Below are 57671 nucleotides of genomic sequence, written 5' to 3'. Positions count from 1 at the left end.
CTTCTCAGCGTCGTCCGGCCCTTGGCCCCGCGCATTTTCGAGCGTCTCGTCGAGGACATCCTCGCCGCGCTCGACGAGCAGACCGTTGTCGTCCCGGGCACCGAGGCGGCCGCGCTGATCGTGCCGAGTCTGGCCGGCTCGCTGCGGCCGTCCTGGACCAGCGCAAGCTCCTGGAGAAGCGGATCCAGGAACTGCTGGACGAGCACCCGCTGTCCAAGATCCTGACCTCGATGCCCGGCATCGGAACGCGGACCGGTGCGCGCGTCCTGATCGACGTCGGCGACGCCAGTGCCTTCCCGACCGCCGCCCACCTCGCCTCCTACGCCGGCCTCGCCCCCGCGACCCGCAGTTCCGGGTCCTCCATACGTGGCGAACAACCCTCCCGGAGGGGCAACAAGCAGCTGAAACGGGCGTTCTTCCTGGCCGCGTTCGCCTCACTCAGCGACCCTGCCTCCCGCACCTACTACGACAAGAAGATCAGCCAGGGCAAACGGCACACCCAAGCCCTCCTCTGCCTGGCCAGACGCCGGACCGACGTCCTGTTCGCCATGCTCCGCGACGGCACCCTCTACCAATCCCGGCCCGCAGCGACCGACAGTTGAACTCCACGGGGATCTGCCAGAAGCACCACACGGTCCGCGGCTGGTTCGAACCCGAGCACCGGGTTTCCCCAGTCGCCTCCCGTAGTCATCCGCACGGGCTTGCCCAACCGGCGCCCGATCAAGCCCAAGAAGCCGCACAGGATGTCCACCCCCTCCTGGCCCTGAAGCTCGCGAAGGTCGACGTCGAAATCGATCTCACCCGACGACATCGGCCAAAAGTTCACCAGCACGCCCGCAACCGGCCACACCCGCAGCATGGCCGTGTCCGCGTCGGCAGGACGCGACAACACCGCCTCCGCCGAGGGCAACGGAACCAGGACGTCGCCCTCCCGGTACTCCCACACCCAGCCACACGACCGAACCAGGTCAAACACCGACTGCCAGTCCTCGACCGAAGCGCCCTCCACACAGACGTCCGGCAGCGCGCCCATCAGGTCAGGATCGAAGAAGTCCTTGACGTCGTCCCACAGCAGATCTGGCATACCGCCATGCTGCCTGGCCAGCCCGCCCGCGCGCAGCCTGATTTCCTTGACGAACCCCATAGAGGCCCCCCCAGGTGGGAAAGGAACAGGATGAGTCGCCGCAAGGCGACAGGCGCTTGGAACTTTGCCACTGCGTAAAGCGACACGACCTGCGGGGGACACGGTCTCTGCCGACACAACCGTCGCCGCATCCGATGTCCAGGGCCGTCAGTCCCGCGGCAGCCGCCGGGCCCACGTGGCGCTCGAAGGTGTGCTGCTCGTTGCTCATGACGGGCTGGAAACCGCGTCCCGCAGCGTAGTGCGCCTCCCAGGCCCCGACCGTAACCACGGCGCTCATGTGCGGCTCCCCGCCATACGGGCTGCTTCCACGGCGGCTCTGCGCACGGCCGGCGGATAGCCGAGCTCCTCGGCGGCCGCGGTGAAGGAGAAGCCCGGCTCGGCCTCCACGAGTTCGGCGATGCGCTTCCCCCGGACCTGGGCCAGGGCCCGCTGGGCGGTGGCCGGCGCGATGCCCAGGGCGTCACACGCCTCGGAAATCGTGATGGCCGGCCGGGCGGCCAGCAACGCGGCCACCCTGTCCTCGGCCTGGCCGCGGGGAAGCACGTTCGCACTGCCGCGGGGCCGGCCCGTCGCACCGCTCTTACCCGGCCGCGCCTGCTGGAACTCACGCACGATGCCCCGCGGCCAGTGCTCCACTCCACAGACCACCACCAAGTGCTCCGCGACCCGAGGGTCCCTCTTGTAGCCGTCCCAGGTCCGCGGCGCCACACCCAGCTCCGCCGCCACCTCCTGACGATCCAGCAGATCCCCAGCACCACCCGGCTCCGGCAAGGCAGGGACCGGATCCCCGGCCCGGTAGGCATCGGTCTGCCCGCCGTCCCACAGCATCACCCGCGCACCCGGCGAGCTCACCGGCCGGGGAAAACCCGGCTCGGCGTACGGCTTCCGATTCCGGAACGTCCCCATCGCCATACCCATGTCCCGGGCCAACAGCTCACGCGTCCGCACCAGTCCCACCCGCTCAGGATGAATCACCACAACCACCCTCCACCCACGCACCCACCTGACCGCCAACAACCACCCACACAAAAAGATACAGGACTTACATCCCCCGAGCATCGGCCCACAAGACGTCACCGCTGTCCTGCCTCTGTGATGTCCGGGCAGTCTCGGAGATCTCCGGGCAAGTGAGCTGACGTCTCAGCCAAGTCCGGGCATCAAGTGAAGTCTCGGTCTTCTCCGGATACGCCGTCGCCGTCGTGTCTACGGTCGTCGCGGCTGGTTGGCGTCGTACCGGAGGCCCGGTCACGGACCCTGCTACCGCACTGATCCGGAACTGTGATCGGGATGGTCAGACTGCTGCACGGAGATCGTCCGCGGTCAGCAACGACACCAGTCCGATCCCTTCACCAGCAAGTGCCTCGGCGCCGCCCTGCTGGCGGTCGATGACGCACAACGCCTCGCGGACGTCCGCGCCGAGAGCACGCAACTCGGTGGTGGACAGCACGATCTGCCCGCCGCTGGTGACCACATCTTCCACGACCAGGACTCGCCGGCCCACGATGTCAGCGCCTTCAGCGAGGCGGCATGTCCCATAGGGCTTGGCCTGCTTGCGGACGAAGGCACAGGGCAGCCCGGTGTGTCGTCCGAGGGCGGTCACCACCGGAATCCCGCCCATCTCAAGGCCGGCCAACACCTCCGTGCCTTCCGGCACGAGCTGGGCCATCTCCCTGGCGATGGCGTCCAGAAGAACGGGATCACCTTCGAAGCGGTACTTATCGAAGTACTCGGTGGCAGTGAGGCCGGACCGGAGCACGAAGTTGCCGGTCAGGTGGGAAGCAGCATGGATCTGGCGGGCAAGGCTCGAAGAAGTCACAGGACCGAAGTCTCTCAGCCGACCGGTCCTACCTCGGCACCAGGGTGAAACGACACTGAGACATCGAAGCCAGCCACACGGTGCCCGGAGATCGTCGCGACGATCAGCCTTTGCCGTGTCTCACGCAAGTCCGGGCACCCCAGGTCAGCAACTCGCACCACCCGGACCTATCTGAGACAGGACAACCGCGACCGCAGCACAAGTAAGAAAGCGAGGCAGGACTAGGCCGTTTCCTTCAGATCATCGGATCGTTGGTTGATGTGTGTCGTTGACTGACGCCCAGTGGGCACGCATCGAGCCGTTGCTGCCGGACCGGACGCCTCGGCGAGGCGGGCGGTGGCGGGATCACCGGCAGGTGATCGACGCGATCGCATTCAAATACCGCACGGGCACACCGTGGATGGACCTGCCCGAGCACTTCGGTCCGTGGAAGGGCGCCCACAACCGCCTGCGCATGTGGGCCGCGGACGGGACCTGGGCGAAGGTCTTCACCGCCCTCCTCGCCCAGGCCGATGCCGAAGGCGACCTCGACTGGGCGGTGTCGGTGGACTCCACGATCGTGCGGGCCCATCAGCACGCGGCCGGGGCCCGCAAAAAGGGGCCCCGGCCGGCGAACCCGGCGATCACGCCATCGGCCGCTCCCGCGGCGGACTGACTACGAAGATCCACCTCGCGGCCGACGGCCGCTGCCGACCCCTGGCGTTCGTTCTCACGGCCGGACAAGCCGGTGATGCACCTGCCTTCGTGCAGGTCATGAACCGCTTACGGGTGCCTCGACAGACCGGCCGTCCCAGAATCACCCCGGACACGGTGCTGGCGGACAAGGCCTATTCGTCCCGGGCAATCCGCCGCTATCTACGGCGCCGCGGCATCCGGGCGGTGATCCCGCAGCCCGCCGACCAGGCCGCCCACCGCAAGCGGCTCGGCCGACTCGGCGGCCGGCCGCCGGCCTTCGACCGCGAGGCATACAAGCAGCGAAACACCGTCGAGCGCTGCATCAACAAGCTCAAGCAGTGGCGCGGTCTGGCCACTCGCTACGACAAGACGGCCACCATCTACCTCGCTGGACTCCACATCGCCGCCATCTTCATCTGGGCAGCCAGGTGATCCGAAGGAAACGGCCTAGCGGCAGAGCAACGTGGCACCCGCCGCCCGAACCCTCTACGCCACTCACTAGGCTGGCACCGCCCGGGGCGGATGGCCGGTGCAGCTGGCGACGGAACTTCCACCCCGGGCACTCGCTCGCCGGGGCTCTTGCCCGGCGAGGGCCGCCTTCCATCGTGACGAGCAGGCGTCACGCGGTGACGCGTAACGCCACGATCGTTCGGATGCGTCACGAGCCGCCCGTGGCGGCGCGGCGCATCCTCCGAGCGCGGGGACACCGGGGCGAGCAGTACACCGAGTCCGTTCGCTTACGGATCGAAGCGTGCACACCGCAGGCAGGGCAACGGCCCTACGCGCACACGATCTCGCCCCTCATCAGCCCCAGGCCCTCCACGGCCCGCCGATAGATCTCCTGGTGGCGCTGGACGCGCCGCCAGTGACGGCTGCGGCAGGTCGAGCCGCAGTAACGACGGTTGGGGCCGGCATCCCCCAGCAACGGCGAACGGCACTGCACACAGCACCTGGTCGGCTTCCTCGGCACCCCACCAGGATCCCGCCCGGCCGGGCGTCGTGGAAGGTGCGCCGTCCCCGCTCGCTCCGCGCCTGACCTCTGTCCGGCTATCGCGTACTAGAGGTGTCGTCGCTGGAAACGGGCTTGCCCACGCGGTCTGACAGGGGGAAAGCTCATGATCACGGATCGGGGGTCCCCACTCACGGTCACACCTCCGGTGCAATTCCTAGTGCACCTCCGCAAGCAACCCTCCAGCCCCCTTCCGGTGCAACTGCCGCAGAGGCACCGCGGCATAGGCTTGCCTGCCACGGCAGCGCACCGGGCAGACCGGCTTCTTCCAACCTCTGGCGGTGGGATCGGAGGTCGTGGCGGCCGGGCTCGCAGGACATCATGTCGTCATGGGCGAACCTCGATGCCGGCGCCCCGAACTGTCAGCCCCCTGCGAACACGCACGCGTCGTAGAGGGCATGCACGATCAGTGCCGGCCAAAGGAAGCGCTGCCACAGGACAACAGCAGTTGCCATCACGGCCAGCACACCCGCATGAGCGACATTGACGCCCCCACCCATGGTGTGGTCGGCCGCAAAAGCAGCAGCCGAAACGACGGATAGCCCCCGAGCAGCAATAGCAACCACCGCGCGCCGACCATCGCCCCACGTCGGTGTCCCGCTGGGGATAGAAGTGACGACCTGGGATCCGGTTGGAGCCCCGCTGCAGACCGGCGTGCCGGTCTGCAGGCGATAGCCGCGCCCCGGCTCGGAGACCAGCGTCTGGTACTTGAGGCTCTCGTGACCACACTGGGTAGCGCAGTCCCCCTTCCACGTCGCGTTGGGCTGGTGCCACCAGTACTGCGCGTAGCACGCTTCGTCCGTGCAGTTGGGAGGGATGTCCGGATTGCAGTTGTTGGCGCTGTTGCAGAAGACGCCCAGGGCCGGCAAGACAAGAGTGCGGGAGGAATTGGTGTCCCACCAGGCGGGCCGGAATCCGGCCGAGGAGAATCCGGTCTCGCCGGGCCAGTCCTGGCGGCCAGAGGTGGAGTAGGAGTAGCCGGTGTCGATGGACCAGGCGGCCCAGCCCATCACCTTGACCTCGTACGGCCAGTCCTGCGGGTGGGCTGCGTCGCGGTTGGCGTTAGCGCCGTCCGCGTCGGTGTTCATGAACGGGTGGCCCCAACCCTTCTGGTAGATCGGGTTGGCCGGGTTGTTGTACCACCCCAGGCCCCAGTTCCCGCCGTGGTTCGCCGCGTCGGAGGGCGGGTTGAAGCCGAGGTTGTAGTTCCACACGGCGGTGAACCAGTTCTCCACTGCGGGCCTGCGACATAGCCGGCGCGCTCGCCGAACTGCCCGAGCTGCGGGGCCTTGCGGCCGAAGCCGACCGGTACGGGCCGCTGTTCGAGCTGGCCGAGCAGCTGGACGCACTGCCGCGCGGCTACGCCATGCACCCGTGCGGAGTGATCCTCTCCGACCGCACTCTGCTCGACCGTCTGCCGGTGCAGCCCACCCCGGGCGGCAACTACCCCATGGTCCAGGGCAACAAGGAGGACGTGGAGGACCTGGGCCTGCTCAAGCTCGACGTGCTCGGGGTGCGGATGCAGTCCGCGATGGCCCACGTCGTCTCAGAGATCCATCGCACCAACGGCCAGACCATCGACCTCGACTACGCCGCCCAGGTCCCGCTCGACGACTTCTGGGCGTTCAAGATGATCCAGAACTCCGACACCGTCGGCATGTTGCAGCTCGATTCTGTGTCAACTCTGGGCGTGTTGCCAGGGCGATGCCGAAACCTCGATGCGTGCGATTGCCCGCGAGGCCCGGTGGGCATCGCCATGCTCTACCCGCACTTCCCTACCCTCGAGTCACGGGTCGACGCCGTCTACCGCGACCAGGCCGTGCAGCTGACGCCTGGCGCCCACGAACTGCTCGGCGACGGAGCCCCGGCCGCGGCGATGTCGGTGACCGCGACTGTCTTCTCAGGAGGGAGGGCACGGAGGCTCGTACGGTTTGTCGGGCAGGTAGTGCTTCCATTCCTGCCGGGTGATGGGGTCGCCGACCGATGCGCAGATGTCGCCGATGGCCCGGTCCGGGTTGGTGTCCCACAGTTCTACGCCTGAGGATGCCCTTACGAGGGCGAGGTACTGGCCGTCCGGGGTGAACCGGAGTGCGGATACGTACTCCGATGAGCTCGGCAGGTAGGAACTCCGTCTGGGATTTGTTGGATCGGTGAGATCCCAGATCTCGGGGCGCGCATCCTCGCCCACGGCCTTCTTCGCGATCAGGGCGAGGCGGGTTCCATCGGGACTGAAGGCCATCGGGCTGCCGTAGATGCCTGAGGAGACTCGGGAGAGCTCCTCGGTGAGCTGGTGGCCCTCCACGCGCCACAGCCTCAGCGTGCCGTCGATGTCGTAGAGGGCGAGCAGCTTCCCGTCCGGCCGGAAAGCGATGTGCGCCGCGCTAACACCGGCCTCGCTCGGCCGTGCCCACTGCTGCTTCGGATGTGCGGGATCGGTGAGGTCCCAGCTCTCCAGCTCGCCTGCGGGCTTGGGCCGGGTGCCGTCCTTGTCGGCGAAGGGGGTGTCGGCAAGGAGGAGCGATTTGCCGTCGGGGGAAAACTCGAGCATCACGCACGACGCGTCGATCCGGGCGATCTGGCGTGGGGCACCGGGGTTGGCGATGTCGTAGATCCGAACGCTCGGTTTCGCGACGTTGCCGTCTCTGAAGCCGTTCATGTCGGATACAGCCAGGACGGGCTCGGTGGGGCTGAAGGCGATCACCGCCACACCATTGTCCAGGTCGTCGATGGTGGCCAGTGGTGCGGTGCCGTCGGCTGCCGAGGTGCTGCGCAGCCGCACACCGACGTTTTCCTGTTTCTTGCCGTCCGGGTCGGTCTTGCCGTTCTCGTAGACCTCGATGTCGGCGAGGAGCTTTCCGTCCGGGCTGAGTGCGATGTCCGCTCCGGTGAACATGTCGGGGGAGCGCGTCTTGTTGAGGATCGTGATGTCGTCCTGCGACGTCGCGTCCAGCAGATAGTTCACGCGCACTCCTTGGAGGGCGATCAGCTTCTTCCCACCGACCACCCGGTAGTCGAACTGGGCTCCCGTGCCGGGGGTGAGCGGAATGAGGCTTTCGGCACCTGGCTGGGCCGAGTTGTTGAGGTAGGAGACGCGCACCCCGTGGTCGGTGGCCTGTAACAGTTTGCGCGGACTGGCGGGGTCGAACAGGAGTGCCCCCGATTCCTGGAGTGTGCTCTCCCCGCCCTTCGCCCCGGAGAGAAGCGTGACGGAGAGGCCGGTCTTCTGGTAGATCCACACCTGCCAGGTACCGCCGCAGGCCCCGACGACGTACTCGCGGATCGGGCTGAAAACCAGGGAGTTCAGACCCTCGATGCAGGATGATCCGATCGTCGAGTCGTCCTCCTTCCTTTCCATCCTGCGTGGCGTGTCGGGAACCTCCAACTGCCACAGCCCGAGCGCGGCTCCGCTCCTCAGAACGACCGGAGCCGCGAGCATCCGTCCGTCGGGGCTGAAGGCCACCCGGTGAAGCGGCCTCTGGTTCACGAGCACGCTGCGGTCGTACTTCGCTCCCTCGAGCGCGGCGATGCGCTCGGGGTGTCCGGAGTCGGCCGCCTTCCAGAGCTGGATGTGGCCGTCCACGCTCATGCTGGCGAGGAGGTCATGCTCAGGAGACACAGCCAGGGAGTCGAGCCGCGCGGAATGGCCGGTAAGCGCGGGGAGGGGCTTCGGCGCGGTCCGGTCGCCGATGTCCCAGACGCGGATCTCACCGGTCGACAGGCCGCCGTACAGGCTCTTGGCGTCAACGCTGAGTGCGAGCGCGTGGACGCTGTGCTCCAGTTGTGGAGCGGCGGTCTGCGTCGGATGACCGGGATCCGATATGTCCCACAGCCGTATCCACGCTGTCGTCGGTTGCCGCTCGTCGTAGGTGACGGCGGCGAGCGTCCGACCGTCCCGGCTGATCGTGACGGGCCCGGTCAGGCCTGCTTCGACCCGGGCGGCTCCGCCCGGGAAGCGCAGCTCGATCGCGGCTCCGACGGAGATGGCGAGGACGCGGCCATCACCGCTGTAGGCGAGGTCCTGGGCCTGCTCGTCCGCGTTGATCACCCCGGGCGTGCGCCGGCTGTTGAGCAGCGCGCCGCGTCCCGCCTCCTTGTCCATCCGGTAAGAGACCAGGCTGAGCTGTTTGGCCAGGCCGGGCTGCTGTTCGCGGAGATCCTCGGCCTCGGCGGCGAGGTAGCGGGCCAGGTCGCGTTCGCCTGATCGCTCCGCACGATGCTGGAAAATCACGGAGCCGACCAGTCCGGATGTGGCCAGTACGACGAGCACCATGAGGAACGCGATGGCAATCCGGGTTCGGCGCGCGCCTCGGCGCTCCTGCCGCCAGGAGGCGTCGACGAACTCGGCGAGCACCGAGTCAGGCGGGTCCGTGCCCGCCGGTGAGGACGCGGCGCGTTCCCGTACGGCAGCCAGCCTGCTTCCCCGGTAGAGCAGCGAGGACTCCCGCCCGGCCCGTTCCCATGCCCTTGCGTCGGCGGTGAGGTGTTGACGGGCACGCAGCCAGTCTCGGTCCGCGTCGACCCACTCCATCAGCAGGGGCCAGGCGCGCAGCAGCGCTTCGTGGCTGATGCGGGCGGAGTCGTGGTCGAGGGTGATCAGACGGGCCCGGGTGAAGCGGTCGAGGGCTAGCTGTGCGGCCGAAGTGTCGGGCAGGCCGTGCAGGAGCGCGGAGCGGTCCACGGGCTGCGCGGTGTCCGCGGTGTCCTCTCCGACGCGGACCAGCCGGGGCAGCATGAGCCGGACAGCTTCCCTGCCCTGCGGATCCAGTCCGTCGTACGTGTTGTCGGCGGTGGTTTTGATCGCCTCGGCGATGCCCCCGGCGGCACGGTACTGGGCGACGGTGAGTCGCGATCCGGAGCGGCGCAGCCAGGTCGCCCATAGGACGTGGGAGAGCAGCGGCAGCGCCCCGGCTGCCGGTTGCCGGTCGGTCGTCGCGCCGAACTCGTGCAGGATCACGTCGGCGAGGCCCTCGTCCAGGACCAGGCCGGCGGCCGCGGCCGGTCCGTCGACGGCGGCGCGGAGTTCGTCGGGGGTCATCGGCTCGACCAGCAGCTGGTTGTCGCGCAGAGCGGCCAGCAGTTCGGGGTGCGCGGCAGCCTGACCGTAGAAGTCCGCCCGGAGCGCAAGCACCACCAGGGCTCCCGGCGAGTCCCCTCCAGAGGGCCGTGCCAGGGCCGTCACCGCCCGCAGGAACGCGGTGCGCTCCGACGGGTCGGGGCACAGCGTGAACAGTTCCTCCAACTGGTCGACGACGAGGATGAGCCGCTGCTCAGGTCGGCCGGCCAGCAGTCGGCCGGCCAGCTCGGTCGTACGGTCGGAGGCCTCCCACGGTGGATCAGTGGACTCGGCACGATGGTCGAGCAGCGCTGCAAGGTGCCGCAGCGGGCTCCTGCCGGGGGTCAGGCGCAGCGGTAGCCAAGAGGTGGTGCCGAGCAGTCCTCGCTCGCGAAGTCCGGCTGCGAGGCCGGCGTTGAGCAGGGAGGTCTTCCCTGAGCCGGAGGGGCCCACCAGAATCAGCGGGCCCGGCTCATCCGATCCTGCCATTTCCGTCAGTGCGGCGAACACTCGCTCCGTCATGTCGTCGCGCCCGAAGTACACGTCGGCGTCGTCCACCCCGAAGGCGTCCAGGCCCGGATAAGGGCAGCGGCCGGGCGCGGGCTCCACGTCCGGCGAGGGCTCGGGCTGCGCCGGCACTGCCGGGTTCGGTGCGAGGACGAGATGCCCCGAGCGGTCCCCTGCCTGGCGGCGGGGCAGCGGCCCCTGCCGGTCGCCCATGACCCGGAAGACTCCGTCGAACACGGCGTCCAAGGTCAATTGCTGGAGTCCGCGCGGGTCGCCGTGCGTCAGCACCTCTATGAGGGCGCCGGTGAACGCGGTGTGTGGTGCGCCGGGAGGTGCAAGGGCCAGCTGTTCCGCGGATCCCATGAGGTACATGCCGTGCGCGGGCGTCATCGAGAACGCAGGCAACGACGGGCCGCCGCTCAACGAAACCCGTCCGGAGAAGCAGCAGTCGAGCACGACGACGACGGACGACGCCCGGCTCGCCTCCAGGGCTTGCCGCAGTGAGGTGAATGACAGCGCCTGATGCCCGGCCATCCCCGGGGTGAGGCGGTCGGTGCTGCTGGCGGCCAGGTACAGCTCGCCGTCCGGGCCGATCAGACCGTGCCCGATAAAGTAGACGAGCAGCACGGTGTCCGCTCGCTGCGCTTCCTCGGCGACGGCTCGCGCCATGGTTTGCGCGTCGGCCGGGTCGAGCAGCGTGCGCAGGTGGTCGGGCCGGACCCCGCAGCGTTCGGTCATGACCGCCTGCAGATCCCGGCAGGAGGTGGCGGCTGCCGGGACCGGCGTCAGCAGTGGGCCCTCATGGGTCGCGGTCGCGATCAGTAGAACCCGTACTCCCGCGCCGGACAGGTCCGTCACGGCAACTCACGACGTTCGGGCTCGTCCGCGCCCGCCGCTTGCCAGCTGCCCAACAGATCGGCGATCTGCTCCACTTGCCGCTGCAGTGCGGGGGTGTCGAGACCGGATATCCGCTTCGCGGCCAGATCGAGCGAGCTGCCGTCCGGAAGTGTCACTTTGATGTGCACGTCTCCACGACGGCTACGGAGCCAGGCGATGAGTCCGGTGGCGAACGCGCTCACCGCGCCGGCCGGGCCGAGCGCAACCGACAACGCGTCGAGTACCGGTCCCAGTGTGCCGGTCTCCGGCGGTCGCTCCACCGCGTCGACCCGCCCGCGCAACTCCTGGGAATCGGCCAACCAGTCCCGGAGTGAGCGGAGCTGTTCCTCACCGTCCGGACCTTCCGAGATTAGTGCGACATGCATAGTTCCCCCGCCTGCACCGCATACACGGTTGTCGATGCGCTATCCCTGAGGTGAGCGATGCTTCCCGCAGAGCCCCGCCCAGTTGAAGACTCATTCAGGACTTTCGTAACACGCTGCCCCGGCCAACGACCTGCCGCAGGAGATGGTTGGGACTCCTCAAGGCCGGCCGCACGTGATTAAGGCGCCAGTCGCGGTCCGGCCTGGTGCATTTTCGGTGTCAACACCCGGACGATGCCGTTGGCGTCCGCCGCCGCCTCTCGGAGATGGTGGTTCTCGACTTCCAGAACGTGGACTACTCGGGCCAGCTGCACGATGTCACGGGTGAGCTGGTCTCGTTGTTCGCGGAGCCTGGAGTTCTTGCGCTTTAGCTCGTCGTTTTGCTGCTTGAGGCTGTCGGCGATCCTCGGGCGGGCGTCTTGGGAGCGGACCAGCGCGTAGAAGAGGTCCTGGAGTCCGGTGTGCTTGTGGGTGAGCTTGTTGCGTTGGAGGCCGGCTTCCTGGGCGAGGGCCTTGTCGGTGAGCTGGCCTTCCGAGCGCATTGGTGTGCCGATGAGGAGCCGGATCATCGCGTCGGTGATGGCCTGGACCTCGGAGGTCTCGTCTGGTGCGGAGGCCGCCGCGTATGCCGCGCGGGACTGAGCGAGCACGGCTCCGACGGTCTCGGCGATGGCGGCTGCCGACGGGAGCGGGTCGCGGGTCGCGTCGGCAGCCGACGGGGTGCTTGTGGGCGTGTTCACTCGGGGCTTCCAGGGGTAGTGGCGCTCTGTTCGTGCTTGCGGATGGCCCGCAGGCGCGGGTGTTGAGCGAGCAGCTTGAGGGGCGATGGTCCAATCGTGCTGCCGGCAGCTGTGTGTCGGACGTGGCGCGGCGACTCGTCCATCGCTTCGTCGTATCCGGTCACCGCCCGCGACATCGATGCCGGCGCCGTGACCACCCGCCTGGGTGCGGACTCCGAGCGGATCCTGCCGATCTACACCGACCGTGCCAACCGCCGCTGGCTGGACCCCGCCTGTACCAACGCGCTCCCCATGCCCGCACGTGGGAACAAGTGGCTGGACCGGGACACTGTGGCCGCGCTGATGCGTCTCACCGTGCAGGCCCCCGCCAGCTATTTTCCGGACACCGCCGCGGAAACCAGGGCGCCCGAGGAATGGAGCAGGACTCCCGTTGCCGCGGAGCTGCGCCTCCTGCCTCATGGCGTGACCGCGGAGGGCGCCGTTGACGGCTACGACACCGGAGGCCACACCCTCGACCTCGACTCTGAACTCGGTCTCGTCCGCACACGAGCGGTTCGCTAACCATCGTCAGCTTGAACCCCGATGGCGTCTCCGCGAGCCCCGGGCGCGCAGGGATGCGCGTCCATGGCCAGCGGAACCCCGGTCGGCCTGGCAGGCCGATCCGACACTGCTGTAGGCCTGCGCACACACCCGTGACATCCCTCACAGGAAGTCCACAGATAGAGAGGGCAACTTTCCGCACTTGCCCTGGTTCGCGGGGCAGCAACGGCACCGCGCGCCGGCGATATCCCCTACTCCTGTGACGCGTTGGCATCTACGCTTCACCAACTGTCGTACCTGCGTGGAGTGCTACCGCTATGCGACGTCCCATCCTTTCAGACCCAGAAGAGGGCTGTTCGTGCAGATCCGTCGAATTCTCGCCACGGCCGTCGTGGCCGCCGTGACCGCTCCTGCCGCGATGCTGTCCGTCTCACCGGTGTTCGCCGACACGAAGCCGGCCGCCCAGAACCAGAACAAGCCCTCCATCGCCGAGCTTGAGCAGGCGGTGAAGGACGCTCAGAAGGCTTACGACGACGCCGTCGTCGCCGAGAAAGCCCTCGACCAGGCGCTGACCGACACCCTGGCTCCGACCTACCCGCTGCTTGCCGCACTCAACGCCGCGCAGAAGACGGCGGATGAGGCGGAGGGCAAGAAGTCCGCCGCGGACAAGGCCGTCACCGAGGCGAAGGCGAAGCTTGACGCTGCCGTGAGCGACGAGGACAAGACCGCCGCGCAGCAGGCCCTCACCGAAGCCGAGGCCGCCGCCAAGGAAGCCGCCGACGCGAAGGCTACCGCCGACAAGCAGGCGGCCGATGCGAGCAAGGCGCTTTCCGACGCCCGGGTCGAGATCTCCAAGAAGATCTACACGGCACAGAACCTGATCAAAGACACTCGCGCCAAGAAGGAGGCTGCGGAGCAGGCTCTCGCCGACGCGAAGAAGGAGACGGGCGGCGGGGATTGCGTTCCCGCGAGCGGGCTGACCGCCGCGGCGGTCGGGCTTCCGTCCAAGATCCCCGCCGGGACGTCGGTCGACTTCACCCTCCACCTGGCCAACACCACGGGCCGCACGCTCGACCAGGTCGTCCCGATCGCCTACCCGCACGCCACCGACAAGAGTGGCACCAAGAGCGTCGACCACCTGCTGCACCTGCAGTGGTCCAACGGCACGGGCTGGCACGACTTCAACGGCGAGCACCGCGCCGGCGCGGTCAAGGGGCTCAAGACGGGTGCGGGGGCCGACGTCAAGCTGCGCCTCACCCTCGACGCTTCGGCTCCGGCCCAGGGCACGGGCGTCGTCTTCGTCAACGCCGACTACACCAACAACGACGGGTCGTGCGGTGGGGTCCCGGACTCCGGCATGTACCCCTTCCAGATCACCCCGGCGGGCAGCAAGCCCTCCACCGTTCCGGCCAAGCCTGAGTCCGGCACGTCAACCCAGGGCAGCAAGTCCCCCTCCCCGGTCGCAACCAACGGCAGCACGGCCGGTACGGACAGCAACGGCAGCGCCAACGGTTCGCTCGCCAAGACCGGCTCCTCCTCCGCGATGCCGCAGCTCGCCCTCGCGGGTGGTGCCGCGGTCGTCCTCGGCGGTGGCGCCGTCTATCTCGTGCGTCGCCGCAAGACCGCCGACAACGGCTGACACCGGGTACCGGGGGCTGTCCCATCGCGAGTGCGAGGGGACAGCCCCCGGTGCATTCGGCCGCCTCCCTGGGCGCAGATCCTCGTCGCGCGAAGCGGCTTGGTGCCAACCGCGACCGAGTGGTGCTCGCGCCCCTTGGGGGTACGGCCAACTCCTGGTACTGAAACAGCGTTGCACGTCACGCGCTCACGGTCGGCACGCGCGGCCCGCGCCCAAGTGGACGGAATTCGGGGCCTCGGCGCCGCCGAGAGCGGTGCCGCACGTGGCTTCGCCGAGCCCCCGGGCGCGATCCGGCGGCTGTTCCGGCCCTCTGGGTCGACTTGCTTCGGACAGGCGCTGACGCAACCGTCCACAAGTTTGGAAAACATAGCCTGAACTGGGAGTTTCCACGGATTCTCCTAGGCTGGGGACTTCCGCGGGACACCTTCGGAGGGGTCACTATGAGCGAGGTCGCCAACGCCTACGACGCCAGCCGCATCCAGGTGCTGGCCGGGCGGGAATCGGTTCGGAAGCGGCCCGGGATGTACATCGGCTCCACTGGTGAGCGCGGGCTTCGGAACATGGTGTTCGCGGTTACTGACCGGGCGGTGAACGAGGTCTTGGCCGGCAGTGCCAGTTGCGTCCACGTCACACTCCTGCCTGACGGTGGCGTATGCGTCACGGCCGACGGCCCGGGCGTTCCCATCGACCAGCCGGAGGGCATCGATAGTCCCGACGTCGAAGCGTTGCTGACGCGCATCCGGTTCGGGTCGGCGCCTGATGGCCGCCGCAGGGTGACCCCGGGCTTTTGCGGCGTGGGGCCTTTCGTCGTCAACGCCCTGTCGAGCCGTCTGGCAGTCGCTGTGCAGCGTGAGGGAGTGCGCCGGGTCCAGGAGTACGCGCGCGGCGTCGCAGTCACAGCGCTCAGCGAGGCGGCGCCGACGACCTCCGGCAGCGGGACCATCATCACCTTCTGGCCCGATTCCGAGATCTTCACGGCTTCAGAGTTCTCATTCGATGCCCTGGCGGAGCGCTTCAGGGAACTTGCCTTCTTGAATCGCGACTTGGAGATCTCTCTGGCCGACCAGCGCCGCCCGTCTGAGTCCTCTGCGGTGCGGTTCCGGTTCCCGGGTGGGGCCAGAGATTTCGTCGCCTTCCTCGACGGCCATACGGCGCCCCCCAGGGACCCGGAAATTCTCAGCTTCGAGCGCGAGGACCCGCAGATGGCGGGAACAGTAGAGGTGGCTCTGAGGTGGCACGACACCGACGACCAACGCGTGCGGAGTTTTGCGAACAGCCGGCCCACCGGCGGCGGCACGCACGAGCTTGGATTCCGCGAGGGAGTGACGGCGGCCGTCAACACGTACGTGCGCAAGCACCAACTGCGCGCGGTGACCGACCCAGACCTCGATAGCAATGGGATCGGGGCCGGTCTGACGGCCGTAGTGTCAGTGAAACTTGACCACCCCGAGTTCCACGGCGCTATCCGGGACATACTGGGCAATGCCGAGGTGCGTACCTGCGTGGAACGGGCAGTACAGGAGCAACTCGGCAGGTGGCTGGAGGGTCGTCCGGAGCGCGCGGCAGCCATCTTGGACCGGGCGACCAACGGCACCCATTGGCAATGACCAGCAACAGAGCTCAATGCGCAGACCCGGCTAGAGAACAGTGCCCGGCGGCGGCAGCTGGCTGCTCCACGGCACGAAATGCCGTACGTCATTCCGTCTTCTAAGGGCATCAGCACCATTACGGGCGTTAGCGATTTACCTCGTCTAGCGCCCTTGACCGTGTATCACCTCTTCTCCGCGCGTTCCCCACGCGCCTGCAAAGCAGTGCCTAAAACCATCAGGAGAACAACGGCTGCGGTCAGGGACCAGGTGATCAATGGGCCACCGTTTCCAATCGGTGAAGACGATAATTGTCGCGAACGTAGTGGCACCTGCGTAACCGGAAAGAACGAGGTTGCGTGAAACGCGAATAGTAGGTTGACTCATGGCTCAATCGTACGAAAGACAAGCGGAATCAGAAGGGCTGAGTGTTATCAACGCGATGAACACGACCGAGGCCATCATCTGCCGAAACTCGGCATCGGCCAGCGCCCTGCCACCAAACTGTTGGGCCATCACAGAACCATACCCGCCGAACATCTCCCGAGGGATCCGTCGGCTGCGGCATTCGTCTCGACATTGAGAGAGGTGCCAAGCGCCCTACGCCCGGTCGTAGACCGTAGTGGCGATGTCGCGCGCGACCAGGGTCTTGTCGATGAGCGGCTCGATGCGCTCCCATTTCCCACCGGCAAGACCGCATCCGATGCGGGGCATGTGCACGGAGGCGTTGCGGGCCAGCACGTGCTCAGCTACGGACTCCAGGCATTGCCCCACAGCGTCGTAGCGGATGGGCGGGCCGCCGCTACCGGTCCGCAACCCCCGTTGGGCGACCATGTTCGCGACCCATATATCCGCTGTGACTTGTACGAGCTGCACCGCCCCGAGGGCGAAGTCGTTGCCTGCGCGCTCGCGGTGCCAGCGACGGTACGCGGGCTCCGGTTCGGGCCGGCGGCGGGAGACGGCCAGGACGAATCCTTTGCCCCATCCGCCGAGGTCGTTGCAGATGTGGGCAATTACTTTCGGGCCCTTGGCCTGGGGGTTGGTCGCGTCTCCCACGATGGTCCTCAGAGTCTCCACGGGGCATCATGACCCCGCCCGCGACGGGACGTCCAGGGAGATACGAATCCACCTGGCATTGTCGCTTCGCTGCCGGCATTGGGCGGCCGTGATGGCGCAGGCGATGATCAGGGCATGGCTGCGACGTCCTCGATGCCTGCGCGGACTAGGGACGCCAGCGCCTTCAAAAGGGGTTTGCCCGAGCGTTCCGTTGGCGCCCCGAGCGTCGCCTGCCCGCGGTCAGCAGCGATCCGTGGCGTCGGGCCCGCATCGTCACCGCCAGGAGGCGGTGGTGCGGTTCACGCTCGCTCCCAGGCGGCACGGACATGGATACGCCACCGAGGCCGTGCGGGGCATGCTGCACCACTTGTTCGCACGGGGCCTTCACCGCGCATCAGCAGACTGCGATGCCCGCGACAGTGCCTCCGTGCGCGTCCTGGAGCAAGTCGGCTTCCATCGCGACGGCCAGACCACCGATCCCCTCGGCCCTCAATACTCCCGGGCGATCGACACCGGTCCGGATGACACGCTCGTATTCAGCATGACCGCCAGCCAGTGGCGACAGCATGGCTCTTGAGCGCACATTCCGTCGCTTCGGTCGCTGCCGTGCCCGTGTTCCTCGGCCTTGGCTGCGGCAGCCGTCCGGGGGCGCTCATCTCCCCTTTCACGTGTCGACTCAGCGGGCCCGGGTCAGGGGCCGGGGCAGCAGATTGCGCAGGAGTTCAGCAGTCCCGGCTTCCATATCGACGCCGCCGAGGAGCTGTTCGTTGATCCTGGCGAGACGGACGGCGGCCTCGCGCAGGGCCTCGATGTCGCTGGCGGCATGGTGGGCGAGGAAGACCTGGCGGTGCAGCAACTCGCTCTCCTCGGCGGCGAGCAGGCCTCGCCTGGCCGCCCATAGGGCGCCGGAGATGTCCCCGGCTTCTCTGCTGCGGGTGGAGAGTTCGTACGCGATGTCCACGACTGCGGACACCATCTCCTGGACGACCGGTTCCGCCCAGGCGTAGCGCTGGGCGTCGATGCCGGTGAAGGGGCGGCCTCGGACCAGGCTGAGTGCGCGGCGCAGTGCGAGGTCACCGTCCTCGTCGTGGCGGGCCAGGCCGGTGCAGGCGAAGCACTGGAAGTGGGCCCAGTCGCAGGTGACGCCGGATCCCAGCCGGTATCTGCTGTCGCCGGTGTCCTGGACGCGCGGCAGGTGGGCGTTGCCGGTGGCGTCCTTGTCGAGCCAGGAGCGGGTCCGGCTGATGACGGCGTTGCGCATCTGTTTGTTGACGAGGCGTCCGGGCCAGAGTGCGTCGTCGATGCCGTGGTGGTCGACACCGGGGTTGAGGGCGAGGAAGGCGGTCAGCTCGATGCCGGCGCTGCGGCGGCTGGAGTCGATCCGGCCGTGCGCACCTTCGATGCTGATCGGCCCGAGCAGCAGGACGGCCGGCCCTGTCTCGTCGGCCGCAGCCGGGTACCCGGCTGTGGTTGCGTCTGCTGCCCCGGGCGTCGGCGGCGAGTCGGCACCAACGGTGGGTGCTGATGGTGATGCCGGCGCCGGGAGGGTGATACTGACGGCCGGCGCGGCAGGCGTCGCGCAGGGGCTGGTCATGGCGAGGGCGGTGTCGGCCGGTCCGGAGGCCAGCCGGGGGCTGCGGTTCTTCTCGCCAGCATGCGGGGCGGTTACGGATGCGTCGTCTTCGTCGTTGTCGGCGGCCAGGACCTCGGCGAGCGAGGGACCCGTTCTTTTCGGGCCGTCCTCGTCCTGGCGTTTGGCCAGGACGATCGTCGAGGCCGGGAGCGTGCCTTGTTCGCGGCTGTCGGGCAGCGGATCGGCGTCTTCGAGGGCGCCGTCCTGTTCGAGTTCGGCGTACTCCGCGGGCAGCCCGTCATCGTCTGCTGCGTCCTCGCCGACGGCTCCCGCCGTCTCTTCGCCTACGGCATCCGTGCTGCCGGTGGTGTCGTCGCTGCGCTTGGGTGCCCCGCTCTCGGGTGCAGCGTCGTCCTGTTCGTCCGCGGTGCGGGTCCAGTCGGGGCCCGGGACGTCGTGGTCGCTGGCGGCGAGGGTGAGCAGCTCCATGGCGTCGGCGAAGTGTGCGTCGCTGAGGCCTTGCAGTTTGACGGGGAGGGCGGAGCCGGGGCGGGCGACGGTGTGGTCGGGGCCCTGGCATTCGAGGGTCCACGCGGTGGCGGGCAGCTCAGTGTTGGCGCCGGCGGTGATGACCGCGCCCGCAGTGCGGGGCTCTGCCGTGAGGGCGTTGAAGAGCGGGGTGTGGTCGGTGTCGTCCGGCAGGGCACCGGCGAGCAGGATGTGTGGTGTCCAGGCGCCGGCGGCGTCGTCAAGGAGGCGAGCGGCGCGCAGGCTGTTCGCGCCGACAGAGGCCAGGGCGCGGCGCTGGTCGTCGGTGTGGCTGGTCATTTCGGCGGTGGCGGCTGCGGTGTCGTCGACCCGGACGACGCGTTCGGGGGCGGCGGTGTCCAGGCCCGGCGCGGTGTCGGCGAGGGTGGTTACTTCGAGGTGGCCGGGGAGCGGGGTGCTGGCCAGCTCGACCGCGATGGCCTGCAGGACGTTGCGGGCGAAGTCGTCGTCGCCGGCCAGGTTGAGGATGCCGATGTGTTCCAGGTCGACCAGGACCAGGTGGCCGGCGCCGTCCCAGCCAATCGAGACCAGGGCGGGGTAGGGGGTGTCGGCATCGTTGAGCTGCTCGTCATCGGCCAGGTCGGGGCTGGACGCGGGGCAGACCCACAGGCCCTGACGGCCCGCGGCCCCGGTAAACGGTTTCATGGGCGCTGTGTCGCCGGCCAGGTGGAGCTCGACCTTTGCTTCGTGGAGGACGACGGCCGTGATGACGGGCAGGTCGCGGCCGGCGGCGGCGAGGTTGAGGGCGAGAGAGCGTAGGGCGGTGCCGAGCAGGTCGAAGCCGGTGGGGTGTTGGGCGGCGCGCAGGCCCTGCTCGGTCGCGGCCGCGCTGCCTTGTGGCATGGGGATGCGCCGGCCGGGCCGGCGGCGGCGCTGTTGCAGGATCCGGCGGGTCGTCAGGGTGGTGACGAGTGCGACTGCCAGGACGCCGGCGCCGGCCCATGCGGCAGCTGGTGCCAGCGCGGTGTCGCTGTCGCTGCTGGCCTGTGCGGCGGGCGGTGCGACGGGCTTGTTGTCCGCGCTCGGCGCGGGGACGGCCGTGGGGGGAGTGGGCTGTGCCGGAGCGGTCGGGGACGGCGTGGGGGTCGCGGCCGGCGGGGTGGGCTTGTCGGTCTCTGCTCCCTTGCCGGCGTCTGCGCCGGGGGCCTGGTCCGGGGGCGTGGTGTCGTGCTTGGGGGGCGCGGGATGGTCGGTGGCGGGTGGTGGGGTCGCGTGCTGGCCGGTCGTGTCACCGGGGGCGGGTGTGCCGGGCGGTGTGGTGGGGGTGCCGGCGTGTGGCAGCTTGAGGTGCTGGCCCGGGAAGATGAGGTCGGGGTCGGTGAAGTGGTGCCCGCCGGGCTGTGCTTCGCCCTTGTTGGCCTCGAAGACCGTGGGCCACTTGTCTGGGTCTCCGTATGCCTCCTGGGCGATCAGCGAGAGATTTTCGCCGTCCTGAACGGTGCGCTCGGTGACCTGGCCTGCGTCGTGACTCCCGCCGGTGTCCTGGGTCTTCTGTTCGTCCTGGCCCGGAGCGCTGGGGGTGTTCGGTGTGGCTGTCGCCGGGCTCGGCGTGGCCGGGGCCGAGGATGCGGTGGCGGCCGCACTGGTGGTGGGGGCGCTCGTCCGGGCGTCGGCCGGGAGCTTGATGACCGTGCCCTTGGGCAGGTACTGGTCTCCCGCGGCGATGTGCGGCACGTCCGGGTTGAGCGCGGCGATGTCCTTCCACCGCTGGCCGTCGCCGAGGTAGGTGACGGCCAGGTCCCAGGGCGCCTCGGTGGCCGAAGTCACCGTGTGGGTGGGCCACTTCGCCTCGTCGCTGGACACCGTCGCGGTCGCCGACCGGCTCGGGCCGGGGCTCGCTGTACCGGTGAGGTGGGTCGAGGTGGCGGCGACGGCAGGCGAGGGTGTGGCAGCGGAGGCAGCGGTCGGGGCGAGCAGCACGATCGAGCCGATCAGGAACCCGGCCAGCGACTGCAGGCCGCCCAGACCCCGGACGCGGCGTACCGACCGGCCACGGGCCAGGGCCAGGATCTCCAGGATCGCGGAGCCGGTGAACGCGGCCCAGGCGGCCCAGCCGATGAGGGTGAGGACGACCAGGAGCAGGGAGCCGTCGTCCTGTTGGGTGAGCAGGTGCCAGCCGCCGGTAAGTTCGCCGGGCTGGTGGCCGACCTTCAGCAGGAGGGCGGGGAGGCCGGCGGTGAGGGCGAGGAGGAGGTCCAGGCCGGCCGCGGCGCGCAGGAGCCTGCCGAGCGTGCGCAGGGGTGCGGGTGTTGGGGGTGCCATCGCGGTCAGCCTCCAGCGGCTTGGGTCTGCAGGTGTGCGTGGGCGGTGCCGGTCACGTTGATCGTGGAGCGGCCCACCAGTTGGGCGAAGAGGGTGGTGTAGGTGGCGTGGACGGTGACGTTCAGGGTGCGTCCGTCGTCGCTGACGCTGACGTCGCCGGATACGTTGCGGGCGGCCAGGTAGTCGCGGGCGGCGCCTGCCGCGGCGCCCGGGTCGACGGTGATGGCGGTGCCCTGGACGGCTTGGGCTGCGTCGAGTTGCTGGCCGACGGTGCGGGCGGCTTCCTGCGCCAGGGAGGTGGAGCGGTTCGCGGCGTTCAGAGCGCCGCCTCCGTCGACCAGGAGCCCGAGCACCATGAGGATGGCGAGGGCGGCCAGCGCGAAGAACACCGACATCGACCCACGGTCCCGATCCTGGTTCCGGCAGCGCATGGTGGGTGCGGCTCGGCGGCGTACGGCGCCGGTCAGCGCGGTCATCACGTGCGGCCCCTGTAGGTGTCGAGGGGGCTCGACCAGGACGAGCGGAGCGTCTTGGAGCCGGGCAGGCCCGGCAGTCCGATGTCGGACAGGTTCGCGACGCAGGACACCGACGCGGTCACCGTCGCGTCCACGCCGACCTGTCGGGCGTATCCGGCGGTGTCGACGTTCACGGTGGAGACGCGGCAGGTGACGCCGTCGCCGGTAAGGCTCCGGTCCGCTGCGGCCTGGGCCTTGACCTGGGCGCTGGCGGCGTCGCGCTCAAGGGAGGCGGCGCGGGCGGCCGCGCGGGCAGCGGAGTCGACCGCGCCGTCGGCGTCGGTGACCCGGCCGAACGTGATCATCAGGAGGAGCAGCGCGATGAGGGCGGGGGCGAGCACGGCGGTTTCCACGGCATAGCTGCCGCGGTCCTGCCCCAGCGGCGCCCGACAGGCCGTGGCCAGCGGGCGCCGCTGGGGCGCGGGGGCGTTCACTGGGCAGTCCAGACTTCGACGGGCGCGTCGACGTGCTGCGTGACGTTCAGGTGCAGGCCGGGAACGAGGGTGGCGACGCTGCCGTGGACGGTGATGCGGACCTGGCCGGCGCTGCTCCCGGCCGAGGTAACGCTGGATCCTTGGACGCTGCCGCCGAATTTCGCGAGGAAGACCTGCGCCTGGGCGACGCCGTCGCCGGGGGTGGCGCCGAACTGACGGGCTGCCTCGACGCCTTGGCGGGCAGCGGACTGTGCGACCTTCCGCGCGTGGAAGTACAGGCCTACCTGGATGGCGGTGAAGGTGAGCAGCAGGACGACGACAGCCAGAATCGCGAACTCCACACTGCCCACCCCGCGGTCGCCGTCCGCACGGCGCAGGCGCTGCCGAATACACGGCCAGTCCCTCAACCCCACTCCCCTCCCCCTTCTGCTGGTGCTGCGCTGGCTGTCGTCATCCTGCTGGTGCGGGATGTCAGCCGCCGTTGATGATGCCGATCTTCTCGGCGACCTTGGTCTTGATCGCGAGGGCGACCGCGCCCGCGACGACGATGAGGACGGCCGCGAACACAGCGACTTCGGTGGAGGACTGGCCTGCGTCCCGGGCTACCCGCATCTGGTGCCAGCGGGTTCGCAGCAGTGCGGTGAGTGCGTAGATGTCCATGACTGGCTCCTTGTGGTCAGCTGCCGAGGATGGTGGCGGTAAGCGGGATCATCACGAAGGCGAGCATGAGGATGACGGCGAAGGTGACGGGCAGGACCATCGCGGCGCTGGCGGCGTTGGCCTGGCTCTTGGCATCGGCCAGGAGGGCCACGCGCAGCTGGCGGGCCTGGGCCTGGAGGGTGGTGTAGACGGCGACGCCCTCGCCGGCCAGGGCCAGGGTGTCGGCGGGACGGGTCAGCTCGGGGATGTCGAGTTCGTCGCCCAGCTGCTTGAGGGCGTCCCACACGGTGACGCCGGACAGGTCGGCCTGGGCGAAGACGCGGCGCATGCGGGCGAAGATGAAGCCGTCTCCGACCTCGGCGGTCTTGGTCAGCGCCTGGGCCGCGCCCGAGTTGGCGATGCGTGCCAGGGCGACGCGCTCAAGGTAGGAGGCGACGGCGTGGCGCACGATCAGGCGGGTGGCGGCAGCCTCGCGGCGCAGCTCAACACGGGGCCAGATCCACATCAGGGCGGCCAGTCCCAGAGAGAGGAACAGCGGGATCACGTACGGGAAGGGTGCTCCAGCCAGGGCCATCAGGGCCTGGAACAGCTGAGGGAAGAGCAGGCCTCCCAGGGAGAACAGCACGCGGCGGCCGAGGAATTCGGCAGGGGACTTCCGCAGCAGGGACAGGTCCTTCACGGGCAGGGCCAGGCGGCCGCCGAGTTCGTCGAGGAGACGGCCGCCGACCTTCTCGGCGAAGTTGTCAGGGCCTGCCGCGTCGGAGGAGGCGAGCTGGAGGCCGGGGGCCTTTTCCGCATCGAGGCGGTCCAGGACCGCGTTCAGGTCCGGCCGGGCGGGCCAGGCCGCCTTGACGGCCAGACCGACCAGGGCCCCGGCCGCCGCCGCGGGCAGCACCGCGTTCAGCGGGATCATCGCTTTCCTCCCGAGGCGAGGTGCTCGGCGCCGGCGGGGTGGGGCCCGCTGGGCAGGGGGTCCAGGAGACGGGGGTCCGGTGCGGTGCGGGCGTAGCGGCGCAGCCAGTTGAGGTTCATCGCGAAGAAACCCCCAGGACGGCGAGGGCGACCTGCCCGATCGGTGACTGGTACCAGCCGGCCCAGGCCTTGTTGAGCATGCAGCCCAGCACGACACAGAAGACGACCAGCGACACGATGCGGGCGCTCTTAGAACCCATCCTTGAACCTCGGATCCGCCCGGTCCTTGATCGGCTGCCGTAGCTGCCTTGCAGGGATAGCGGAGTAGAGGCCGCCAGCGACCTGGTTGGAAGTGGATGGCAGGGCAGGGCGCCTGCCGCTGCGTCGTCAGGGGAACGGCCTGTTACGGGGCGCTCGGTTGCGCAGGGCAAGCAGGGTCCAGCCGCGGCCGGCTGGATCGAGTGGTCTGGTCGCGGCGGTGAAGAGTTCTGCGGCTCGGCGGTAGGAAAGCCGTCCTCGGCCCGTCACCGGGCAGCGATCGGCCGCCGGTGTGGCGGCGGGGGCCCGTCGGTCGGTGACGAATACCGGTCCCGCGGTGCGCCCGGCCAGCAGCATGGGAAGCAGGCGTGCAGTGCCGGGTCCCCAGCTGAGGGGTCCTACCGCGCGCTCCTTGGTGCGTCGGCGGGCTAGGTCGAGGTGGTCGATGTCAAGGGCGAGTACCCGTTCAACGGAGGCTCGCGACTCGTGGAGGAGGTGCCACAGAGTCAACTCCCTGAGTGGAGCCCGCAAGGCGAGGACGGCGCGGGCCCGATCCGGGCCAGCGGCAGTCGCCCTCGCAGCCGTGGAAGCACCACAGGAGGTGGGTGTCGGTTCAGAGCCCGGCGTTGGCGGTACCAGTCCGGTCGCTGGGTCTGTGGCGATCCAGCCTTGTGCCAGCCACCATGCTGTAGCTGCTCGGAGGCAGGCCAGTTCGCGGGCCAGCGTGCGTGGTTGCGCGGCGGCGGCGCGGTCGGCCAGTCCCCGTTGCAGCCGCTTTCGGGCCTCCGGGTCGTTGAGCAGGGCAAGAGGAACGACGGGCGGGTGTGAGCCCTTGCGCTCACGACCGGTCGGGGCCCGGCGGTCGACCAGTGGCCAGGCCCACCCGTGCAGCGAGATGCGGTAGACGCGGCGGGAGGCGCTGCCGAGATCGGCCGCAGCGAGGTAGCGGTCGACGGCGGCGCTGTATTCCACCGGAGCCGGACGGAGTGTGTCCACGTCGCCGGTTTGGCGCTTACTCATGCTAGCCATCCGCAGTAAATGAGCTTCGTGAAGACTGCTTTGCTCTTCCGTAACTGAGCCTACCACCAGGCATGTTGCAGTAAATACAGGTCATTTACTGCGCCAATTAGCGCGGAAGTAAAATTGCTCGTGAAAGAATCAGCATTCTTCCCTGGAAACCCTTGCAGGGAATAGGCTGATGGAGGAAGAGTGCGGACCCATGACGCTTCGCACTCGCCCTCCCGCTGCCTCCAGGCCCCGGACGGCTGCTCACCGTCTGCGCGCGCTGCGGCACTCCCGGTTCCGCCGTTTCCTCGCCGGCCAGAGCACGTCGCTGCTCGGCTCCGGGATGAACACGATCGCTACGACCTTCGCCGTGCTGCAGCTGCCTGGCGGCGGGGTCGACGCTGTCGGCGTGGTGATGGCGGTTCGGATTCTCGCGGTGCTTGTCGTGCTGCTGCTCGGCGGAGTATTCACCGACCGGCTCGGAGCCCGTGCGGTCATGCTGATAGCGGATCTGCTCCGGTTCGCCTCCCAGGGAGTGCTGGCCGTGCTGCTGCTCACTCACAGCGTGAGGATCTGGGAGGTGGTCGCCCTGGCGGTGGTCCTCGGAATCGGTGAGGGAGGGTTCAGCCCGGGTCTGGCAGCTCTGGTACCCGGCCTTGTTCCTGCGGACGACCTTGCGGACGCCAACGCGGTGCTGCAGATCGCCCAGGCTGTGGCCTCAGTCGCGGGGCCAGGCCTGGCCGGTCTGCTCATCGCGGTCTCTGATGCAGGCTCAGTGGTCGCTGTCGACGCGGCCAGCTACGGCGTGAGCGTCGTGGCCCTGGCCGGGCTGCCCCGGTCGCAGTCGGCCGCGCTCCGCCGTGGGCTGTTCACCGAACTGGGGCGCGGCTGGAAGGAGTTCACCTCCCGTACATGGCTGTGGGTCACGACCCTCCACATCACCCTGTTCAACTTCCTCCTCTGGGCTCCGTTCCTGGTACTGGGACCAACTCTCGCCCAGCAGCGGCTCGGCGGCGCGAGGGCCTGGGGGCTGGTACTGGCCTTGTACGGCATTGGCTCGATCGTCGGCGGCCTGGCGCTGCTCGGCAGGAACCCCAGGCGGGCACTCGCCTGGTCCATGGCTGCATCCGCCGGCTGGGCCATTCCGGCGGCCGCGCTGGCCGCGCGGGTGCCCCTGGCCTGGGTGGCAGCCGCTGCACTCCTCGCGGGAGGCGGCGCAGCGGTGTGCAACACCCTCGTGACGACCGTCATCCAGCGTGAGATCCCTGCCGAGATGCGCGGACGCATCAGCGCCTTAGACAGCCTGGGCGCCTTCGCCCTGGGACCGCTCGGACTGGCGCTGGCCGGGCCGGTGTCGGGCGTCGTGGGAGCCGACCGGCTCCTGGGGCTCGGTGTGCTGTGGCAGCTGACCGCAGTCGCGGTGGTACTGGCACTCCCGTCCGTTCGAAGGCACGACCCCGTTTGCATGCAGCGGACTTAGAACCGGGCGACGCGAGACGAGACGAACTGACCGTCTTCGTTATTGCAGCCTGGACAGCGGGTGTCGGCCGGGGCGCGGCGGCATTGGGCTGGACGGGCTGCCGGGTGAGCCGGCGGGTCATCAAGGTGATGGCTGCGAGGGTGAGCATCGCTTCGGAGTGCTGCGGCAGCGTCTCGTAGTCGCGCGCGTTGCGGCGGGCGTGAAGCAGCCACGCGAGTGACCTTTCCACCACCCACCTGCGCGGCAGGACCACGAACCCCTTTGCGTCCTTGGGCCTGCTCACTGTCTTGATCGTCAGGCGGATGAAGGACTTGGCCCAGCCGACGAGCGTGCCGGCGTAGGCCAGGTCGGCCCAGACGATGGTGATTTCGGGGTGCATCAGCCGCAGGCGGAAGAGGACTTCGCGGGCCGCGACGCTGTCGTGCAGGTTGGCCGGGGTGACCATCACGAACAGCGGCAGCCCCTTGGCGTCCACGATGATATGTCGCTTCCTGCCCGGGATCTTCTTCCCCGCGTCGTACCCGGACGCGGACCGCGGGACGGTGGCGGCGACCCTGACCGACTGCGAGTCGATCACTACGGCCACCGGGTGCGGGGATGTTCCCATGGTTCGTCGGATGTGGCGCCGCAGCTGGTCGCGGATGAGGTTGAAGATGCCGGCCGCGGACCAGCGGGTGAAGAACCCGAACACCGTCTTGAAGGGCGGGTAGTCCTGCGGCAGCGCGCTCCACTTGCATCCGGTGTCGACGATGTAGCGAAGGGCGTCGACGATCTCGCGTCGAGGGTGTGCCTCCGGGCGGCCGCCACGCGGGGTCTGGCAGGCCGGCACCGGCAGCAGCGGCTCGATGAGAGCCCACTCAAGATCGGTGGTGTCCGAGGGGTAGCGGCGCTGCCGCATTGCGTCCGCCTCTCCTCCGGTCAGGCGATCAGGTCGAGGGTGGACTCGACGGAGTTGAGCTGGGCGACGATGTGGCGCAGGCGCTTGTCGTCCGGGTCCAGGGCGGCGTGCGGGGCGATGGTGCCGATGATCAGGCGGCGGACCTCGGTGAGCAGCACGTGCACCCGGGGCCGTCTCGTAGGCCTCCAGGTCGTCCGGGTCGGTGGTGAACTGGTACCCGTCCGCGCGGGTGTAGATCACCGGTGGCCACCCCTTCTTCGTGATGGTGTCGCGCATCATCGCCAGCCCCGAGCCCACCTGAGCGCGGGTGAGTTCGGTGGCACGCATCAGCTGGGGCATGTGGAGTCCGGCCGGACGGGCCTGCATGAGCACCCGCCAGACCGCCTCCGCGTGTTCGCGTGCTGCATCGCCCCGGCGCTGGGACCGGGGCACGGCTACTCGCCCCGCAGCAGTTTCGCCAGTTCCTCGTCCACGTCGACCTCGCCGGTGTCCACGGCCGTGGTGATCCACTCACAGGTGGCCCGTACGCGGTCGACGTCGCGGTGCACTGTTTCACGCTCGTCCTCGGACAACCGTCGCTCCCGCAGCGACGGCACGATCCGGCCCGTGGCCGCGACGAACCTCTGACAGGCCCCGACCAGGTCCAAGAACTCCAGCGCGTGGTTGATCCGCCGCACCTCGGGTTCGAACGGGCTCTCGGACCTGTTGAGTTGCTGCTCGTCAGCCTCGCGCAGCCGGCGTGACTGCTCGACCTGGGCGTGGTTGACCTGGTGCCGGGCCGTGTGGTCGGTCATGGCCTCGAAGGCGACCGACGGGCGACGCAGAAGATCGGTCGCCACCTGGGCTGCGACCTACTCGTCGGCGACCAGGTCGTGCACAGCCTCGATCTTCTCCTGCACCGTCTCGGGTCCCGGACCGTGGTAGCCCATCCTCTGCCGGGCCGTCTCCGGAGTCCATCGCCGCGTGCCGGTCCGCACGTCCAGCGGCGGGTTCTTGATCGCCGCCCAGCGCTCCTCGGGATCAGAGATCGCTGCGAGGATCTGGTGGGTGCTGAAGGCCACCCCTGGACACCGGTGCCGGTCGGGCCACCGGCTGGCCACCCACCGGTACTCCTTGATCGTGTTGTAGGGCACGTCGATGTCCTCCGACAGCCGGTGCAGCCACGTGGAGACCCCGAACAGGTCATCCGCCACGGACCGGCCGCCGTGCTCCTGCATCGGGACCACTTCCAGCACGCCGTCGCCGATGATGAACGAACTCTTCGACAACTTCTCAGCTGCCTCGCGCAGCCGGTCCACGATCTGCTCGTACCGGCCCACGCTGACGTTGCCGACCTTCTCGGTACTGGGCACCACGCCCACCGCCTGCCAGGCCGGAGCACGGCCCCGTGGCCGTAAAAGGGAACTCCGACCCTCCCGCTACTGGGCAGAATCCGCCCGCCATCCCACACCCGAAGGGCGCGCCACCACGGCGCGTGAAGCACCGGAAATCTCTCCGCGAGGCCCTCTGTCACACCGCGGAGACCCCAGTGACTGGAGGGCCCGATGCCCACCAGGCCGTCCAACAAGGCGCGAGAACGAGATCATCAGAGGTTCAAAGATGGGTTCTAAGATGCCGGTCGCGCTCGACATGCCGGGCAAGGTCGCCGACTACCTCCGCACCACCGAGCTGGAACCCGCCGAGCGGGCCGCGCTCGACCAGGGGGTGACCGTACGGCGCGGCCAGGGCTACACCCTGCGCGTCAGCGCCGTACCCGCGATGCACCACCAGCTCCTCGCCCGGTGCCAGCCACTCGACGGCGGCCAGGGCCTCTCCGCTGTCCCGGCACAGCGCAAGGCCCGCCGCGAGTACGAGAACCGGGTCAGCGCGCTCACACCCTGACCATGATCGTTCTCAGCGCCAACCGCTGTACCGATGTTCCAACTGCCGTCCCAGCCCCCTGCGATCAGCCGTAGTACGCGTCGCGCGCAGCGGTGAACGCGACCGCTGCCCTTTCGACCTCTTCGAGGGCAGCCCACTGCTTGTCGGTCAGCTCCTCCTCGGTCTGGTCAATCGGCCAAACCTCATCGAGTTCCCGACGCTTCGTCGCGAACTCCGCCCGGGCTGCCAGATAGGTTTCACGCTCCTGCTGGTTCATGGCGCAACGCTACGGCAGTCTCCGGAGATCAACCGTCAGTCACCAGCGGGCTGACCACCGCGGAGAACTGACGACAGTTAAATACGCGAGCCCACCAGTATCAAACCCCGGTTAGCCGATGCTGATCGTCGTGTACGTCTCTCCGGGGCCGGGTGGGCGGCTCCAGGAGAGCGACTCGAAGGTGTGCAGCCGGCCCTCGGTGAGGGCGAGGCGGGGCACGGTGACAGCGTGGATCCGGGCAATGGCGTCCAGGGCCTGGGCTGCCGCCGAGGCCTGGCCGTCCGCGTCGGGGGCGTCGAACCCGAGGGCGGGTGGAGCCAGTTCGACGGGAACGGCGCCAGCGCTGGTTTCGAGCGTTCCGCCCCGTACGGTGAACGCGTAGCGCGGCGTGCCGCCCTCGCCGGCCGACACGTGGAAGACCGGGGTGCCCCGGCGCCGCTCGTGCCAGATCACGATCGCCCGGCCGCCGGGGGCCGAAGCGGCCGGTGCGGGAGAGACGAAGCGCGGCGTGTCGAACCCGGCGGAGGGATCCTGCTCGAAGGCGAAACTCCAGTCCGGCCCGGCCCGTCCGACGCTGAGCAGTGCCTTGTCGTCGTAGCTGGAGAAGATTCGCTGGCCGGATCGGTGGTGGCGGGTGACATCCCACTGCCGCAGGGGAGGGGAGAGCGGCGTGCCGGGCGATGAGCCGAGCAGCGCGGGCAGCTCGTCCGGGGCTATGCCTTCGACAAGGATCATCCGGTAGTCGCTGGTCGAGGTCTGCCAGGGACGCAGCGCACCGGGCCGGACAAGCCAGGACAGGCCGTCGGGGTTCCGGTCGCCGGCGGGGGCAGGGGCCGGGCCGCTCTCGCCGCCGCGTGGAGTCCGCAGGAGTTCGAGGCGCCGTTCGGCGGTCAGCACCGGCGCGAGCAGGGGGTCGGCGAGCAAGCCCACCGGCGCGATGTGGCCCGGGCCGAGCGGCTCCCACAACGGGATCACGGCACGCAGAACCTGCCAGGCGGCATCGGTGTCACCCCACCGGGCCTGCTCGCGGGCCTCGTGGACGGCCTCGCCGAACGCTCCGCCGGGCCGGTAACGGTACGTCCCCTCGCGTACGGCGCGCTGGATGTCCGCTGCGGTCTGCGCGGTGTCGGGGAAAACGGCTGGGTCGGAGTAGTGCCAGTCCTCCGGGGGCCGGCCGCTGTTGAGTAGATCGGCGGCCTTCAGCGGGAGCTGTTCGCTGAGGAAGCGGGGGTTGTCGGGGTGCGGCATCTGGACCCCGCGCCCGCGCGTGCCGCCCAGCTGCGCGATCTGGTCCAGGAGCTCGTGCGCGTACGGCCGGCCGTACTTCCCGGCCTCCTCCAGCAGGGCGGCTGCCTCCTCGTGCCGACCGGACAGTGCCGCGGTCCGGGCCCGGGCCACGGCGGCGTCCTGGGTCCGGGTCGTGCCGTTGACGAATGTGGGGCCGCCCTCTCGACTGCTCCGGTCGGGCGCGAGCGTGTGCCACTCCTGGTGCATGGCGATCATGAACGCCGCGAACGACGGATAGCGCTCGGGGTCCTCGGCCCTCCAGGAAGCCCACACCCGCACCGCCCATTCGCCGTCCGGCCCCACGTCCTCCGGGTCGAGCAGCACGAAGGTGATGTCCGACTCGACGTCCAGTTGCAGCGCCCGGGACCACAGGCCCACCTGCGCCCGCACTTCCTCGGGGTTGTCCTCCTCCCCCCAGAATTCGTCGAAATCCTCGCCGAGGCCCATCTCGTCGTTGTGCCAGCGCGCCTCGCGGGTACCGGCCAGTTTCCAGACGAAGCCGCCGGCGTGCCGCCAGCCGTCGCTGACCCGCAGGAACTCCCGATAGGAGGGCGGCATCGCGCGGCCGAGCCGGTCCTCCATCGCAGCGATGTCCGCCTCGGTGGCCGGATCGGCGCCCAGCCATCGGCCCCGCCGTGCCGCGGCGTCCTCGGGGCTCAGCTCATCGACGTGCCCGTGCGCGTCCGCCCACTCCTCGCTCCACCGGGCCAGGAAGTTCAGCCAGTCGACATGTTTGATCTCCATGCCAGTGATCCTCGCAGCGGGCACCGACAACGGGGTTCCGCGACGTCACCCGCCACCGTAGGACTCCACATAACCGTTGATCAGCACGAGCAGAGCCCGGCTCAGCACAAGGCCCGCCGCGAGTACGAGAACCGGGTCAGCTTGCACGTGCCGACCGGACCATGATCGTTCTCGCCGGGATTTCCTGTATCTCAACTACTCACACCCGACACCGGGACCGGCAACCTGGTCGGGCAGGACCTCACCACACTGGGTCTGACCGACCCCAAGAAACTGGTGGAGCAACTGACCGGCTGCGGCTGGCTCTCCACCCCCGCAAGCGCCGACAGTCTGCTCGCATCCCGCCCCGAAGACCCCACGCCGATCACCATCCCCTGGCTCTCCCCCGGCGGCGACCGCCCCGGCCCCTTCACGTTCGGCAAGAAGACCCGCCCGAAACTCAGCGGATGGGCACAGAAGATCGTCGCGGACAAGAAACTCCGCACGACCCAAGCCACAGCCGGCGCCCGGATGCTCGCCCTGGTCCTGGCCACCCAGACCAGCCCCGACGGGCACCTCGGACCCTGCGGCCACGGCATCCCCCGCGAACGGCCTCGCCTCCCTGGGCGCTGACACCCCCGGTGAACTGCCGTGTGTGCTGATTCAGTTGACCGTGGCGGACTGGCTCACCGACCACACCCTCACCGGCACCCACCCCGCCGACCGCCTCAGCCAACGCGTCCTCCCCCTCACCTGCCCCCGTCCCAGAAGAGCACCACCCGGTCTGGCTCCACCGCGGCGGGAATCGTGTTGCAGGTGAACGGGCCCCCTTGCATGATCGGGACGTCAGAATCGTGAGGGAGCGTATGCATATGAAGACCGACAGCGACACCCGGTGGGACTTCGCCCAGAGCGCCGATGGCGACTCGATCTGGGGCTGATCACCCGGGTACCGGCCGAGCTCCGGCCGCACAGCGGCCGGAGCTCAGTCATGACGCGTCAGCTGTACCAACTCACCACGCTTGAGTGTCGTTCAGCAGGCCGTTCCTGGAGGAGCCGGGCCGTGCCAGAGATCCGGCCGGTCGGCCGCCGGGGGCGACGGGGCCGGTCCCGAGGCGGCGGCGGCTCCGCACGTCTGGTGACTCGCTGACCGGCGCCTCAACCCACGTTCTGGCCACGGCTCGTTCGGCGGCAGTGGGGGCGGGGACCTCGGGGCGGCTCGGGAAGATCCCGGCGGCCCCCTCAGCGGGCAGCGGTGCGGCGTACTCATCGGCTCAGCAAGCAAGCCTCAGGTCCCAGGGCGTGCGGCAGGAAGAACCACTCCTGATAGGCGGCCCCCACGGCGGCGCCCTGCACTATGCCGAACACGGCTTGCGGACCGTCGTCTCCCGGCTGCCGCCTTCTTCGCCGCCACCTTCTTGGTGGCGGCCTTCTTCACCGACTCCACGGAAGCCGTCGGCGCTGCCATCAGGGAGACGACTGTCTCCGCTCTCCCGGCCACATATGGGGTGTTAGTTCGCTTGTCCCAGCGGTCGCATTTGGATGTGGTTGATGTCCATGCCGGGTGGCTGGTTGAGAGCGAACAGGATGGAGTCTGCGATTTGGTCGGCGGTCATGGTGGGGTGTTGCGGCTTGCCACCGCGGTTGTCCCAAAAGGGGGTGTCGACCATTCCGGGCGCGATGAGGGTGACGCCGACTTGGTCACCGGTGACCATCATGCGGGTGTTCTCTGCCAGGGCGTGGACGGCCCACTTGGTCACGAGTACAAGTTGCCGGGCGAGTTCTTCACTCCGGCTACGGAGCCCACCAGGACGAGGCGTCCCTGGCTGTCTTTCAGATGTGGCAGGGCAGCCTGGGTAACCAGGGCGGGGCCCAGGACATTGGTGAGGATCATGGCGCGCATGGCTTCGGGGTGATGGTCGGCAAGGGTGCCGGGCAGGGAGAAGCCGGCGTTGGCGATGACATTGTCCAACGTCCCCAGGACTGCACAGTGAGCCTGACGGCGGCTTGGACGTGTTCCGCGTCGCTCGTGTCGCCGGGCAGCGTCATGAGTTGACTGTCGTCGGCTCCTGCCCGGGCGCGGAATTCGGCGAGCCTGTCTGCGTCGCGGGCGGTGATGGTCACCCGGTGGCCGGCTTTGAGCAGTTGCAGTGCGGTGGCCGCGCCGATTCCGGTCGAGCCGCCGGTGATCAGTGTGACGGGTTCCATGGGAAGGCCTCCTCGTTGATGGCGGGCATGGGTTGCCCTCCGTGATGCCAGGAGTCGATGAAGGACTGCTGGCGGTCTTGGTCGACGAGTTCGATGTGGCTGCCGATGCTGTTCAGACGGTGGTAGGCGAAGGGACGGCCCCAGGGGCAGCCGGAGAATGCCTGGGGGAAGCCGTTCTGGGTGAGTCTCCGGCTGCCTGCCTCGATGTCCGAAGTCCAAAAGCCCAGATGGTGGAAGCGTGCTTCGGTGGTGTCGCCCCATGGGCCGCCCGGGGGTGCCTCGATGAGTTCGATGAACGGGGCGCCGCCCGCGGTGAAAACAATGCGGTAGTCCCACTCGCCGATGCTCGCTGAGACCGGTTCCTTCCAGGTGACACCGGCTGCAGCGGAGAAGTCCTGCATCGCCGCGTTCAGGTCCGGGACGGTGAAACACACGTGGTAAAAGGCGCTCACTGCTGCAACTCCGGTTCCGGGGTGCTCTGCGCGCTCGCCCTTGCAGACGGGGCTGGGAACGCGTGGCGGCGGGCCGCCGCAGCGATCACCAAGGCTGCCGCGAAGACGACCAGGGAGACCCAGGGCAGTGACTTCACGCCCTCCAGGTTGAGCGCGACGCCGCCGGTGACGGAGCCCAGGGACATGCCGGCGTTCAGTACGGTGACGATCATTGCCTGGGCCACGTCGGCAGCCTGTCCGGCTGCTTTCGCCGAGGCGGCCTGGAACATCGTCGGGGCGAGGCCGAGGGCTAATCCCCATCCGAACATCACCACGATCACCGGCCACGGGTAGGTGCCGAGCAGAGCGAACAGGGCCATGCAGAGGGTGAAGAGCGCCAGCGTGCCGACGACGACGGCGCGGAGATTCTTGTCGATGAACGCTCCGGCGGCGAACAGACCCGCCATCGCTGCTACGCCGAAGGCCAGTAGCACCGGTCCCACCCAGTCGCCCAGCGCCGCGCGGTGCAGGTAGGGGGCGACGTAGGTGTAGAGGTTCATGTGGCCGACCTCGAACAGCAGGGCGGTGACCAGGATCGCGGCCAGTCCTGGCAGCAGGAAGACCTGGCGCAGCGGGATCCGTGTGGAGGCGGGTTCCCCCGGGAACGGCTGGACGGTGGCCAGGATCCACAGGGCTACGCCGAGCGCGAGGACGCCGATGGCCGCGAAGGTGTAGCGGTATCCCAGGAGGTCTCCGGCGTAGGTGCCCAGCGGGACACCGAGGGCCAGTGCGGTGGGTACTCCTGCCATGGACACCGCTAGGGCGCGGCCCTTCAGGGGTTCGTCGACCAGGCGCATGGCGTATCCGGCGATCATGGCCCACTGCACGCCGGTGGCCATGCCGCCGAGGCCTCGGGCGGTCATGGTCAGGGCGTAGGAGCTGGATACGGCAGTGACGACGTTGACCAGAGCCACGGCTGTCACGGTAGCGATCAGTACGGGCCGTCGGGGCAGACCGCGTGTCATCGCGGTCAGGGGTATGGCGGCCAGGACCGCTCCCGCCGCGTACACGGTGAGCAGTTGGCCGGCCTGTGCTTCTGAGACGTTGAGTCCCCGGCCGATCTGCGGCAGGAGACCCGCTGGGACGGTTTCGGTGAGCATCGTCAGGAACCCGGCTGTCGCCAGTGCCAGCAGCCCACCGAGTGGCAGACGTTGTTCTGTGCGTGCCACGGTGTGTGGTGCTCCCTCGTTGCGTGGTGGGTGGCCGGTTCCGGTAGTGGAACCGGCCGGAGGCCCTTTGGATCAAGGGGCATCCGGCCGTCAGCCTAGGGGCCGTCAGTGCCCGGCTGCGTTGACAACCGGGGCCCGTAGAAAACTGGCTTGTTCAGGTCGGTGTATCGCTCAAGTGCTTTAAACTCCCTTGGGTACAGGGCCTCCAGAACGCTGACAGCCTCTTGCGGGACCTGGAGGCGCATGATGTTGAAGCAGGACCTGACACGCATCTGGTCCATCTGTGTGACAGCTGCCCCCAGGGACGGCCACCAGGTTTCCACCGGGCCGTTCCACGAGGTGTCCAGGGCGACCATCATCTGGGTGTAGGCGTCGTCGAAGGTTTCGAGTTATTTGCGGACTCGGGGAGCGCTGGGGTCGCGTTCAAGGAGTGCTGCGTAGCCGTCCGAGGGAACGGCGAGGGTGTTGATGACAACTGGCCATGCGATGGTCTCGCCGAGAAAGAAGTCGGGCTCGTTCTCCCGTGAGATCGCTGCTTGCGGGGGTGCGAGATAGCGGCGTCCGTAACGCAGTTCGGCGAATCGGGCGTTGTGCGAACCTTCGCGCTGGAACTCCTCCCCGGCTTCGACGGATCCGGTGCCCTGGCCTTCGCCCTGCTCGGTGATGACGTCCAGCGCCGCATGGAACTGCTCCACCGGATCGACTGTGTCATCGGCTTCGAAGGTGAGGTAGCCGAGATTGCCTCCGACCTGGTTTGCCGGGCCGCCGGCCCGCACTGCGCGGCGGACGGCGTCCTTGTTCGCGTCGATGGCCTCCCGGATGGCGTCGTAGAAGGCTCCGATGGTCGGATAGACGCCGGCGCGTTGTCGGGAGTTGAGCATGAACCCCGGCGCCTCCAGGCGCATGAAGTTCTCCAGTGACCGGGGGGAAAGCCGGGCGAGGATCACCGGCAGGTCCGGTGCTACGCCTCGCGGCAGCCCGCGCGTGGCATAAGCCGGCGCCAGTCCCTTGATGTCGGGTGACCCGCCCAGCGCGGCGACCATGTTCGCGGCGATGGCCATGTGGACGATCTCCTCCATCAGCACCGAGCGGATGATGTAGTAGGGGTAGTTCTGCACCTCCAGCGAGTACATCGCCGCACAGTACAGAGGCATCGTTGAGTGTTCGAGAGCAACGGCGGTCTGCAGTGCCCCGCGGATCCAGTTGAGGTCTCTGAGTTCCACGGGCGTGGTGCGCTGCGCCATGACGGGCCTACCCTTCGATGGTTAGAGGCCGGCGTTGTCGTCGACAGCGGGGATGAGCATGTCCTGGAAGTAGTCCTGGAAGGTTTCCTCCAGCTCGGGGTGCTGGTAGAACTCCGGGCCTGTCTCCTCGAAGATCACGTCTCCGATGCCGCCGACCGTGTCGAACATCATTGAGACGATCGTGCCGATCTCACGGCCGAAGTAGTGGGCCACCATGGCCACGGCCCCGCCGTTGACGCCGTAGGAGCCGGTGAAGGTCCAGATGCGGTAGGCGGTGTTAGCCACCCACATCCGGCGGGCGACCGGCACGTTGAACCCGTCGCGGCGCAGCCCGCGGGCTACTGCTGCGACGCAGGTCAGCGGTTCGTCGTTGACGATGCGGGCGCGGGCGATGATCCCGACTCCCGAGCAGTTGGCGGCGATCACCTTCCCGGCTTCGTGGTGGCGGCGGATGACCTTGTGGAGGCGGTCGTTGGTGGTTAGCACGCCGGAACCGACACCGCCGGGGATGTAGAGGATGTCGAACAGCTCGTCATCCTTCAGCACGCTGTCGGCGACCACATTGGTGCCCATCTGCATCTTGACGACGCCGGGCTCCAGCGACACGAGCCGCACGTCCAGCTCACGGTTGGCTGCTTCCCGCTGCCACGGCGCGATCTGGCCGGAGGTGACCATCGCGGCGCCCTTGAAGATCTCCAGCGGGGTGATGGTGTCCTGCTCGGAGCAGGATTCGTAGCCCAGGACTCCGATGGACTTGATCTGCGTGACGATGCTGCCGGGTACCTGCTCAGCCTGCCGGCCGCGGGTGGGAGTGGGAGTGCTCACGGTGGAACTCCTTCGCGAGAGAGGCGGGAAGGGCACCCCGGAGGAACCAGCCCGGGAAGGCCCGCTTCGACACTCACACGCTCCCCCCACCGCTTCAAATAAGCGTTCGAATCGGGGGGGATGACCGGGGCGAGGGCCCCCGCAGCCGTTATCCCGGGCTGCTGCGCAGGCTATTTGGCAGCGGCCTGGCACATCCCTAGCGTTTTGATCGGCCGGGGGGACGAGCCGACTGACGAAGGGGGATCCCATGTCCGAGCTGACACAGGATCAGATCACGACCAGAGACCACGCTTTTGCCGTCCGCATCGACCCGGGGCCGCGCGACTTCTCAGCGCTCAACGAGGTCGTCCGCAAAGGCAGCCGGGTCGGCAACGAGCGCCTGGACGAGGACGAGCATCTCAACGAGGTGATCCCCAAGCCGTGGGGGATGGAGTACTGCGTCTACGTCGACGACTTCATCGACGTGTGGAACCTGAGGATCGACGAGGGCCAGTCCACCTCCATGCACGTCCACCCCCGCAAGCTCACCTACCTGCTGTGCCTCATGGGCCAGGGCGTGACCGACACTCTCACCGGCCAGCACCCGGTCGGCGCCGGCTCCATCCTGCGTATCGCCGGCGGAGCCTTCCACTCCACCCGCAGCATCGGCCCCGGCCCGCTCTGGCTGATCGAGGTCGAGGCACCCCGCAACAAGTTCGACCTGATCCGGCTGCGGGACAACTACAGCCGTGAGAACACCGCTTACGAGACCGTGCATGCTGCGGCACCTGACCTGCCTGCCAAACCGGTTTCCTACCTGCCGCAGGCCAGGCTGCGCGAGCATTCCCCGGCCGGGGAGTTCGCCTTCGGCATCCGCGCCGGCATGGATGTCTTCTACCGCCGCCAGGAAGGCGACCTGTTCCACATTCCCCTGGGCCTGACCGGTGTCGTCACCGGCGAAGTCGACATCCTCGCCCGGGCCCAGGGCGACGTCCGCCGCCCGGCCCTGGACCAGTACTACCTCTCTCTCGCCCTGGCCTGATGCCCACGGCCTCACCAGCCCTGCGCGCACCATTCACCTAGTCATCAAGGAGACCCGCCATGCCCAGTGCCGTCATCATCACCGGCCCCGGCTTCCAGGACCACGACGTCATCTACACCTACTACCGGCTTCTGGAAGAGGGCTGGAACGTCGACGTAGCCACCAAGGGCGGCCAGGACGTGATCGGCAAGTACGGCATTCCCCTCCCGATGGACAAGACCGCCAAGCCACTGGTGTCCTTCGACTACCTGGACGCGGCCGCCTACGACGCCGTCATCCTGACCGGCGGCCACGAGGCCCCCGACCGCGTCCGCCAGGACGCCCACGTCCTGGACTTCGTCCGCGCCATGGACACCGCGCACAAGGTGGTGGCGGGCCTGTGCCACGGCCCCTGGATCATGGTCTCCGCCGGTGTCCTCAAGGGCCGCAAGGCCTGCGCCTACATCGGGCTGCGCGACGACGTCATCAACGCCGGAGCCGATGTCGTCGACTCGGACGTCATCGTCGACGGCCACATCATCACCTGTTCCTACTACGGCTACGTCGGCCGCTTCATGCAGGCAGTCTTCGCGACCGTCGCCTCCCAAGACCGGATTGCGGCCTGACCTCCTGACGTTCTCAGGACAGCCGCCACCCGCCGCTCGGGCGCCGCGCGATTTCCCCCCCGTCCTCACCCGGTGCCCGGGCCCTCCTTCGGACATGGGAGCCATCTCGTGCTGATACTCGACTTCGACGGCGTCATCGCCGACGCATTCACCGAATGCGCCCTCGTCACGTGGTACGCAGACCACGAGCCGGCTGCCGTCGCCGCAAAACCGCTCACCGAACTGGCCCAGGCGATGCCCCGGCAGTTCCTCGACCGTTTCCGCATCGTGCGCAACTACGCCCGCCTCCTGGACGACTTCATGGTCGCCCGCGACCCGGACGCCGCGTACATCACCACCGTCGCCGGCTACGAGAAGCTCTCCAGCCGTCAAAACCCGAAAAAGCTCACCTCCCTGGTAAAGGAGGCCACAGCAGTGCGGGCAGCGCTCCGCGACCAGCAGCGCGACGAATGGCTCGCAATGCACACCCTCTACCCGGGCATCGCCGGGCTACTGCAGCGCCACCGAGGCCGCGGCACCTCCATCGTGACGGCCAAGGACGAAGCCTCGGTCTGGGACATTCTCACCCACCACCGGCTCGAATCCACCGTCGTCCAAGTCATCGGCGAGTGCTCCGACAAACGAGCCGCCGTCCTGGAACTCGCCGCCACAGACGGACTGCGCCCACAAGCGGTCACCTTCATCGACGACCACATCACCAACGCCCTCGCCGTGCGCGACACCGGCGCCACATCACTGTGGGCCTGGTGGGGCTACCACACCGCCGATCACATCGAACGGGCCATCCAGCGCCGCCAGCGTCGCGTCTATCTCCCGGAACTGGCCACCTTCGCGGGCTGACCAGCCACCGCTCGGCCCCACACCAACCACCTACAACGTAAGAAACTCCCTCGTGCCCACCGTTCTCTTCGCCCTGACCTCCCACGACACCCTCGGCGACACCGGCCGCAAGACCGGCTTCTACGTCCCCGAAGTCGCCCATCCCGCAGAGGTCTTCAACGCCGCCGGCTGGAAGGTCGCCTTCGTCTCGGTCAAGGGCGGCGCCCCACAGGACGGCATCAAGCCCGGCGACGCCGTCAGCGCCGCCTTCCTCGCCGACCACGCCCAGGCTCTCGCCACCACCCCGACCGCCGACCAGCCTCAAGGCAGCCGACTACGACGCCATCTACTACGCCGGCGGCCACGGCACCATGTGGGACTTCCCCCAGGCGACCGCCCTCGCCACCCTCGCCACAGACATCTACGAAAACGGCGGCGTCGTAGCCGCCGTGTGCCACGGGCCCGCCGGCCTCCTCCCGGTCGTCCTGTCCAACGGAACCCCGCTCGTGGCCGGAAGGAAGGTTTCCACATTCACAAACGAGGAAGAAGAAGCCGCTGGCCTGACCGAAACCGTGCCTTTCGCTCTGGAGACCGCACTCGTCGAACTGGGCGCCAATGTGACCAAAACAGACAACTTCGCCGCGCACGCTGTGGCTGACGGACGCCTGGTGACCGGCCAGAACCCGGCCTCCGCAGCACGCGTCGCTGAGCTGGTCATTGAGCAGTCAACTGCCCTGTAAAACGGGCCTGTTGGTGGGCGGGATCACACCGCAAAGCGGCAGTAAAACCGCCCACCGACGTGACACTGCGTCCGATAAGTTTGATCATGGGGGATGGATCGGATCACGCCGTATGGCGCGCCACGCCCCCGCACTGGCTACAGGGGGCCAGAAACTATGCAACTGGGATGGCTGCAAACATTCGTCAGTGTCTACCGCACAGGATCATTCACCAAGGCCGCACGCGACCTGGACATCACCCAGCCCGCCGTCACCCAACAGATCCGCGGCCGGAAAGCGAGCTGGGAAGGCCACTGTTCGACCGCACACCACAAGGCGCCGTGCCCACCGTCGAGGGAGAGGCACTGGCCCACGACATCGAGGAATCCATCAACGACCTCAACGTCGCCATAGGACGCCACTTCAGCACTGACGCGAGCAACAGGCCACTGCGCCTCGGCGGCCCGGCGGAAGTCATGGCCGTACGCGTCATGCCCGCCATCGCGAACCTCATCACCGCCGGCATGGATGTGCGCGTCTCCCTCGGCGAGTCCTCCGACCTCCTCGCCGACCTCAAAGGAGGCCACCTCGACATCGTCGTCTCCACCATCCGGCCTCGTTGCCGGGGCATCGACGAAAGACCGCTGGCTGACGAGGAATTCGTCCTGATTGCCTCTCCGCAGGTCGCTGCCAACCTTCCGGCAGGAGGACTGGCCACAGACGGATCACGCGCCCTGGAGAAGGTCCCGCTCATCTCGTATGCGGAATCCCTCCCCATCATCCGCGGCTACTGGCCGGCGATCTTCGGTTGTGCGCCCCCCGCCTCTCCTGCCGTCGTCGTACCTGACCTGCGCGCCGTCATCGCGACCGTCACCGCGGCCGCAGGGATCTCGGTCGTGCCCAGCTATCTGTGCACAGGCGAAATCGGCACAGGAGCCCTGGTCCCGCTCTTAGAACCCGAAGAGCCGCCCATCAACACGCTCTATCTCGCTACCCGATCCGGCGCGCTGGCCGAGCCCCGCTTGGCCGGCCTCCACGCCCGTCTCCTGGCGCACGCCACGACATGGAATGAACCACGCAGCGCCTGCGCCGCGTGAACTGCGTGGCGCCGAACAACGACCACTCGCCGATGCAGGATGACGACCTGAACTCGGGAACAGCCGGCGGGACAGCTCCCGCACCCCGACGGTCTGCCGCTCCACCGCACGTGTCTGTGGAGCGCTACCGCCAAAGGTTCCCGGTGGTCCGCCGGCACGCTGACGCGTTTGCCGGGGTAACCGGCCGTCTCCATCCCACAGAGGGTGACAGACATCCGGCCGGGCACGGACACCGAACGATCCGCCGCGATAAATCAGGCCGTCCATCACGCCATCATGCTGGGCCAGTCCCGGATCCAGAATCACGCCGCCCGCGGCGGCGACACCGGCCGCACCAGCCCGGGCTCCAGCACACCGGACCGTCCGTCATCCGCTCCCAGGATCTACAGGACCCGTTCCCAGGCGGTGTCGGCCGGTCGGTGTGGAAGGCGGCACGGCAACAGGCGCCTCCACGGCCACGGCCCCACCGGGCTGGGATGGGAAGTCAGGCAGAAAAGGTGCACCTGCCTGTGTGACCACGCCCATGGCCATGTTGGATGCAACGTCACCTTCCAGGAGCCCAGCACAGGGAAGCTCGTCTATTACTCCAACGGCAAGTGGGGACGGATGCTCGACGATGCCCGCCGGCGCGAGACCACCACCGAGATGAACCATGCCGCCTTCAGCCTTGGGAGCTGACAGCTCCCCGGTCACGCTTGGTGCGGAGGCGGCGGCATTGCGAGTCGCGCCAGGTACTTGCCGAGGTGGCGAGCCGCCGCAGTGCTTCTTCCAGACTCGGCTTCGCCCAAGGCATGTTGATGGGGAATTCCGGGGCCTTGCCGGCATCGCTGCCACCAGGCATGCAACCGCTTCATGACCGGAGCCTGCGGTCCAGCCAGCGCCGGAGCGCCGAGCGGCGCGGGTCGGGGATGGTGGGCGCGTACCGGGGCGGAGGCGGTACGGGAGGAACTCCTGGGTGTGGCTGCGCGTCCTGGTCCGGCGCGGAAGCAGGCGGCGCTGGCAGTGAGGAAGGTGACAGGGGTATCCCGTCCGGTTGCGGTGATGTGCACGGTGGTTCATCCGCGCCGTGCAACTCCTTCGCGGACATGACAGCGACGGGCGCCTCCGGCACGGGAACCGGTTCCTCCTGCTGTTCAGCAGCATGTCCGCCTTCACCTTGGGCGTGCGTAGCTCCCGGGTCCGGGTTCACGCGACGCGGGGCGGACGGCGTGGCAGGAGCGGGCGGCAGGGGCGCCCCGGGAGCTTCCCCGTGCGAAGCGGCGGCCGCCGGCTCCTGTGCAGGATCCGCCGGGGCGAGCTGGAACAATTCCGCCTCGTCCAGGACAGATACTGACGGTGTTTCTGCGGGTGCGTGCTGCTCGTACCTGGTGGCCAGAGGAATCGCGGGGCTGGGCTTCACTGCACAGCCTGGCTCCATGCCTCGTTCGACGTCCGCCGTGTCGGACGGGCGCTGCGGGGCCGGCGGGGCGTCAGCCTGCCCCGGGTTCGTGATGGAGGCGGGATCTGCGGCCCGGTTGTCTTCATCGGCGTCGGCTTGGTTCGGCGCTGGGGAAGGTGCAGGTTCGGGACGTGCACGGCGGGCTACAGGCGCCGCGGAGGGCCATGGCGGCAGCGCGGGGAAGGTCTGAGGGGTGCCGTCGGTGTCCCACCGGGCCACCTGCCACGGCTCGCCGATCCAGAGCTGGAGCTCTATCCGCCCCTGGACCCCCTTCGGTGAGGGAAACAGGCGCCAGTTTCCGTATCCGAGGAATTTGCCCGAGCGGGTAGTGGCGCCGATCCAGTCTGCGTTCCCACTGCGCAGGGTCACGTGCAGCGGCAGGAGCCGCCCGCCGACCATGACGGGGTGACGGGGTGACGGGCGACGTACTTGACTATGTAACTGCGCTCGCCGGACTTGCCGTCGACGGCTGATGCTGTCGACGCCGGCCCCCACACAGCGTGCGGGATTTGAGCGTCGGTGCCGTCGATGAGGGCGTGGGCGAGCTGGTGGACGTCATCGCGGCCACGGCAGAACTCCGGCCACTCGATGTCCCGCCGGACGCGGAACGGCTCGCCTGGGTAAACCGGGTAGCCAACCTTGCACCCCCGATGATGCGGCTCACGCGGCCGACCTGCGCGAAGGCCGACCGGGTGATGAAGAGAAGGGCGTAATACGGGTGCAAGATAGGCATACGCGAGTGGGTTCGACGATGCCGCCGCTCCGTCGAGACGGCCGGGGTCAGCCATCGGGGGTTGAGTGAGGGACGGGCCTTGCCGCGCGCTTCGTATCCACGGTGCCGCAGCATCGTTGGGTAGTGCGTCGCCCGGACCGCCCACGCCGCGCCCGCAGCGTGGCCCGCGCGAGGAGATGCAGACAATGTTGCCCGCCCCCGCTACGGATGAAGAGTTCCAGGCGCTGTGCCACGCCACCACCACGGTGGAGATCCCCTCGGATCTCATCCGTTGGCATCCGAACGAGATCACGCAGTGGATCACGGCCGTGGACGACGACGCTCACGCGTCGGATGGCGATGTCCACCGCGCGCACCAGGCCGTCGCCTACGCCTTGGGCATCAACCCTGCCGACCTACCCGGAGCAGCTCCTCGCGGATGCGGATCATCCGTTTCCTGACGTCATGCCGGGCAGGCTCGCATTCCTCCACCGGGCCGGCCCAAGGAAAGGTCGGTCGCTGGACACTGCGGTGGACCGTATCGCGTGACAGTAGTCGTTGTCAGCCACCGGGTCCCGCTCGTCGAACTCCGGGCCCCAGGACAACGGCGGCTACCCCTGCCCGGCGCCCGCTCTCGGCAGGGTCCACCTGCTTCGCCACGGACCGCAGAACTCCAGTCAGCTCGGTGGCCGTCGTTTAGTGCCGCCACCGCTGCCGTTGAGGGGAAGCAGCGTGGCCAGGTGGGCGCCTTTGACCCAGGCGCCCAGAAGGTCGCGGTGGAGAGCGACGATGTCCTGGCGCATCGCCAGGCCGAGCGCGTCCTTGGTGAAGCTGTGGCCGGTGGTGACGAACAGGGCGACGTCCGCGCTGTGTTCGGGGCGTGCAGTGCCGACGAACTCTGCATGTCGTGCGAGGACACGCTGCGGTGCGGGGCGTACTTCTTACACTGGATGACGAGTTTGCGGCCGTCAGAGAGGTAGCCGATGACGTCGGCTCCCAGGTCGCCGCTGCGGCCGCTGACGAAGACTTTCGTGCAGCCGTCCCGGCGGCACAGCGCGGCGATATAGGTCTCGAACTCCTGCCACGACAGGACATCGACCTCCGCCATCGACAACTCCCGTGCCTTCGCTTCCTCCTGGGCGCGCCACTGCCTGTCCCGGCCACTGCCACGCGGTGAGCCCGCCACAGTCCCCAGCTGGCCCCGCCCGCCACCGCGACACCGCCACCAGCACCGGCCACACCGCAGCCCAGTGGGCGGCCAGCCACACCACCGCGCCCACCCCCATGACCGCACCCCAGCCCTGCAACTGCCTGCGCGTCCGCTTCTTCATCCGGCGCCGCCGTCGCTGTGCCCCCATCACTCCCCCACTCCCCCTGCACCCGACTGCTTACGCGGACTCCGACGCTGCCGTGGTCCCTGATGGCGCGTGGTCTCATCGGCCGGCGTGGGTGACGCTGGTCGCGAGCTGTCCCAGGACGTTCAGGATTCCCTGGCCGACAGCGGTCGGCGCGATCAAGACACCCAGAGCCAGCACGATGACGACGGTCAGCTTCTCGTCGAAACGGCTGCGAGCCTCTGTACGCCGGCGCAGCCGCCACACGACGATGACCACGAGCAGCAACGCCACGTTGATGGTCAGCAACCCGCCCCGCCCCCTGCACCGACTGGCCGCCGGTCGCCCCCGAAGGCAGCCCAGCGCCGCCCCACCGTCCCGTGTGTACCGGCACGATGACGGTGCGCGAGGGGCGTTCACCGGTGAATGGCACAAAGCCAGCCCGGCCTTGTCCGAATACCGCGCACAGATCGCCCGCCGACTGGGGCCGTGACGCCCGCCCGTGGCCGCGCCAGCGAGTTCGCGAAGCCGAACCCGCACGCGCCCGGTGCGCTACTTGAGGCGCTGCCCGGTCTCGTCGGCGCACAGTTGGTCGAGCAGTGCTTCGGCGTGTTCGCGGGAATATCCAGCACAGTACGCGGCGGCGCAGAACTGGTAGCGCGTCACGCCCTGCACGATCCAGTGGGGCTGTGTCAGCAGGAAGCCCTTGGCAGCGTCGGGGCTTGTGCGGATACACACCGCGTTCAGCCCGTGCAGGGCCGTCAATACCGGCAGCTCGGGCGAGGCGCCGGGCTGCTGGGCGAGGTAGCAGGCCGCGGTGTCGCCGCCCGTGCCGTAGTGGCCTCTGCTGAGGCCGCGCGGCGGCGAGGTCGTCGTCCCGGTCGCTGCGGCGGTCCGCCAAACGCGACCGGACCGGACACACCAACGCAGGTACAGCACGATGTGGTCGGCGTACGTACGCGCCGTCAACTCCGCCTGATCCCGGCCGAACCGTGCGTGCCGCAAGAACGCATCCGCCGCCGGTCGCCTTAAGCCGAGGCGGCCGTGTCGTCGTGCCGTACTCTGCCTGCGTGGAAATTCTTGCGCAACGTGTTCGGATGGCTACACCAGGTGACGGCATGGCTGTGGGGCGACTGGCGGCCATCGCCCTGGAACACACCCCTAAGGCAGTTCAGAAGCGGGCCCGGCCAGGACGCGATCTGGTCGGGTACATCGAGAAGCGCGGCGGGATCATCCGCACCCGCCATGGCCACACCATCTGCCGAGTAGCCACCGACCACCAGCACAAGGTCATCGGCATGATTCACGTCGGCGCTCCGTTGGATTGGATCGAGGACCATCCGATGGGGCTGCGGCCCGCATTGGGCCGAGCCGTCACCGAGATCGGCATGCTTGCCGTAGATGCAGGGCATCAGGGGCAGGGCGTGGGGGCATCGCTGCTGGCAGCCGTGGAAGCTGACGAGCGTGAGCGTGGCACGGACGTGCTCTTCGCCAAGGTGGCCTGGAGCAACTGGGATTCTCTGCAGTGGTACCGCAAGCAAGGGTTCATTATCGCAGCACCGGGGGCCGATTTCCTGCTCTACACCCCCACGGAGAGACCGGCATCGTTGACCTCAACGACGGCCACGCTCTGACATACAAAGCCGTTCAGCCCGGCGTGCGCGTGCTACAGAAACGAATGCCCGGGCGCTCCGTCCTCCATCTGTCGAACCTGCCAGCGCACTCAAAATACGGCCGGTTGCTGACCAGCTCTACCAGGTCGAAGATGATCTAGAACCTGTTCCGCACCGTCGCCGATGTGGTGGCTCGCTGCTGCTGGAGCACCTGCCCGAGGCCGCCGACTGGAGCGGGCCGCAGATGCCCGCGGTGCTGGACGATCGCGTCGCCGCCGTGCACACCGTCTCGCAGCGGCTGCCTGTCGAAGCTGCCGAGGCCATGGCCGACTTCACCCTCGCGGCCCTCCAAGGCGCTCCGGCGCCGGATTGGATCGCCGACCCAGGAGCGTACGGCGAGGTCCTGGCCGCCCACGCGGACGCCTACGACCCCGGCCTGGTGCCCCTGGACCACCTCGACCTCAAGCCAGAGCACCTACGCCGGCGAGGGGACGGCGAGGTGGTGCTGCTCGACGTGGAGAGCGTGCGCCCGGACGTGACCGGCCTGATCGACGTGGTCACCCTGCCCGCCGTCCTGCGCCAAGCCGGGCACGAGCTGAGTGCCGACCGGGTCCTGGGTCTGTATCTCGACGCTACGGCGGCACGCGGCGCCAACTGGACGGCGGGAACGTTGAAGTCCGCCCTGCGCGCGTACGCGGCGGCCACTGGGCTGGAGAGCCTGCACGGCCTGGACCAGTAGGCGCCGAAGGCCCGGCGCCCGTGACCACCAGCTTCAACGGGCGCCGGGCCTTCGCACGTCCTACGGGCCCTCGATGCCGACGATGGTGCCGAATGGGTCCCGCAGCTGGGCAATCCGTCGGCCCGGCTCGATGGTCAGCGGCCCGCGGCGATGCTCGCAGCCAGCCCCCAGCAGCCGCTCCCGCACCTGGTCGACGTCGTCGACGCTCCAATAGACGACTGGGCTGCCGCCGCCCCGGGGGTTGCGCTCGTCGTCGGCAGGGTGGAAGCCGACCTCGACCCCGCCGATCTCCACCCACGCGTAGACCACCCCGCTGTCACTGACGTCGAGCTTCACCGGAGTGTCGAGAATCTCGCCCCACCACCGGGCCGACGCCTCCGGGGCCTCAGCGAAAGTCATCACGGTACGTACAGCATTGAACACAGCACACCTCGGGGAGAGTCTGCCCCAGGCTGGCGTCAGCCCGCACGGGGCGCCCTTCGCCTGCTCAGCATCGGTTGGCCCCGTTGGGCCCATCGGGGCCAACCAGACCAGCCCCTCCGTCTCCTCCTCCGCCAGGTCCTCCATGACGTCCTCCGGCCTGTGGCGGACAACAGGCGTTGCCGGAGGTGTCCGCTTTGCAGGTCAGCCTGCCTCCAGCACCGTCACGACCCCCGTGGCCGTGCGCCAACTACAGGGAGAGGGAAGGGCAGTGGAGGCAAAGAAGACGGCGGCAGCGGCGGAGACGTACCGGGAGCGGGCGGAGCGCCGGCGGCGGACGCTGGGGAACGGGCGAGGCCCGGGGCGACGGGTGGCAGCGCACCGAGGAGGACGAACACCTGCTCCGACTGGCGACCCGGTACAGCACGCTGACACTCCACCAGGCCGCCTACGCGTGCCGGGGCGGACGGATCGAGGCCGGGCTGCTGCTCCGCAGTGCGGACGTCCGGTGGGGCGCGGACGGTTCTGTGGCCCACCGAGCGCGGGGCCGGATCGCGGGCACCGGGCTGAGCGCCCCGCGGCCGCCGGGCGAGCGGCTGCTGCACCGCCTGGCCGTCGCGGAGGCCGGGATCACGCTGAAGGCGCACGGGTACACCGTGCTCTCCGAGCGGGAGGTGCACGCCGCCGAAGCAGTGCCCGGCCGCGCGGCCGAACTCCTGGAAGCCCTTGGGGTACCCCGGGTACCCGGGGTACCCACCGGCGCTCGCCGCGGAGAGACACTGGCCGTGCCCGTGGGCGCCCACGCCGTGCACTGGCCGGACCTGCTCGTCGTCGAGCCCGACCCGAGGTTCTCGATCGCCGTCGAGGTCGAGCTCACCGCGAAGTCCCCGGCGGCGATCCGGGCGATTCTGCGGGCCTATCGGCAAGCGGGGCGCTGGGTCCTCTACCTGACCACCGAGCCGGTCATCCGCCAGCTGAAGGGCAGCCCGGGCGGGGATGGGTGGTGGGTCGACGGCGTTGCTCAGGAGCTCGGGTTGCTCCCGCGGGGCGAGCCCCGTCCGGGCGTCGGAAGGCTCAGCGTGCGGCCGTTGACCTCCGTGGACCCGGCCGTGGCCCGCCGGGCGTCTGCCGCCCTCACCCGTTCGCCACAAAAGGCTGGTTGACCTGCGGCTTCACGAGAGCACAACCGGGAACACAGCAGAGGACACAGAACAGGACACGGGGACACAGGCGTCGCCGGTGGGGATGGCCCGGGGTGGATAACGCGCAGCTCACGCCCGTTGCCACCCCGGTATCCAGCCGTCGTCAGTCCTCGCCGCCGCGCGCCACACGCAGCGCCCGCAGGGCCGCGGTGAACTCGGCGTCGTCGACGATCTGGAGGAACGGCTGGAGCTGGACGGAGCATTCGCCGACCAGGGAGGCGGCGAACTCCAGCGCCAGGGCCTCGCTGCGCGAGGAGCGGGTCACCGGGACCCGGTACGGGTCAGCAGACGGCCGACCGCGCTCCAATCGACCGAGGGGTGGCGTCCGTCGCGGTCGATCAACGGGCCGCCGGCCGCGACCGCGAGCTCCTGGTCCTCCTCGAAGCGCCGCAGCCAGTACCCGCCGCGGTGAGCCCCGAGGAACCGGGTCGCCGCCTGCATGTACTCATTGCCCACATCCAGCAGCAGCTCCTCGGCGAGCTGTTGGCCCTTACCGTCCACGGCATTGATCATCGACGTCTCCGTTCCCTCGGCAGTCCCGGCCGGGATGGCCGGCACCGCCTCACTGTGCGCGGCCGCCGCCCCGCGGCCGCATCGCACACGCCGGACGAGCTCCCCGATGGCCCTCTCCGCACCCGCGCGCATCCACGGGTCCTCCGCCAGCTCATGCATGGCGTCCCGGCCTCCTTGGTCCCCACCCGCCAGCCTCGAAGCAGCGGTGCTGACTGAGGGGGCCGCCCGATCTCGAAGTGTGCGGGCCGAGCCGGGCCGTCAAGGACGCCTAATTCGTTCTTAGCGGTTCGGGTCAAGCACTTCGCTCGGCCAGAAGCGTTCGAGAGCGAGGATCACGGAAGCCTTAAGGGCGCCCTGGTCGCGATGCCTTAGCCGAAGATTGGCACGGGGTCCTCGTGTTGGGGTGGTGGTCATCCGACTGAATGACCACCACCCACTCGATGATCACTCGTTGGAGTACGTGGTGTGAGCCCGCCGCATGGTGACCTCTCGAAGCGCCTGAGTCCTTGAGCTCTGGAAGAGATCGGGGCCCGTGGGGTGCGCTGGTGTCACGAACGGCTAGTGAGATGTCGGACCGACTGAGTCCTGGAATTAGGGAGCCGCGTGGCCCGCATGTGCTCATCACCAGCATGTTTGACTGCCGGCATGGGGAGGGATCTTGATCTACTGCGGGATCGACTGGGCGGAGAACCACCATGATGTCGCCCTGATCGACAATACGGGCCAGCTGCTGGCCAAGCGCCGGATCACCGATGACGCTGCTGGCTACCGCCTGCTACTGGATCTGCTCGTTGACCACGGTGACAACGAAGACTCCCCAATCCCCATCGCGATCGAGACCTCGCGTGGTCTGCTCGTGGCGGCTCTGCGACAGGGGAGGCGCAACGTGTTCGCGATCAATCCGCTCGCCGCGTCACGCTACCGGGACCGACACAGCGTCTCGCGCAAGAAGTCCGACCCTGGCGACGCCTTGGTCCTGGCGAACATCCTGCGAACTGATATGCCGATGCATCGTCCCCTGCCCGACGACAGCGAACAGAGCCGTGCAATCGCCGTCCTTGCACGGGCTCAACAGGATGCAATCTGGAACCGCCAGCAGATCGCCAACCAGCTCCGTTCCCTGCTTCGCGAGTACTACCCCGCGGCTCTGGACGCGTTCTCCGGCTTGAAGCACAGTCTATGCCGTGCTGAGGCCCGCACACTACTCGCCCTCGCGCCGACGTCGAGGAAATCAGCCATGCTCTCCCGCCCACAGCTCCGTGCCGCTCTCAAACGCGCAGGTCGTAGCCGGGGCATCGAGGATGAAGTCGATCGCCTGCACGGTGTCTTCCGGGCCGACTACCCACACCAGCCTCAGCTGATCGAGGATGCCTTCGGCAAGCAGATGCTCGCTTTGCTTCGCCAGCTGGACGCGGCCTGCGTTGCGGCCGACGAGCTCGAAGAGGCGGCTGAGCAGTCCTTTCGTCAACATCCCGACGCCGAAATCCTGTTGAGCTTCCCCGGCCTCGGAGTCCAGATCGCCGCCAGGGTGCTTGCGGAGATCGGCGACGACCGCAAACGATTCATCGACGCGAGAGCACTCAAGGCATACGCCGGCTCATCCCCCGTTACACGTGCTTCGGGGAAGAAAGAGCAGATCAGCAGGCGATGGGTCAAGAACGACCGGCTCAACCACGCGGGCTATCTATGGGCCTTCTCCGCCTTCCGGCATTCCCCAGGAGCTGAAGCACACTACCGACACCGGCGATTGCAAGGTGACTGGCACGCGGCCGCTCAGCGGCACCTCTTCAACCGCATGATCGGGCAGCTCTACCACTGTCTCCAGAAGGGCCAGCTGTTCGAAGAGCGCGTCGCATTTCCACCAGCTCTTCCGGCTGTGGCTTGACACCTTGGCGTCGTGAGATGTCTTCGGCGTCGTCAAGGCGATGAGCTGCGCTCATCCTTGACTGCCCACCCCGACCCTGAACCTCGGCTGACTATCGGGCGGCCCGGGGAGGCGTGGCATCCCCATGGGGACGAAGGTGCAACTCCGCCGTCCCCATGGCCCATTCCGTGACGCTGGGGGTGGGGAATATCGCGGTTCTGGCCGCGATTCCGTGAATCCCCAGGTAGACGTGCGAGTGCGGGAACGTTTCTCGTAGGGATTGCCCTGGTATGGGGGTCGTGGCGATCGGGGATGTGCTGTTTCCCGGGATCGATGTGCAGGTCACGGCGGTGCACGCCACCGCCGACGAGGTCGTGGTCGAGGCGGCGGCCTGCGGTCGGCCACCGGACTGCCCAAGTTGTGGTCGTTCGGGGCGTCGGGTGCACTCCCGCTACCGGCGCCGACTGGCCGAACGTCCGGTAGCAGGAAAGCAGTTGGTGATCTCGCTGCAGGTGCGGCCGTTCTTCTGCGAGTGGGCCGGGTGCCGACGGCGGACGTTCGTCGAACAGGTCCCTGACCTCAGCGAACGGCACCGTCGCCACAGCGTCGGTCTGCGGCAGTGGACGCGGGCTGTCGCAACGTTCCTCGGCGGGCGCCCCGGTCAACGGCTGTGCCAGACCCTGCAGTTCCCCGCCGGCCGCACCCACCTCCTGGGGTTGCTGGCCGCCCCGCCGGTGGCCGAGCGGGCACCGCGGGTGCTCGGCGTCGACGAGTTCGCCTTCCGCAAGGGATGGCGCTACGGCACCGTCCTGGTCGACGTGGAGGCGGCTCGGGTGGTCGACGTCCTCCCAGACCGGGACGCGGCGACCTTCAGCGCATGGCTGCGCGGACACCCCGGCGCCGAGATCATTTGCCGGGACCGGGCCACGGCCTACTCCACGGCGATCCGCGAAGCCGCCCCCGACGCCCAGGAGGTCGCGGACCGCTGGCACCTGCTTCACAATCTCTCTGCCGCAGTCGAGAAGACCTGTCACCAGCACCGCCCGTGCCTGCGCAAACGGGCCGACGAGGAGCGAGAGGCTGCACCCCGGAAGATCATCAATCCGCTGCCGCCGCCGACCTTGCCGCCTACCAAGATGGCCGTCCGCACCGTCGACCGGTACTCCGACATCCACCGCCTGCTGGGCGAAGGATGCTCCATCTCCGCGATCGCCCGCCGTCTGCACCTGGACCGCAAGACCGTCCGCCACTTCCGCGACACCGATCTCGACACCCTGCTTGCCTCCTCCCGGATGGGGCGCCCCAAAGGGGTGCTGGAGCCCTTCACCGCCTACATCACCGAGCGGTTCACCGAGGGCGTGAGCAGCCCGACCGACCTCTACCGCGAGATCCGCGACCGCGGCTACCAGGGCAGCGACCAGCCCGTCCGCACCTACGTCGCCGGACTGCGGACCGGCACCATCGAACCCGCCCGCGGCGCCGTCCCCCGCCCACACAAGATCACCAAATGGATCATGCTGCCCCGCGGCGCGCTGACGCGTCACGAGGAGGACGAACTCCTGGCCATACGCCTGGCCTGCCCGGACATCGCCCGAGCCTGTGACCTCGCCCGCGCCTTCCACGACCTGCTCCAACACCGCCGCGGACACCAGCTGTTGGCGTGGGTCCGAGAGGTCGAGCGGGAGGCGCCCGCCCCGATCCTCGCCTTCGCGCAGGGGCTGTGCCTCGACCTCGATGCGGTGACCGCCGGCCTCACCCTCCCCTGGAGCTCAGGCATCGTCGAGGGCAACGTCAACCGCATCAAGACCATCAAGCGACAAGATGTACGGCCGAGCCTCGTTCCGCCTCCTCCGCACCCGGATCCTGCTCCGAACATGACCTGGGGATTCACGGAATCGCGGCCAGAACCAATATCGCCGTCGTTCACAACACTCACAATCGCGGCATGAGCCCCTGTGTCCACACTCCGGTGGATGCCTCAGTTCACAGCACCGCCAAGAGTTTCCGCGATGCACCCCGTCTGTTGGCCGCGCCTGGCTATCTTCACCTCCCCGGTTCCGCAGCCAGGAGAGGCAACGTCCATGAGTACCCCGGTCCACCGCACCCCGACACGGCAGTCTGCGGCCGCCCCTACGTCGCCCCGGCAGCGGCGGGATGGGAGTCTATCCGGAAATTCGTTGGAGCACGCCGTCCTGCGGATGCAGTCCGGCGCCGGGAACCGGGCCACGGCTGCGGTGGTGCAGCGCGCCCGGGGCATGGACAAGGGGAAGGTGCCGCAGGCCGGTGGCGGGTCCGCCGGTGCGAAGAGGAGCTATCGCGACGAGATCGCCGCGCTTCTGGACAGGTTCAAAAAGAGTCTTGAGCCCATCGACACCTTCATCAAGGGTGTCCAGACCCCCACCAATGCGGGTTTCACCCAGCAGGCTGCCGCGGCGGCCAACGAGGGTCTCAAGCACTCCGTCGCCGCCTCGGGGACCTCCGCCGCATCGGAGAACCTCCTCACGGAGGTCACCGGCACGGTGGTCAATGGCATGGACGCGTACAAGAACATGAAGGACGCCAAGAAACACGAGAGCGGGGCCGGCCATCACACGGCGAGGAAGAAGACCAAGGTCAAGGGGGCCGACACGGTCATCGGAGCTGCCGGTTCGGCAGGCTACAGCGCCGGCATCGCCAAGGAGGTGACCAAGCTCCACAAGGCGGCGGACGCGGCGGTGGCGTCCGAGGCGAGCGGTATCGCCAGCGCCTCCGTCGGTGCGATCAAGGCCGTACGGGCCGCCTTCCGCGTCGGTGGAGCGGCCAGCAAGTACAAGAAGGTGAAGGAGCTCGGAGATCCTCATCTCGTCCACGCGCAGTCACTGGCCCGGCTGAACGAGTCACGGGAGCAGGCCGAGTGGGCCGCGGCCGAAGCGTACGTCGCGCTGGATGCCTACTGGGACCACGAGGGCCAGGAGCGGCTGGAACTCGTTTCCCAGGCCATCGACGCGGCCTGGGAGGCGACGGGCGAAGCCCGTGACGCCGCCGAGAGCCTGCAGCTCGCGGAAAAAGACGTGGAAAAGCTGAACACGGTGCAGGAGTACGCGAAGAAGAAGCAGCTCACCAAGATCGGCAAGGAGGCCATCGGCGGCGCGTTGGGCGAGTCCACCAAGGCCGCGGCCGGCGTGGTCACGGCCGTCGCGGCGGGAACAGCCGGGCTGGCGAGCAACCCAGTCGGATGGGGCCTCGCCGGGGCCGGGGCCGGCCTCGTTCTCGGCGTCACCCTCTACAAGGCGCTCCGCGCCGCCACCAAACGCTACGAAGAAGCCCGCCACCCCGAGCACTGGGCGCCGGAGAACGAGACCCCGGCCGAGGCCTCATCCCGCACCGAATCACTGCAACACGCCCTGAAGTTCTGGCAGAAAGTGTCCAAGGGAGAACGCCAGGCCATGGCCCGCGAGATCTATAGCCTCGCAGCAGGCCCCGACATTAAAGACGCCGGCAGCACAACCACCGAGATGAGAGACTCCGCACGAGCCCTCCTCATCGCCCTCAAATCAGGCCCCACCAACCACAAGTTGGAACCGGAAGCATGGGCGGCCACCCTCAACGACCCGGCCGAGACAACTGGTTGGATCAAGGAGATAGCGGAACAGTTGGCATCGGGCTGACCACAGCCGAGAACACCCGGATCGGGCATAACCGGCACCCTCGACAGCGCACATTCCGGGGGATCCAGTCACCTGGAACCGCACCTTCGCGCGCCGCAGGACGCCGCCCGACCAAGCAGGAGAACGAGGACGTAAAGACTTATACCGACCGGCAAATGGTGGAGGTAGAAGTCCACGATGCTGTCGCTTTTCTCGGTGCAGCGTCGGAGCCTGCCTCAAGTCGCAACAGGGCTTCGTTGCGGACATCGGGGTCTCTGTCCGCTGCCAGCGTCCGAAGCTGCACGAGCCGTTCGCCGCCCTCCCAACGTTCTCCTGGCGGGATACCGACAGCAGTGAGCGCTTCAACCACGGCTGAGTAGTACTCGCGCACCTCGACGTAACTTCTGGCCCCCGGTCGCCCTTCTCCAGCGTCTCGGTCTCACCCCGCCTCTTACACACCCCCACCCCGCCCTCGCGCCAAGTGACAGTCAGCCCGATCGAGAGTCACCCAGCAAGAAGAGCCGCACCCGCACAGCGGTGTGACTGAGTGCTTCAGTTGGCGGGCTTCGCCCCCGCAGGATCAGAGCGTGAGCACGGGCCGTGTGGAGAAACCCCCGATGAGGTCCTCACCGTCCGGTCCGTACGCGAACCCGGCCATAGCAGCAGGGGCCAGGTTAGCCACGCCGGCATCCGGCCGTAACCCCCGCACACTGACTCGCCGCCGTCTGCGCCATGGACCGCGGTGACGTCGCCGGTCAGCTCCGCGCGGTGGGTGTCGTGCGCGGTACGCAGGCCAAAGGTGTTCATCTGCTCTGAGGACCGGTGAGGGTCCCCGTACGGGATGCCACCGAGCGGGCACTCGTTGCCACACCGGCACCGGCGGAACGTCATCCTGGCGGCGGTGCTCATGGCCGTGGAGGACGAGAATCACGGCTGATGCCCGTCACGTCAGACGGCGGTGAAGCCGCCGTCTGCGGGTACCACGGCTCCGGTGATGAAGCTGGAGCGTGGTGAGGCGAGGAAGCAGAGAACCTCGGCGATCTCTTCGGGCTGTGCGACTCGGCCCAGGGGCTGGGCGTCGGCGAACGACGCGAGGTAGGCGCGGCTGTCGGGGCGGATCGTGTCGAGGAAGTCGGTCTCGATGACGCCTGCGGCGACAAGGTTGGCGCGGATGCCCCATGGTCCGCCTTCGACGGCGAGCACCTTGGTGAGTTGGGCCAGAGCACCCTTGGACGCGCTGTAGGCGGCGCCTTCGGGCAGGGCGACCGTGCCGGCAGAGAATCCGGTGCTGACGATGCTCCCGCCGCCACGGCTCCGCATGGCCTGGAAGGCTTCTCGGGCGAAGAGGAAGGATCCGCGGGCGTTCACGGCCATCACGGTGTCCCAGTCCTCGGCGGTGGTTTCGGTGATGGGTTTGTTCAGGGTGCGTCCGGCGTTGTTCACCAGAATGTCCAGTCCTGCGAAGGCGTCCAGCGCCGCGCGAACCGCGCGGACGGCGGTCTCCTCTCGCGTGATGTCACCTCGCATCACGAGTACGCCGGGGAATTCGTCCTGCAGGGTCGTGACATCGGCACGCAGGTCGACGGCGACGACGCGGGCGCCACGGGCATGGAGCAGTACCACGGTCTCTTTGCCCACGCCGCGCGCGGCCCCGGTGACCAGGGCGGCCTTCCCTGCGAACTCGGATGCTTCGGCGGACACTACGGTGGGCGTCATGATGAGGTTCTCTCATAAAGACTAAGAAGCCGTTGTCTTACCGAATGTGATCGGCATGTTTTCGCAGGTCAGGAATAGTTCCGGCGTCGGTGAGGCAGGGTCTGGAGCGTCGGATCGTGTCCTTGTTGGAGGTGCCGGATGGTGTCGCTGGTGGGTCTGCTGGAGGAGCGGGAGCTGGCTGAGCGGGAGCGCGTGGAGGTGCTGCGTGAGCAGGCCGACCGGATCCTGGCGGAGCTAGCGGAGACGGAGACGCGCTGGCAGGAGTGGGTGATCGCACGGCATCGGGTCGATGAGGTGCTGGCGCCCGTGGCGTCGGCGCCGCCACCTGAGTCGGAGCCGGTCGGACAGGCTGAGGCGCAAGAATTGCCGCACGAACCGGGCTCCCCACCACACAGACCATGATCAACAATCAAGATCTCGGCGAGCCACCGCCAACCATGCACGCGCTCGTTAATCGCGAAGCGTGCATCACAGTCCCGGCTGCTGAACGATCAGGGCCGTCAGAGTGGGGCTACTCCTAGGGGGTGTCCGGAAAGTCATGGGAGCCAGAGCCGCAGGCAGGCGAGGGTGACCATGGCC

51 protein-coding genes and 7 pseudogenes (1 of these 58 running past the window's edge) are annotated in these 57671 nt (G+C 68.5%); 25 read left to right on the top strand and 33 right to left on the bottom strand.

The genetic code is table 11. The annotated features are described in order from the left end of the window. Positions 1–602, top strand: a pseudogene (locus CG740_RS35420) (IS110 family transposase) (it extends 603 nt beyond the left edge of the window). On the opposite strand, the gene CG740_RS35415 reads toward CG740_RS35420, so the two are convergent. From CG740_RS35415 to pyrE, 3 genes are all read right to left on the bottom strand, one after another. Next, on the bottom strand, positions 569–1084 hold the full coding sequence (locus CG740_RS35415) for a hypothetical protein (protein WP_100579453.1): 516 nt from the start codon (positions 1082–1084) through the stop codon (positions 569–571). The pseudogene CG740_RS35420 and the gene CG740_RS35415 overlap by 34 nt on opposite strands. 333 nt (positions 1085–1417) lie before the next feature. Then, a complete protein-coding gene (locus CG740_RS35410; protein WP_100579418.1) occupies positions 1418–2122 on the bottom strand; it encodes a hypothetical protein in 705 nt (234 codons plus the stop codon). A 313-nt stretch (positions 2123–2435) separates the two neighbouring features. Then, entirely contained in the window at positions 2436–2960 is a 525-nt protein-coding gene (gene pyrE, locus CG740_RS35405; RefSeq protein ID WP_100579417.1) for an orotate phosphoribosyltransferase, read from the bottom strand. A gap of 262 nt (positions 2961–3222) precedes the next feature. Between pyrE and CG740_RS35400 the strand changes: the two are divergent. Beyond that, positions 3223–4067, top strand: a pseudogene (locus CG740_RS35400) (IS5 family transposase). A gap of 939 nt (positions 4068–5006) precedes the next feature. Here the strand turns inward: CG740_RS35400 and CG740_RS35395 are convergent. Continuing rightward, the gene (locus tag CG740_RS35395; RefSeq protein WP_234376675.1) at positions 5007–5879 is read right to left on the bottom strand and encodes a hypothetical protein; all 873 of its coding nucleotides are present in this window, start codon (positions 5877–5879) and stop codon (positions 5007–5009) included. On the opposite strand from CG740_RS35395, the pseudogene CG740_RS35390 reads away from it, so the two are divergent. Next, positions 5879–6319 (top strand): annotated as a pseudogene (locus CG740_RS35390) (DNA polymerase III subunit alpha); the annotation flags it as partial. The gene CG740_RS35395 and the pseudogene CG740_RS35390 sit on opposite strands and share 1 nt — an antisense overlap. A 225-nt stretch (positions 6320–6544) precedes the next feature. On the opposite strand, the gene CG740_RS35385 reads toward CG740_RS35390, so the two are convergent. The 3 genes from CG740_RS35385 to CG740_RS40595 form a co-directional block, all read right to left on the bottom strand. Then, a complete protein-coding gene (locus CG740_RS35385) occupies positions 6545–11062 on the bottom strand; it encodes a caspase, EACC1-associated type (RefSeq protein WP_100579416.1) in 4518 nt (1505 codons plus the stop codon). Further along, positions 11059–11466 (bottom strand): effector-associated constant component EACC1, encoded by a 408-nt coding sequence (locus CG740_RS35380; protein ID WP_267895439.1) that lies wholly within the window; start codon positions 11464–11466, stop codon positions 11059–11061. The genes CG740_RS35385 and CG740_RS35380 overlap by 4 nt, the downstream gene beginning before the upstream one ends. Before the next feature lie 176 nt (positions 11467–11642). Next, positions 11643–12203, bottom strand: a complete 561-nt coding sequence (locus tag CG740_RS40595) for a hypothetical protein (RefSeq protein WP_199846670.1) — start codon at positions 12201–12203, stop codon at positions 11643–11645. Positions 12204–12299: 96 nt separating this feature from the next. Here CG740_RS40595 and CG740_RS35370 point away from each other — a divergent pair, with 96 nt between their 5' ends. The 3 genes from CG740_RS35370 to CG740_RS35360 all read left to right on the top strand — a co-directional run bounded on the left by CG740_RS35370 (position 12300) and on the right by CG740_RS35360 (position 15989). Beyond that, positions 12300–12764, top strand: coding sequence for a hypothetical protein (locus tag CG740_RS35370; RefSeq protein WP_159030506.1), 465 nt, complete (start codon positions 12300–12302; stop codon positions 12762–12764). A gap of 337 nt (positions 12765–13101) precedes the next feature. After that, positions 13102–14382 carry an LPXTG cell wall anchor domain-containing protein gene (locus CG740_RS35365; protein ID WP_100579413.1) on the top strand — a complete coding sequence of 427 codons (1281 nt, stop codon included), beginning with the start codon at positions 13102–13104 and terminating at the stop codon, positions 14380–14382. Positions 14383–14822: 440 nt separating this feature from the next. Continuing rightward, the gene (locus CG740_RS35360; protein ID WP_100579412.1) at positions 14823–15989 is read left to right on the top strand and encodes a DNA gyrase subunit B; all 1167 of its coding nucleotides are present in this window, start codon (positions 14823–14825) and stop codon (positions 15987–15989) included. 579 nt (positions 15990–16568) lie between these two features. Here CG740_RS35360 and CG740_RS35355 read toward each other — a convergent pair. Further along, positions 16569–17045: a macro domain-containing protein gene (locus CG740_RS35355; protein ID WP_100579411.1), complete on the bottom strand. Its 477-nt coding sequence runs from the start codon at positions 17043–17045 to the stop codon at positions 16569–16571. Here CG740_RS35355 and CG740_RS41670 point away from each other — a divergent pair. After that, positions 16972–17601: a GNAT family N-acetyltransferase gene (locus tag CG740_RS41670; RefSeq protein ID WP_100579451.1), complete on the top strand. Its 630-nt coding sequence runs from the start codon at positions 16972–16974 to the stop codon at positions 17599–17601. The genes CG740_RS35355 and CG740_RS41670 overlap by 74 nt on opposite strands. 99 nt (positions 17602–17700) lie before the next feature. On the opposite strand, the gene CG740_RS35345 is transcribed toward CG740_RS41670, so the two are convergent. The 8 genes from CG740_RS35345 to CG740_RS40040 form a co-directional block, all read right to left on the bottom strand. Beyond that, a complete protein-coding gene (locus tag CG740_RS35345; protein ID WP_100579410.1) occupies positions 17701–21408 on the bottom strand; it encodes a LysM peptidoglycan-binding domain-containing protein in 3708 nt (1235 codons plus the stop codon). Between the two features lie 5 nt (positions 21409–21413). Continuing rightward, a complete protein-coding gene (locus CG740_RS35340; protein ID WP_234376673.1) occupies positions 21414–21884 on the bottom strand; it encodes a TadE/TadG family type IV pilus assembly protein in 471 nt (156 codons plus the stop codon). Beyond that, a complete protein-coding gene (locus tag CG740_RS35335; RefSeq protein ID WP_234376672.1) occupies positions 21884–22357 on the bottom strand; it encodes a TadE/TadG family type IV pilus assembly protein in 474 nt (157 codons plus the stop codon). The genes CG740_RS35340 and CG740_RS35335 overlap by 1 nt, the downstream gene beginning before the upstream one ends. After that, positions 22354–22698, bottom strand: a complete 345-nt coding sequence (locus CG740_RS35330; protein WP_234376671.1) for a TadE/TadG family type IV pilus assembly protein — start codon at positions 22696–22698, stop codon at positions 22354–22356. The genes CG740_RS35335 and CG740_RS35330 overlap by 4 nt, the downstream gene beginning before the upstream one ends. A 130-nt stretch (positions 22699–22828) precedes the next feature. Further along, positions 22829–23017: a hypothetical protein gene (locus CG740_RS35325; RefSeq protein WP_100579408.1), complete on the bottom strand. Its 189-nt coding sequence runs from the start codon at positions 23015–23017 to the stop codon at positions 22829–22831. Positions 23018–23033: 16 nt separating this feature from the next. Then, positions 23034–23930 (bottom strand): type II secretion system F family protein, encoded by an 897-nt coding sequence (locus CG740_RS35320; RefSeq protein WP_100579407.1) that lies wholly within the window; start codon positions 23928–23930, stop codon positions 23034–23036. After that, entirely contained in the window at positions 23927–24049 is a 123-nt protein-coding gene (locus tag CG740_RS41665) for a hypothetical protein (RefSeq protein WP_267895438.1), read from the bottom strand. The genes CG740_RS35320 and CG740_RS41665 overlap by 4 nt, the downstream gene beginning before the upstream one ends. Next, complete coding sequence (locus tag CG740_RS40040; RefSeq protein WP_159030504.1) at positions 24046–24189, bottom strand: hypothetical protein; 144 nt, start codon at positions 24187–24189, stop codon at positions 24046–24048. The genes CG740_RS41665 and CG740_RS40040 overlap by 4 nt, the downstream gene beginning before the upstream one ends. Before the next feature lie 1196 nt (positions 24190–25385). Here CG740_RS40040 and CG740_RS35310 point away from each other — a divergent pair. Beyond that, on the top strand, positions 25386–26672 hold the full coding sequence (locus CG740_RS35310) for an MFS transporter (protein ID WP_324901201.1): 1287 nt from the start codon (positions 25386–25388) through the stop codon (positions 26670–26672). A gap of 96 nt (positions 26673–26768) precedes the next feature. On the opposite strand, the pseudogene CG740_RS35305 reads toward CG740_RS35310, so the two are convergent. The 3 pseudogenes from CG740_RS35305 to CG740_RS35300 form a co-directional block, all read right to left on the bottom strand. Next, a pseudogene (locus CG740_RS35305) lies at positions 26769–27570 on the bottom strand (IS5 family transposase); the annotation flags it as partial. Positions 27571–27590: 20 nt separating this feature from the next. Continuing rightward, positions 27591–28002, bottom strand: a pseudogene (locus CG740_RS40590) (RacP protein). Positions 28003–28004: 2 nt separating this feature from the next. Further along, positions 28005–28787, bottom strand: a pseudogene (locus tag CG740_RS35300) (DUF6192 family protein). 382 nt (positions 28788–29169) lie between these two features. On the opposite strand from CG740_RS35300, the gene CG740_RS35295 reads away from it, so the two are divergent. Continuing rightward, positions 29170–29451 (top strand): hypothetical protein, encoded by a 282-nt coding sequence (locus CG740_RS35295; protein WP_234376670.1) that lies wholly within the window; start codon positions 29170–29172, stop codon positions 29449–29451. Positions 29452–29515: 64 nt separating this feature from the next. Here CG740_RS35295 and CG740_RS35290 read toward each other — a convergent pair whose 3' ends face one another. Both CG740_RS35290 and CG740_RS35285 read right to left on the bottom strand, forming a co-directional pair. Next, the gene (locus tag CG740_RS35290) at positions 29516–29707 is read right to left on the bottom strand and encodes a hypothetical protein (RefSeq protein WP_058085257.1); all 192 of its coding nucleotides are present in this window, start codon (positions 29705–29707) and stop codon (positions 29516–29518) included. A gap of 111 nt (positions 29708–29818) precedes the next feature. Further along, the gene (locus CG740_RS35285; RefSeq protein ID WP_100579406.1) at positions 29819–31738 is read right to left on the bottom strand and encodes an SMI1/KNR4 family protein; all 1920 of its coding nucleotides are present in this window, start codon (positions 31736–31738) and stop codon (positions 29819–29821) included. A gap of 276 nt (positions 31739–32014) precedes the next feature. On the opposite strand from CG740_RS35285, the gene CG740_RS35280 reads away from it, so the two are divergent. Then, positions 32015–32350 carry a hypothetical protein gene (locus CG740_RS35280; protein ID WP_100579405.1) on the top strand — a complete coding sequence of 112 codons (336 nt, stop codon included), beginning with the start codon at positions 32015–32017 and terminating at the stop codon, positions 32348–32350. Between the two features lie 878 nt (positions 32351–33228). Here CG740_RS35280 and CG740_RS35275 read toward each other — a convergent pair. The 5 genes and pseudogenes from CG740_RS35275 to CG740_RS35255 all read right to left on the bottom strand — a co-directional run bounded on the left by CG740_RS35275 (position 33229) and on the right by CG740_RS35255 (position 37654). Next, positions 33229–33925: pseudogene (locus CG740_RS35275) on the bottom strand (SDR family oxidoreductase). Then, on the bottom strand, positions 33907–34377 hold the full coding sequence (locus tag CG740_RS35270) for a VOC family protein (protein ID WP_100579404.1): 471 nt from the start codon (positions 34375–34377) through the stop codon (positions 33907–33909). The pseudogene CG740_RS35275 and the gene CG740_RS35270 overlap by 19 nt, the downstream one beginning before the upstream one ends. Next, entirely contained in the window at positions 34374–35585 is a 1212-nt protein-coding gene (locus tag CG740_RS35265) for an MFS transporter (protein ID WP_159030503.1), read from the bottom strand. The genes CG740_RS35270 and CG740_RS35265 overlap by 4 nt, the downstream gene beginning before the upstream one ends. 389 nt (positions 35586–35974) lie before the next feature. Beyond that, the gene (locus tag CG740_RS35260; protein ID WP_199846669.1) at positions 35975–36829 is read right to left on the bottom strand and encodes a ferritin-like domain-containing protein; all 855 of its coding nucleotides are present in this window, start codon (positions 36827–36829) and stop codon (positions 35975–35977) included. Positions 36830–36850: 21 nt separating this feature from the next. Continuing rightward, the gene (locus tag CG740_RS35255; RefSeq protein ID WP_159030502.1) at positions 36851–37654 is read right to left on the bottom strand and encodes a DJ-1/PfpI family protein; all 804 of its coding nucleotides are present in this window, start codon (positions 37652–37654) and stop codon (positions 36851–36853) included. Between the two features lie 247 nt (positions 37655–37901). Here CG740_RS35255 and CG740_RS35250 point away from each other — a divergent pair, with 247 nt between their 5' ends. The 8 genes from CG740_RS35250 (at position 37902) to CG740_RS35215 (ending at position 44526) form a co-directional block, all read left to right on the top strand. After that, positions 37902–38675, top strand: a complete 774-nt coding sequence (locus tag CG740_RS35250) for a cupin domain-containing protein (protein WP_100579401.1) — start codon at positions 37902–37904, stop codon at positions 38673–38675. A gap of 59 nt (positions 38676–38734) precedes the next feature. After that, positions 38735–39280, top strand: a complete 546-nt coding sequence (locus tag CG740_RS35245) for a DJ-1/PfpI family protein (RefSeq protein WP_100579400.1) — start codon at positions 38735–38737, stop codon at positions 39278–39280. Between the two features lie 108 nt (positions 39281–39388). Beyond that, on the top strand, positions 39389–40120 hold the full coding sequence (locus CG740_RS35240) for an HAD family hydrolase (RefSeq protein WP_100579399.1): 732 nt from the start codon (positions 39389–39391) through the stop codon (positions 40118–40120). A gap of 350 nt (positions 40121–40470) precedes the next feature. Then, entirely contained in the window at positions 40471–40839 is a 369-nt protein-coding gene (locus tag CG740_RS41295; protein ID WP_234376669.1) for a type 1 glutamine amidotransferase domain-containing protein, read from the top strand. A gap of 93 nt (positions 40840–40932) precedes the next feature. Further along, positions 40933–41232 (top strand): helix-turn-helix domain-containing protein, encoded by a 300-nt coding sequence (locus CG740_RS42045; protein ID WP_100579398.1) that lies wholly within the window; start codon positions 40933–40935, stop codon positions 41230–41232. Continuing rightward, positions 41160–41915 (top strand): substrate-binding domain-containing protein, encoded by a 756-nt coding sequence (locus tag CG740_RS35225; protein WP_159030500.1) that lies wholly within the window; start codon positions 41160–41162, stop codon positions 41913–41915. Before CG740_RS42045 ends, CG740_RS35225 begins: the two co-directional genes overlap by 73 nt. Positions 41916–42119: 204 nt before the next feature. Beyond that, complete coding sequence (locus CG740_RS40035; RefSeq protein ID WP_159030499.1) at positions 42120–42593, top strand: hypothetical protein; 474 nt, start codon at positions 42120–42122, stop codon at positions 42591–42593. A gap of 1678 nt (positions 42594–44271) precedes the next feature. Beyond that, positions 44272–44526, top strand: coding sequence for a hypothetical protein (locus CG740_RS35215; RefSeq protein ID WP_100579395.1), 255 nt, complete (start codon positions 44272–44274; stop codon positions 44524–44526). A 2-nt stretch (positions 44527–44528) separates the two neighbouring features. Here the strand turns inward: CG740_RS35215 and CG740_RS40585 are convergent, their stop codons facing one another. The 3 genes from CG740_RS40585 to CG740_RS35200 all read right to left on the bottom strand — a co-directional run bounded on the left by CG740_RS40585 (position 44529) and on the right by CG740_RS35200 (position 46404). Beyond that, entirely contained in the window at positions 44529–45173 is a 645-nt protein-coding gene (locus tag CG740_RS40585) for a restriction endonuclease (RefSeq protein WP_442802872.1), read from the bottom strand. Between the two features lie 325 nt (positions 45174–45498). Next, entirely contained in the window at positions 45499–45708 is a 210-nt protein-coding gene (locus CG740_RS35205) for a hypothetical protein (RefSeq protein ID WP_100579394.1), read from the bottom strand. A gap of 243 nt (positions 45709–45951) precedes the next feature. Next, positions 45952–46404: a hypothetical protein gene (locus CG740_RS35200; protein WP_100579393.1), complete on the bottom strand. Its 453-nt coding sequence runs from the start codon at positions 46402–46404 to the stop codon at positions 45952–45954. 65 nt (positions 46405–46469) lie between these two features. Here CG740_RS35200 and CG740_RS35195 point away from each other — a divergent pair, with 65 nt between their 5' ends. Then, positions 46470–47033 carry a GNAT family N-acetyltransferase gene (locus CG740_RS35195; RefSeq protein ID WP_159030498.1) on the top strand — a complete coding sequence of 188 codons (564 nt, stop codon included), beginning with the start codon at positions 46470–46472 and terminating at the stop codon, positions 47031–47033. 223 nt (positions 47034–47256) lie between these two features. Further along, the gene (locus CG740_RS35190; RefSeq protein WP_100579391.1) at positions 47257–47751 is read left to right on the top strand and encodes a hypothetical protein; all 495 of its coding nucleotides are present in this window, start codon (positions 47257–47259) and stop codon (positions 47749–47751) included. A gap of 60 nt (positions 47752–47811) precedes the next feature. Here the strand turns inward: CG740_RS35190 and CG740_RS35185 are convergent, their stop codons facing one another. Next, the gene (locus tag CG740_RS35185) at positions 47812–48150 is read right to left on the bottom strand and encodes a VOC family protein (RefSeq protein ID WP_234376668.1); all 339 of its coding nucleotides are present in this window, start codon (positions 48148–48150) and stop codon (positions 47812–47814) included. Positions 48151–48698: 548 nt separating this feature from the next. Here CG740_RS35185 and CG740_RS35180 point away from each other — a divergent pair. After that, the gene (locus CG740_RS35180) at positions 48699–49334 is read left to right on the top strand and encodes a hypothetical protein (RefSeq protein WP_100579390.1); all 636 of its coding nucleotides are present in this window, start codon (positions 48699–48701) and stop codon (positions 49332–49334) included. Between the two features lie 142 nt (positions 49335–49476). Here the strand turns inward: CG740_RS35180 and CG740_RS40030 are convergent, their stop codons facing one another. Continuing rightward, the gene (locus tag CG740_RS40030; protein ID WP_159030497.1) at positions 49477–49638 is read right to left on the bottom strand and encodes a hypothetical protein; all 162 of its coding nucleotides are present in this window, start codon (positions 49636–49638) and stop codon (positions 49477–49479) included. Then, positions 49635–50045, bottom strand: a complete 411-nt coding sequence (locus tag CG740_RS35175; RefSeq protein ID WP_100579389.1) for a hypothetical protein — start codon at positions 50043–50045, stop codon at positions 49635–49637. The genes CG740_RS40030 and CG740_RS35175 overlap by 4 nt, the downstream gene beginning before the upstream one ends. A 499-nt stretch (positions 50046–50544) precedes the next feature. On the opposite strand from CG740_RS35175, the gene CG740_RS35170 reads away from it, so the two are divergent. From CG740_RS35170 to CG740_RS35160, 3 genes are all read left to right on the top strand, one after another. Next, positions 50545–51771 carry an IS110 family transposase gene (locus tag CG740_RS35170; protein ID WP_100579388.1) on the top strand — a complete coding sequence of 409 codons (1227 nt, stop codon included), beginning with the start codon at positions 50545–50547 and terminating at the stop codon, positions 51769–51771. 269 nt (positions 51772–52040) lie between these two features. Then, the gene (locus tag CG740_RS35165; protein ID WP_100579387.1) at positions 52041–53699 is read left to right on the top strand and encodes an ISL3 family transposase; all 1659 of its coding nucleotides are present in this window, start codon (positions 52041–52043) and stop codon (positions 53697–53699) included. Between the two features lie 228 nt (positions 53700–53927). Then, positions 53928–55397: a hypothetical protein gene (locus CG740_RS35160; RefSeq protein WP_234376667.1), complete on the top strand. Its 1470-nt coding sequence runs from the start codon at positions 53928–53930 to the stop codon at positions 55395–55397. A gap of 927 nt (positions 55398–56324) precedes the next feature. On the opposite strand, the gene CG740_RS35155 is transcribed toward CG740_RS35160, so the two are convergent. Continuing rightward, positions 56325–57092, bottom strand: coding sequence for an SDR family NAD(P)-dependent oxidoreductase (locus tag CG740_RS35155; RefSeq protein ID WP_100579385.1), 768 nt, complete (start codon positions 57090–57092; stop codon positions 56325–56327). A 138-nt stretch (positions 57093–57230) separates the two neighbouring features. Here CG740_RS35155 and CG740_RS35150 point away from each other — a divergent pair, with 138 nt between their 5' ends. After that, complete coding sequence (locus tag CG740_RS35150; protein WP_100579384.1) at positions 57231–57494, top strand: hypothetical protein; 264 nt, start codon at positions 57231–57233, stop codon at positions 57492–57494. The last annotated feature ends 177 nt before the right edge of the window (positions 57495–57671 follow it).

The sequence above is a fragment of the Streptomyces sp. CB01201 genome (assembly GCF_002803085.1).
GTDB lineage: Bacteria > Actinomycetota > Actinomycetes > Streptomycetales > Streptomycetaceae > Streptomyces > Streptomyces hundungensis.
The sequence above is the reverse complement of the archived record's forward strand: the minus strand, read 5'-3'. Positions and strand labels throughout refer to the sequence as shown.

Bases quoted from the DNA above. Each gene is read 5' to 3' on its own strand.
- CG740_RS35175 (WP_100579389.1), bottom strand. From the start codon at position 50,045: ATGCATGAGCTGGCGGAGGACCCGTGGATGCGCGCGGGTGCGGAGAGG.
- CG740_RS35150 (WP_100579384.1), top strand. From the start codon at position 57,231: ATGGTGTCGCTGGTGGGTCTGCTGGAGGAGCGGGAGCTGGCTGAGCGG.
- CG740_RS35415 (WP_100579453.1), bottom strand. From the start codon at position 1,084: ATGCCAGATCTGCTGTGGGACGACGTCAAGGACTTCTTCGATCCTGAC.
- CG740_RS35155 (WP_100579385.1), bottom strand. From the start codon at position 57,092: ATGACGCCCACCGTAGTGTCCGCCGAAGCATCCGAGTTCGCAGGGAAG.
- CG740_RS35250 (WP_100579401.1), top strand. From the start codon at position 37,902: ATGTCCGAGCTGACACAGGATCAGATCACGACCAGAGACCACGCTTTT.
- CG740_RS35340 (WP_234376673.1), bottom strand. From the start codon at position 21,884: ATGACCGCGCTGACCGGCGCCGTACGCCGCCGAGCCGCACCCACCATG.
- CG740_RS35215 (WP_100579395.1), top strand. From the start codon at position 44,272: ATGTTGCCCGCCCCCGCTACGGATGAAGAGTTCCAGGCGCTGTGCCAC.
- CG740_RS35190 (WP_100579391.1), top strand. From the start codon at position 47,257: ATGCCCGCGGTGCTGGACGATCGCGTCGCCGCCGTGCACACCGTCTCG.
- CG740_RS41665 (WP_267895438.1), bottom strand. From the start codon at position 24,049: ATGAACCTCAACTGGCTGCGCCGCTACGCCCGCACCGCACCGGACCCC.
- CG740_RS35185 (WP_234376668.1), bottom strand. From the start codon at position 48,150: ATGACTTTCGCTGAGGCCCCGGAGGCGTCGGCCCGGTGGTGGGGCGAG.
- CG740_RS41295 (WP_234376669.1), top strand. From the start codon at position 40,471: ATGTGGGACTTCCCCCAGGCGACCGCCCTCGCCACCCTCGCCACAGAC.
- CG740_RS35345 (WP_100579410.1), bottom strand. From the start codon at position 21,408: ATGGCACCCCCAACACCCGCACCCCTGCGCACGCTCGGCAGGCTCCTG.
- CG740_RS40040 (WP_159030504.1), bottom strand. From the start codon at position 24,189: ATGGGTTCTAAGAGCGCCCGCATCGTGTCGCTGGTCGTCTTCTGTGTC.
- CG740_RS35325 (WP_100579408.1), bottom strand. From the start codon at position 23,017: ATGGACATCTACGCACTCACCGCACTGCTGCGAACCCGCTGGCACCAG.
- CG740_RS35285 (WP_100579406.1), bottom strand. From the start codon at position 31,738: ATGGAGATCAAACATGTCGACTGGCTGAACTTCCTGGCCCGGTGGAGC.
- CG740_RS35290 (WP_058085257.1), bottom strand. From the start codon at position 29,707: ATGAACCAGCAGGAGCGTGAAACCTATCTGGCAGCCCGGGCGGAGTTC.
- CG740_RS42045 (WP_100579398.1), top strand. From the start codon at position 40,933: ATGGATCGGATCACGCCGTATGGCGCGCCACGCCCCCGCACTGGCTAC.
- CG740_RS40585 (WP_442802872.1), bottom strand. From the start codon at position 45,173: ATGGCGGAGGTCGATGTCCTGTCGTGGCAGGAGTTCGAGACCTATATC.
- CG740_RS35165 (WP_100579387.1), top strand. From the start codon at position 52,041: ATGGGGGTCGTGGCGATCGGGGATGTGCTGTTTCCCGGGATCGATGTG.
- CG740_RS41670 (WP_100579451.1), top strand. From the start codon at position 16,972: ATGTGGGCAATTACTTTCGGGCCCTTGGCCTGGGGGTTGGTCGCGTCT.
- CG740_RS35310 (WP_324901201.1), top strand. From the start codon at position 25,386: ATGGAGGAAGAGTGCGGACCCATGACGCTTCGCACTCGCCCTCCCGCT.
- CG740_RS35320 (WP_100579407.1), bottom strand. From the start codon at position 23,930: ATGATCCCGCTGAACGCGGTGCTGCCCGCGGCGGCGGCCGGGGCCCTG.
- CG740_RS35380 (WP_267895439.1), bottom strand. From the start codon at position 11,466: ATGCATGTCGCACTAATCTCGGAAGGTCCGGACGGTGAGGAACAGCTC.
- CG740_RS35360 (WP_100579412.1), top strand. From the start codon at position 14,823: ATGAGCGAGGTCGCCAACGCCTACGACGCCAGCCGCATCCAGGTGCTG.
- CG740_RS35260 (WP_199846669.1), bottom strand. From the start codon at position 36,829: ATGGCGCAGCGCACCACGCCCGTGGAACTCAGAGACCTCAACTGGATC.
- CG740_RS35245 (WP_100579400.1), top strand. From the start codon at position 38,735: ATGCCCAGTGCCGTCATCATCACCGGCCCCGGCTTCCAGGACCACGAC.
- CG740_RS35295 (WP_234376670.1), top strand. From the start codon at position 29,170: ATGGGTTCTAAGATGCCGGTCGCGCTCGACATGCCGGGCAAGGTCGCC.